This window comes from Bradyrhizobium sp. Ghvi, assembly GCF_900115265.1.
Lineage (GTDB): Bacteria > Pseudomonadota > Alphaproteobacteria > Rhizobiales > Xanthobacteraceae > Bradyrhizobium.
The window spans coordinates 57672-113226 of record NZ_FOVU01000014.1; the positions used below are offsets into that span (position 1 = coordinate 57672).

39 protein-coding genes and 1 pseudogene are annotated in these 55555 nt (G+C 57.7%); 25 read left to right on the forward strand and 15 right to left on the reverse strand.

Going from position 1 to position 55555, the window contains the following annotated elements:
* Positions 1-1492 precede the first annotated feature (1492 nt).
* Positions 1493-2788 carry a glycoside hydrolase family 28 protein gene (locus BM374_RS33045; protein ID WP_092302479.1) on the forward strand — a complete coding sequence of 432 codons (1296 nt, stop codon included), beginning with the start codon at positions 1493-1495 and terminating at the stop codon, positions 2786-2788.
* 173 nt (positions 2789-2961) lie between these two features.
* Positions 2962-3993: a pectinesterase family protein gene (locus BM374_RS33050; RefSeq protein ID WP_244552779.1), complete on the forward strand. Its 1032-nt coding sequence runs from the start codon at positions 2962-2964 to the stop codon at positions 3991-3993.
* 759 nt (positions 3994-4752) lie between these two features.
* On the opposite strand, the gene BM374_RS33055 is transcribed toward BM374_RS33050, so the two are convergent.
* Positions 4753-5361, reverse strand: a complete 609-nt coding sequence (locus tag BM374_RS33055) for a J domain-containing protein (protein ID WP_092302481.1) — start codon at positions 5359-5361, stop codon at positions 4753-4755.
* A gap of 3567 nt (positions 5362-8928) precedes the next feature.
* Here BM374_RS33055 and nopM point away from each other — a divergent pair.
* The 6 genes from nopM (at position 8929) to BM374_RS39225 (ending at position 16564) form a co-directional block, all read left to right on the forward strand.
* A complete protein-coding gene (gene nopM / locus BM374_RS33080) occupies positions 8929-10650 on the forward strand; it encodes a T3SS effector NEL-type E3 ubiquitin ligase NopM (protein ID WP_177248702.1) in 1722 nt (573 codons plus the stop codon).
* Positions 10651-11146: 496 nt separating this feature from the next.
* Positions 11147-11434: a DUF3892 domain-containing protein gene (locus tag BM374_RS33085; protein ID WP_092302492.1), complete on the forward strand. Its 288-nt coding sequence runs from the start codon at positions 11147-11149 to the stop codon at positions 11432-11434.
* A gap of 1123 nt (positions 11435-12557) precedes the next feature.
* Positions 12558-15080 (forward strand): MBL fold metallo-hydrolase, encoded by a 2523-nt coding sequence (locus BM374_RS33090; protein WP_092302494.1) that lies wholly within the window; start codon positions 12558-12560, stop codon positions 15078-15080.
* 45 nt (positions 15081-15125) lie between these two features.
* Complete coding sequence (locus BM374_RS38175; RefSeq protein WP_143270311.1) at positions 15126-15410, forward strand: hypothetical protein; 285 nt, start codon at positions 15126-15128, stop codon at positions 15408-15410.
* A 374-nt stretch (positions 15411-15784) separates the two neighbouring features.
* The gene (locus tag BM374_RS33095; RefSeq protein WP_092302496.1) at positions 15785-16150 is read left to right on the forward strand and encodes a hypothetical protein; all 366 of its coding nucleotides are present in this window, start codon (positions 15785-15787) and stop codon (positions 16148-16150) included.
* 15 nt (positions 16151-16165) lie between these two features.
* The gene (locus BM374_RS39225) at positions 16166-16564 is read left to right on the forward strand and encodes a helix-turn-helix transcriptional regulator (protein WP_092302498.1); all 399 of its coding nucleotides are present in this window, start codon (positions 16166-16168) and stop codon (positions 16562-16564) included.
* A 1004-nt stretch (positions 16565-17568) separates the two neighbouring features.
* On the opposite strand, the gene BM374_RS33105 is transcribed toward BM374_RS39225, so the two are convergent.
* On the reverse strand, positions 17569-19032 hold the full coding sequence (locus BM374_RS33105) for a carbohydrate porin (RefSeq protein WP_244552780.1): 1464 nt from the start codon (positions 19030-19032) through the stop codon (positions 17569-17571).
* A gap of 427 nt (positions 19033-19459) precedes the next feature.
* Here BM374_RS33105 and BM374_RS38960 point away from each other — a divergent pair, with 427 nt between their 5' ends.
* Positions 19460-19642: a hypothetical protein gene (locus BM374_RS38960; protein WP_177248703.1), complete on the forward strand. Its 183-nt coding sequence runs from the start codon at positions 19460-19462 to the stop codon at positions 19640-19642.
* A gap of 640 nt (positions 19643-20282) precedes the next feature.
* Positions 20283-20801, forward strand: a complete 519-nt coding sequence (locus BM374_RS33115) for a hypothetical protein (RefSeq protein WP_092302502.1) — start codon at positions 20283-20285, stop codon at positions 20799-20801.
* 278 nt (positions 20802-21079) lie between these two features.
* Here the strand turns inward: BM374_RS33115 and hemN are convergent, their stop codons facing one another.
* Positions 21080-22414 (reverse strand): oxygen-independent coproporphyrinogen III oxidase, encoded by a 1335-nt coding sequence (gene hemN, locus BM374_RS33120; RefSeq protein ID WP_092302504.1) that lies wholly within the window; start codon positions 22412-22414, stop codon positions 21080-21082.
* A 1089-nt stretch (positions 22415-23503) separates the two neighbouring features.
* Positions 23504-24220 (reverse strand): sulfite exporter TauE/SafE family protein, encoded by a 717-nt coding sequence (locus BM374_RS33125; protein WP_092302506.1) that lies wholly within the window; start codon positions 24218-24220, stop codon positions 23504-23506.
* 1262 nt (positions 24221-25482) lie between these two features.
* Here BM374_RS33125 and BM374_RS33135 point away from each other — a divergent pair.
* Entirely contained in the window at positions 25483-26208 is a 726-nt protein-coding gene (locus tag BM374_RS33135; protein WP_092302566.1) for a helix-turn-helix transcriptional regulator, read from the forward strand.
* A gap of 354 nt (positions 26209-26562) precedes the next feature.
* Here BM374_RS33135 and BM374_RS33140 read toward each other — a convergent pair whose 3' ends face one another.
* The 10 genes from BM374_RS33140 to nodD1 all read right to left on the reverse strand — a co-directional run bounded on the left by BM374_RS33140 (position 26563) and on the right by nodD1 (position 38909).
* Positions 26563-27288 carry an outer membrane protein gene (locus BM374_RS33140; RefSeq protein WP_092302510.1) on the reverse strand — a complete coding sequence of 242 codons (726 nt, stop codon included), beginning with the start codon at positions 27286-27288 and terminating at the stop codon, positions 26563-26565.
* An 861-nt stretch (positions 27289-28149) separates the two neighbouring features.
* Positions 28150-28377, reverse strand: coding sequence for a hypothetical protein (locus BM374_RS33145; protein WP_092302512.1), 228 nt, complete (start codon positions 28375-28377; stop codon positions 28150-28152).
* Positions 28378-29053: 676 nt separating this feature from the next.
* A complete protein-coding gene (locus tag BM374_RS33150; RefSeq protein ID WP_092302514.1) occupies positions 29054-29431 on the reverse strand; it encodes a NolY in 378 nt (125 codons plus the stop codon).
* 1836 nt (positions 29432-31267) lie between these two features.
* Positions 31268-31597, reverse strand: a complete 330-nt coding sequence (locus BM374_RS33155; RefSeq protein ID WP_143270312.1) for a hypothetical protein — start codon at positions 31595-31597, stop codon at positions 31268-31270.
* Between the two features lie 202 nt (positions 31598-31799).
* Positions 31800-32831: an LLM class flavin-dependent oxidoreductase gene (locus BM374_RS33160; RefSeq protein WP_092302518.1), complete on the reverse strand. Its 1032-nt coding sequence runs from the start codon at positions 32829-32831 to the stop codon at positions 31800-31802.
* Positions 32832-33314: 483 nt separating this feature from the next.
* Entirely contained in the window at positions 33315-34427 is a 1113-nt protein-coding gene (locus BM374_RS33165) for a branched-chain amino acid ABC transporter substrate-binding protein (RefSeq protein ID WP_092302520.1), read from the reverse strand.
* 336 nt (positions 34428-34763) lie between these two features.
* Positions 34764-35477, reverse strand: a complete 714-nt coding sequence (locus tag BM374_RS33170) for a MerR family transcriptional regulator (RefSeq protein WP_177248704.1) — start codon at positions 35475-35477, stop codon at positions 34764-34766.
* Between the two features lie 121 nt (positions 35478-35598).
* Positions 35599-35808: a hypothetical protein gene (locus BM374_RS33175; RefSeq protein ID WP_092302522.1), complete on the reverse strand. Its 210-nt coding sequence runs from the start codon at positions 35806-35808 to the stop codon at positions 35599-35601.
* A 560-nt stretch (positions 35809-36368) separates the two neighbouring features.
* The gene (locus BM374_RS33185; RefSeq protein WP_092302526.1) at positions 36369-37337 is read right to left on the reverse strand and encodes a LysR family transcriptional regulator; all 969 of its coding nucleotides are present in this window, start codon (positions 37335-37337) and stop codon (positions 36369-36371) included.
* 627 nt (positions 37338-37964) lie between these two features.
* Positions 37965-38909: a transcriptional regulator NodD1 gene (nodD1, locus tag BM374_RS33190; protein WP_092302528.1), complete on the reverse strand. Its 945-nt coding sequence runs from the start codon at positions 38907-38909 to the stop codon at positions 37965-37967.
* A gap of 835 nt (positions 38910-39744) precedes the next feature.
* On the opposite strand from nodD1, the gene BM374_RS33200 reads away from it, so the two are divergent.
* The 14 genes and pseudogenes from BM374_RS33200 (at position 39745) to BM374_RS33260 (ending at position 55037) form a co-directional block, all read left to right on the forward strand.
* Positions 39745-40377 (forward strand): NodA family N-acyltransferase, encoded by a 633-nt coding sequence (locus BM374_RS33200; RefSeq protein WP_092302532.1) that lies wholly within the window; start codon positions 39745-39747, stop codon positions 40375-40377.
* Entirely contained in the window at positions 40374-41033 is a 660-nt protein-coding gene (gene nodB, locus BM374_RS33205; RefSeq protein WP_092302534.1) for a chitooligosaccharide deacetylase NodB, read from the forward strand. The genes BM374_RS33200 and nodB overlap by 4 nt, the downstream gene beginning before the upstream one ends.
* Positions 41034-41050: 17 nt before the next feature.
* Positions 41051-42427: a chitooligosaccharide synthase NodC gene (gene nodC, locus BM374_RS33210; RefSeq protein WP_143270313.1), complete on the forward strand. Its 1377-nt coding sequence runs from the start codon at positions 41051-41053 to the stop codon at positions 42425-42427.
* Positions 42428-42438: 11 nt separating this feature from the next.
* Complete coding sequence (nodS, locus tag BM374_RS33215; RefSeq protein WP_092302536.1) at positions 42439-43068, forward strand: nodulation methyltransferase NodS; 630 nt, start codon at positions 42439-42441, stop codon at positions 43066-43068.
* Positions 43069-43081: 13 nt separating this feature from the next.
* On the forward strand, positions 43082-44791 hold the full coding sequence (nodU, locus tag BM374_RS33220; RefSeq protein WP_143270314.1) for a nodulation protein NodU: 1710 nt from the start codon (positions 43082-43084) through the stop codon (positions 44789-44791).
* Between the two features lies 1 nt (position 44792).
* A complete protein-coding gene (gene nodI / locus BM374_RS33225; protein WP_244552781.1) occupies positions 44793-45713 on the forward strand; it encodes a nodulation factor ABC transporter ATP-binding protein NodI in 921 nt (306 codons plus the stop codon).
* 3 nt (positions 45714-45716) lie between these two features.
* On the forward strand, positions 45717-46505 hold the full coding sequence (locus BM374_RS33230; RefSeq protein WP_092302540.1) for an ABC transporter permease: 789 nt from the start codon (positions 45717-45719) through the stop codon (positions 46503-46505).
* A gap of 306 nt (positions 46506-46811) precedes the next feature.
* A pseudogene (locus BM374_RS33235) lies at positions 46812-48835 on the forward strand (carbamoyltransferase family protein).
* Between the two features lie 170 nt (positions 48836-49005).
* A complete protein-coding gene (locus BM374_RS33240) occupies positions 49006-50112 on the forward strand; it encodes a nodulation protein NodZ (protein WP_092302542.1) in 1107 nt (368 codons plus the stop codon).
* Positions 50109-50300 carry a hypothetical protein gene (locus BM374_RS33245; RefSeq protein ID WP_092302544.1) on the forward strand — a complete coding sequence of 64 codons (192 nt, stop codon included), beginning with the start codon at positions 50109-50111 and terminating at the stop codon, positions 50298-50300. The genes BM374_RS33240 and BM374_RS33245 overlap by 4 nt, the downstream gene beginning before the upstream one ends.
* A 618-nt stretch (positions 50301-50918) precedes the next feature.
* Positions 50919-51755 carry an SDR family NAD(P)-dependent oxidoreductase gene (locus BM374_RS33250; protein ID WP_092302546.1) on the forward strand — a complete coding sequence of 279 codons (837 nt, stop codon included), beginning with the start codon at positions 50919-50921 and terminating at the stop codon, positions 51753-51755.
* Entirely contained in the window at positions 51736-51882 is a 147-nt protein-coding gene (locus BM374_RS38965; RefSeq protein ID WP_177248705.1) for a hypothetical protein, read from the forward strand. The genes BM374_RS33250 and BM374_RS38965 overlap by 20 nt, the downstream gene beginning before the upstream one ends.
* A 126-nt stretch (positions 51883-52008) precedes the next feature.
* A complete protein-coding gene (nifA, locus tag BM374_RS33255; protein WP_244552783.1) occupies positions 52009-53763 on the forward strand; it encodes a nif-specific transcriptional activator NifA in 1755 nt (584 codons plus the stop codon).
* Between the two features lie 431 nt (positions 53764-54194).
* On the forward strand, positions 54195-55037 hold the full coding sequence (locus BM374_RS33260) for an electron transfer flavoprotein subunit beta/FixA family protein (RefSeq protein WP_092302550.1): 843 nt from the start codon (positions 54195-54197) through the stop codon (positions 55035-55037).
* 340 nt (positions 55038-55377) lie between these two features.
* Here BM374_RS33260 and BM374_RS33265 read toward each other — a convergent pair.
* A partial coding sequence (locus BM374_RS33265; protein WP_177248706.1) for an ATP-binding protein occupies positions 55378-55555 on the reverse strand: 178 nt, incomplete at its 5' end.

Sequence of the window (55555 nt, forward strand, 5' to 3'; positions counted from 1 at the left end):
AATTTGTAGATGGTCAATGAGCCGATGCAGGATGATTGGGATCCTGAGAAAATAATCAGGCAACAGGACGAGCTCAAGGTTAAGCTGCTTCGCGCCCAATCGGTTGTCGCCGAATGTAAGGCAGGATTGGCGGATCTGGAACGGAGGCTTGAGCGCCGGGCGGTGTCATCGTCGATCGGTGAATGCCATAGCAACTCTGCGGGAAACAATTCTGCGCAAATACCGAGGCCTCGATGATCCTGTTGAGCAGGATGCTGACGTGGCGTTTTGGCCTCGATCATGGGACCGCTGACGCTAACGCCGACGATATCGATACACATGATGGTGCGAACCCCGCCGGCGAACTGCACAAATGGGTCCGGCCTGACGAGACAGCGTTTTCGGTTGATCGCGGCGCGTTGGCGGGGGGGCAGTAGCACCACAAAAGGGCCGTATCGCCGCGTGTTGCAAGCGCCCCCGTTTTGGGGCTGCTCATGCAGATCTTCTGGATCGCAGTCTTCAAAGAGCTCTCCACCTTGACCCAGGGCCAGTTCGGGCGTTTGTCCGTCTTCCAGCGTTCAGATTACCGGTACGCCTGTCTGAAGAACGGGCGCGAAGCGGGGTCCATGATCACGATGGTCCGCTATGGCCCTGGGGCATTGAACGCGAGCCCGGTTGGCGCTGACCGCGCTAGCCGATCATGCCTCATCCGGCATATGATGATGACAAGATCTGGCTGACTAGGCCCCGATTCCGAAGATGCCAGGAAGAGCGTTCCCGGGGCGAATGCGATCCGGTGCCGGCCGATGCCTCGTCAGGTTCTGGAAAGCTTGCCCGATTACGAACTTAACGGGGTGATCCTGAAGGCGGGATGATCAACCGTTCCCATGTCGAAGATCAGATCGCCTATAATGTCGAGCAGATGAAGTTCTTCTGGCCTTGTGGACCTGGAAATCGGCTAAGTAGCCGGGCTCAATCGAACGCAGCGGATCGCCTTCGACGGCGCTTGGTGCCAGCGTCCATCGATAGTCTATGTCAATCACGCGGGCGCTCGATTCCGATCGTGCCGCCGTGAAAGCCGATTCCTCCACGTTCGTCCAACCACGTGTAGTTACAGATTTTTCGCTGCGCCTTCTTGGCTGAACGGCAGCTTCGGTGTCACTGGCCGTAGGAGCTCCTGTCATTTGTTTTAGTGCGGGTCTTCGATCGAACGTTGGTGCGACGGAACCAATTCACGTGCCGTTGTAGATGCCGAAAACCGGGGCCAGTTAACCACTTCATCGTGTGAGAACGTTGAGAAGCTGTTTGGACTTTGGGCTATCGCACAAGGCTTTGTCGTTCTCGCGCATAGACAAGGTGCTATTGCGCGATCGCAAGGTCCAGGCTTCTGCTGCGTCTTATAAATGTCATCTTGCGCGGGCCAGTGACGTGCGCGGCGGCTCGATCGAGCCAGCGCTCAATGGCAGACAAGGCATGCGGCAAGGATGCGCCGTGACAAAGCACGAGCAGGTCGATGATAAAGCGTTTTCGCAACTGGGTCCTATTGTCCGTACTCGCCTCTATCGCTGTCTGCCCCGCCGCAAAAGCGCAAGACCGCCGGACTATCGTCCAGCCTGTTGCACCGAATACGGTCTGCGATCGCCCTCTGCCTTCCGGCAAGAACGATACAGTCAGCCTACAGGACGCCATTGAACATTGCCCAGCTGGCGCTGCAGTTTATCTGGGGCGCGGCGAGTTTCACTCAGGTCCACTCGAGATGAAATCGGGCGTGACCTTATGGATCGGACGCGGTGCGGCGCTGATCGCCATCCCGGAACCAGCTGCTTACGACAAGGGCCGGGGACAATGTGGTCGCATCGTGGGTAAGGGCGATGGTTGCCGGCCATTCATCAGCTTTTCCAAAACCCGTGGCGGCGGCATTTACGGGGAGGGCGTCATTGATGGTCAGGGCGGCGCAATTATGGGCGGCGGGGCCGAAACCTGGTGGCAGCTGGCTCGCCGCGCGCAAGCTGAGGGCGGCAGCCAGAACGCCCCGCGCTTGATCCAGATCGATCATGCGCAGGACATCACGTTCTCTGGTATCACCTTGCGCAATGCCCCCAATTTCCATGTCGCGATGAACCGGGTCGAAGGTGCCACTTTCTGGGGCCTCACGATCGATTCACCGGCGGATGCACGCAATACCGACGGCATCGACCCCGGCGCGAGCCAGGATGTGACCATCACCCACAGCTTCATCCGCACGGGAGACGACAACGTTGCAATCAAGGCCGGCGACAATGGCTCAAGCAGCCATATCTCGATCCTTGATAATTACTTCGGCTGGGGACACGGCATGTCTATCGGCAGCGAGGTGAATTCCGGAGTTAGCGACATACTGGTGCGTAATCTGACGCTGGACGGTACGACGTCTGGCCTGCGCATCAAGAGCGATGTCAGTCGAGGCGGTCTGGTCGAGCGCGTGACTTACGAGAATGTGTGCCTGAAGGGCAACCGGTGGCCGGTCGCGTTCGATGCAAAATATGATCCGCGCGCACAAGGCACGAGGATTCCGGTCTATCGGCAGATCGTTCTGCGCCATGTGCGTGGTGACAATGGTGTGCTGCTGATGCGCGGTGTAGACGAGCGGCATGCCCTCGACGTTGCACTCGAGGATGTCCGATTTTCCAATTCGGCGACTTGGCAACTCGAACACGCGAAGGTGACCGCAAGTCCCTCTGACGTATCGCCGCCGCTGTTGGGACCAGCCACAGAACCGCTGCGCGGATCGGAGGCGTGTGCCAGAGCATTCCGCGACGCCCATGGCTAAGTACGACACCCGCCGCCGAATCTGGCTGGTGAGTTCCGCATCGGCCGGGCTAAAAGTCACGTGGGAAATTCTGGGCTGGGGAGCGAAATGAGTTTGATCGTGCACGGCGGCTACCCAGCGGCGGTATCTCACATCGACCGCGTCGGCGCGCCGCGGACTCAAGGTGAGATCACATGCGAATTTTCCTGCCTACCGCTGCGCTTCTGGCGGGATGTTTCTGCATTCCGGCAGCCTGCGCTGAGCCACTATTGGTGTCGCGTGCCGGAAATGCAGACTATCGCTCCGTGCAGCAAGCTATCGACGCGTTGCCGGCGGAAGGCGGAAATATCCGGATCGCGCCGGGCGTCTATCGCGAGAAGGTCAAAATCTCCAAATCCGGTGTTCACATCGAAGGCACGGGCAGGAAGCCGGAGGATACTGTCATTGTGTATGGCGACGGCGCGATCAATGTAGGGGGAACCGCTCGTTCGGCGACGCTGGATGCTGCTGGCGACGACTTGCGGCTCGAGAATCTCACCATTCAAAACGACTACGCCGTCAATCCAGACAATCCCCCCTCGCAGGCGGTAGCGCTGTCCGTTACCGGAGACAGGGACGTCGTTACGCGCGTCCGCCTGCTCGGTGCCCAGGACACGCTGTTCGCCGGCAAGGGACCAAACGGCAGAATGTCACGACAATACTTCTCGAACTGCTACATCGAAGGGCATGTCGATTTCATATTTGGCAACGCCAAGGCCTGGTTCCGGCAATGTGAGTTGCACGGCATTGCAAATCAAGCGGTCATCTATACCGCTCAGAGCAAGGCAGCGCCGGATGAGGACAGCGGCTATGTTTTTGATCATTGCAGGCTAACTGCCGACCCTGCTGCGGGCTATATCGCACTTGGCCGCCCTTGGCGCCCCTACGCCACCGTGGTCTTCCTGGCAGCGAAGATAGATACCTCCGTGATCGCCGAAGGGTGGCGCGAATGGACCCCCGGCAAGACCAACACGTTAAGGACAAGCTATTATGCTGAATATAGATCCTCCGGGGTCGGGGCCAATCCCTCGGCGCGCGAGCCTCACTCCCATCAACTGACGGATGACGAGGCTGCGAGATGGTCGCTGAGCGTGTTCTTCGGAGGCGCCACAGATTGGCTGCCAAAGGGAATATCGATGGAAGACAAAGCAAGAGTGACGAGACCACGGCGATCGTCGGACGAATGATGTATGAGTGCGGATATCACGGCGGCGCGGGCTGTCACCGACATCGCGCTGGGCACCATATTTGCAGAGGGGCGCTCACGAACAGGGAGACGCGCAACTGCGCGCAATAGTGGAGTGCTTGATGAACGCGATGCATGGTATGGAGCGCTATCAAGTTCACGATACCTGCCTTGCCTCGCGGCGATCGGCAGAGCCCTTGAAATAGGTGGACGGCGCGGGGCGCTACAGCCCCTAGCTATGTCGGAATCGGCCGCGAACCCCGCGATGTATCGGGCTCTCGTGATCGATCGTTGATCCGGCGCCACCGAGCGAATAGGCCTGGAAGGGTCGCTTCTGCGCCGAAACCCTTCCATACAGCCAACGAGTGTCCCCGGAAAGGATTGTACTTTCGTGTTGCCTCTCGAACAAGAGAGGACCGATCGTGCGCAACTCCTGTTGGAGCTTCGAAGGTAGGACGGGTGGTAGTGGCGACTCAGCCGTCGGGAGTGGAAGGAGCCGTTTGGCATTTCTACGAACTCACCGCTGGGCCGATGCAGCCGGCACGCGCCCAAAATTTTGCCGCATCCCTTTTTCCGGCTCTTCTTCCTGACTGCGCGGAACGAGACGAAACGGTCATCGTGTCGATTGTCCACCACGGGTCGCTCGAGAAGCGTTAGCGAGGGAAGTCAAACTGCCCACCTAGGCAGAGCAAGAGCTCTGGATGGTTCCGTCCTCCACTTCCGGGCGCCGTTGAGGCCCGCTGAGATGTTGGGGCTAGCTCTAGCGCACCACGGTCTTCAGATACTGGTAGGCCTTGATGATCTCAACCAGGCGATCCTCCGTGGAGCGGTCGCCGCCATTGGCATCGGGATGGTGCTGCTTGACCAACACCTTGTACTTCGCCTTGACCTCGCCGAGCGTCGCATTGGCATTCAGGCCCATCACCTGCAACGCTTTGCCCTGGGCATTGAAAATCTTGCGCGCCTCAGGCCTAGCCTTCGCGCGGTGGCGGGCACCGGCGCGTCCGTTCAGTTCGAGGTGCGTGCAGAGGGCGTGCCAGTCCTCCTCGAAATCGGCCGCGCTGCGGGTAGCGCTGATGCTCTCGCCCATCTTCCAGGTCGGACGATGGCCAGTCAGCGCGTCCTGCTCGTAGCGCGCGATCGCTTCCGCGTCCATTCCCGAGAAAAAATTGTAGGACTGATTGTATTGGCGAACATGGTCGATGCAGAAATGCCAATAGGCGCGCGCATTGGCGCGGCCCTTGGGCGCGGGATGGGTCGCCTTCTTCTGGCAGCCAGGCCATTCGCATAGCGTTACGGGCTGGCGCTCCTGCGCTGCCTGCTTACTGATGCGAATGGATTCGAAGATTTCGGATGTGTCGATTAACATGACCTGGCTCCATTGGCGGAGCGGCAGTTAACAGAGCCGCTTCTATGCTAGAGAGTTGCTTTGGACGGCAAGTCGAGCCTGACTCGGCCTGTGCGTTTAGTGGCATGATGTAGCGGGCACTTCCTAGCAATTGATATGCCAGGACTCGCGAAGTTGATTCAGGCCATCATCTCTTTGAGATTTCAGATCGACACAATCGAAATTTGCTGTCGGGTTCTGCACATGGAGGTCTTGAATGGCACGAGGTGAGTACTATCAAAAGCCAAGCGAAGGCACTGCTCGGCCGTAATCTGCGCAACGAGGAAGGCGAGCGACGTCTTCTGAATTGTCTTTCGAACCTTGGAATGTCGTCCGTCTTGCGTAGCGACACAGAAAGCGCATCGTCTCGATTTGAAAGGCATTCGGGCCCGCTCGTTCACGGATCAACGCAAGTCACAGCGTCCGCCCGCCGCTGACGAAGCGCCCTGCTCACCAGCCTACCCAGCAAGTCTTAAATGATCCGCTGTAGGTCGATGCTTGCGCTGGCACGGCAGCCAGGATCGTAGGAGGTGCCTGGCAAGGCGCTGCAAACCGGCAGATTGCTCGGAATGTGCAGCTGGCGGCAATTGGCGCGACCCAGGTCGCTACAAAAATCGCCGAAGTCAATCGAGGCGCGGACCAGACGAGCACCGCGTCAACGCAGGTGCTTGCCGCTGCCAGGTCCATGGCTGAGGATAGCAACCGTCTGAAGCTGGAAGTGCAGAGAGTCCTGGCCACCCCTGCGGGGGCTTAGCAAAGCTTTGACGCTCCTGAACCCTTCTCGAGTGCATGATGTCCCTTTATTTTGATCGGATGTATTTTCCACGCCGAGCTCTTGGGCGGCGCGACTGACGCACAAGAGCCCAACAGCAGCCTCAGATCAGCAGCTGCCGGACAATAGGTAATCCGCCTCGTGCAAAGCGCCACTTTGGTTGAAAAGGGCGCACCTGCGGAACGGGAAGTTGCCGCTTTTCGTCAGGTCGAAGTCAAAGCTAAATGGGGCGGCAAAACGTTCGCGGCAGCTCCGAACGTTGGTGAGGCGACATCTGTTATTGTGTGTGCCTCTGATGGCTCCGGCGGTTTCGATCGAAACAAAACGAATCTGCTGGAATGCGTTCAGGTCGCCATCAGCTCGGCTCGCCTTTCACCTCCAAGGGTGGCCAATCGATAGGCCTACAATAAAGTCCCCTCCGGTTGATCTCAGCAAGCAGACTGTCGGCGCGATGCCTCGCCGGAATTCCAACAAGCCGTGTGCCCGCTTGTGCGTCCGCCGCCACCTGATCACGAATGAACTCATACATTCGAATAATGAAATGGTCGGAAAGGCCTGCGAAATCCTCCTCCGGCCTCTTGGTGCTTACTGTAAAATCCACGTGATTAAACTCCAACTCGCCTAAACTATCCCTGCAGGCCAGGCGATCATTACGATGGTGGCAACTCCCAGAAGTCCAATAGGAGCTAGCTAATTTCCATTCAACGATGCTCGCCTGCATTCAGGGGGTAAAGTCCCGGATTTCTATTCAGCATTCTGGTCCTCTGCTCATTTGCAAATATCGGACCTTTCATGCCCCGACAAACACGCGCGTGGTTAACCTCACTCATCAGTCTTAAACGGGGCGGCGATCTCGCCCGAACAAAGACAGTCAATCAATTTCAACGATCTCAGCCGTGAGCTTTACCGCTGCCCGCCGGCCGACCTCGGTCATTCCCGAGAGTCTAGGTATGCCGCGAAGCTGTGGCGGCCTCACCGCGCAAAAGCGCCAGCAGCAGTCCCCCAACTGATTTTGATATCCAGATTATCCTATCTGACGCCCGCTAAACGCGGATTCACACACGTTAACGAGGCTTGGGCCACCCGCACATTTTCGCTGCTTAGAGCCTGCCGATTGCGGGCGCTCGACTCCGCCCGATCCTGGACGTTCATTGGCCCCAAGACTAGCGACGCGTATTTTTGCGAGTTGCTGGCGAAGCCTACCCGGTCGGCTCGCCGGTCCGGTTTCGAATCCCGGGCTTCACCACCATCGCAGTGGCGCCCCTTGAAAAGGCACCTTTCGGGAGCGCAATCGATTCACCACATCAAATAGGACGGTGCCGATTCCAGCTTCATATCGACGACGACGATCGTAAAGCCGGCACACGCAACCGCCTGAACTCAATACAAGGTTTTCGGCCATTCCCGGAAAAATTCGGATTCTCGGTCAGGCGATGGTGGACGGCGAGATCGTTGTCACCCGTGACGGGCTAGCGTTTCCGAGATGCTGGCAGATCGCGGTGACCAGGACAGTTGCCTTATTTCAGCTTGATCTTCTCTGGTTCAATGGCACGGACCTTGGTCCGGAGCCGCAGCTGAGCGCGAGCGTTCGGAAGTGCGGGCAGGCTGGTGAGCTGATTACCCCTAACGTCAAGACGCCGGAGCGAAGCAGGGAGGCTATCGGGCAGAGTGGTCAACCGATTGAAGGGCACATCGAGCACGACGATAGCGCTCGGAATCTAGGCGGGCCTGTAAGGAGAGCGATTCAAGATCCAGTGTAATGGCCTCACCGATAGCGTTCACTCGGCGCACCGATTCTTTCGATCCTCGAGCGGGCCTACCTCCGGTTCAGCAGCCAAATTCTCAAGCAGCTCGCCTTAATCGTCCGCTGCGTGGGCCGAATCTTTCGGAGTTTGCTGCTTGGCCTGTCACCGCGTTCCACTGCGCCGCCACTCCGTTTTCCTGCCCTCATGTTCGGAAGATGCAGAAGGGATGCCACCGCCGCGCTGAATCTGTCCTGCGTCAAAAGGGGTCACCTCACCCTCCTTACGAAACTGGAGTAGAGTCAGCCCGTCGTGACATGCTCTAGAACGCAAGACACTTAGCTTTCGATAAGCTGAAAGACGATCACCTAAGGTGGCAGCGATGGCATCAAAACCGGCATGACTGTCGGTACAACGATTTTGGAACAGTGACGCGATCTCCCCCCGGGGTAGTTATTTCCAGTCAACACGTTTGTGCGGATACCAAGGCGACAGCGGCTTCAGTATAGAGCCCCAGAGCCCCCAGAGCCGCGATAGTGCTTTATCTCAACAGAGCCAGCGGAGCCTTTTCGGTCTAGTAGCTGGACACGAAGGCCGGCAGGCGGTCCGAACGGCCAAGTTCACCGCGCGCCTCTCAGATGCCCTAGGCAGTCAGTGCCGGCTGGTCTTTGCGAAGCTTGATCGGTTCACCCGCAAGCTGGATTGCTACGCTCATCAGGAGCAAACTGAGCAGCCCTGAGGTTCTGCAGCGACACTCGTCAGCTGATCGACAGGTAGGCCTGCTAACGGCGCAACGTTACGTTACCCCGTTGGGCTGCCCTACCGGACTTATCTGTCCAACGAAAGGCAGCAAGCTCGCAGTAGTATCGATCCATTTGCCGCGCTCTCGGGGCTCATGTGAAGCTGTACCGACTTAAGTTGGGCGGGAGCCACAGAGCACGAGCACGGGCAGTCGAATGATCATTGCGTTGCGCAACCACCTATTTCGCCAGCTTGAGAAGCGGGCGTATTCTTGTTCTGACAATGGAGAAATTGATGAACACGGGACAGCCACAGTGGAGTGCAGGTTCTTCCTCGGCGCCTTCTGAAGACGCGAACCAGGAAAGCTACCTCGGCGGCTTCAATTCTGCGCTTGCGAATTTGGTCGAGACCTTGACCGGGTATCGGACTCCAGCCGCCGCGCGCGCCCAGATTTTGGACAATTGGGTTGCCGAAGAGGGGCAGGGCGAATCCGAGAATAGGCGACAAGGGCTCAGACGAATCAGGAATTCGGATAGCGCAGGCTCGCACTCGCTGGACTTGTCCTCGCTCTCGCTGACCGCTCTGCCCGCCGCCCTCCCGCCAAGGTTGCTGGACCTGCGCGCTAGGCACAACGAGCTAAGCAGACTGCCTGCTATGTTCCCACCTAGTCTTCAGCATCTTCTCATTAGCCACAATCGATTGACCAGTTTGCCTGACGACCTTCCGGCGACCCTTTCTGAGCTGGAGGTCGCTGACAACAGCTTGACCACTCTGCCGGCAAACCTTCCGGCCGGGCTCCAGATCCTGAACGCAAACGACAACCGGCTAACCAGCCTGCCGGGCGCTCTCCCGACCGGGCTCACCTCGCTTGCGGTCAGTGGCAATCAGCTGACCGACCTCCCCGAGTCCCTCCCATGGGGTCTCATTGAACTCGATGTCAGCAGCAATCAATTGACCAACGTTCCGCAGCCCCTCCCGAACTGGCTTCAATCGCTCAATCTCAGCGGTAACCGGCTGACCAGCCTGCCGGAGGATCTCTTATCGAGGAGTTTTGGCTATCCTCATTTGGAGAACCTTGAGTTCAGCGATAACCCATTCCCGGACCAGGTCCGCGCTCACCTCGCGGCACCGCATCTTGAGCAGCGGCCTCTGTACGAGGCTGCCGCGCACTGGCTGGGGGACCATCCGGCGGCACTGGCCCAGTGGCAGCACTTTGCGGATGAGCCAGGCGCCCAAGACTACGCACAATTCCTGGAGAGGCTACGAGGCACCGTGAACTACGGCAATCAGGAGTTTCGGCAGGCCGTGGCTGATGATCTGCGGCAGGCGGCGACCAATCCGAGGTTGCGCGAGCAGTTTTTCACACAGGCTTCCGAGGCCAACGTGAGCTGCGAGGATCGTGTTACTCTGCACTGGAACGGTATGCAGACCGCGCGCCTTAATGCTGAGGTCGAGAACGGGGCGTACGACGACCGTCTTGGTGAACTGATCCAGCGCGGTCGCGTTGCGTTCCGCCTGGAGGCGCTGGACGAGATCGCGCGCGACAGGGTCAACTCGCTGGCCAACGGCGGCAACCCGACGGTAGACGACATCGAAGTCTACCTGGCCTATCAACATCGGCTGCGCGAGCCGCTGGCGCTCGGTCATCTCGCACCTGACATGCGCTTCCTGGCGGTCTCTCACGTAAGCGAGGATGATGCGACGGAGGCGCTCGACCTGGTCCGGGAGCGGGAAGCAAGCCAGTTCACCCATTACATGGCGAGCTGTTGGCAACCCTGGGAAACAGTGCTGAGGCGCGTCGCTCCTGACGAATACGAACCGATGCAAGACCGGCTCATCGAAGCCATGGGCGAGGAGTTTCAAACCCGCTTGGATCGGCGACTGGCGGAGCATGGTCTATTAGGCGATCCGGATGCCGAGCGGGTGCTCGGAGCCCAAGTCCGAAACGAGATCGCTGGCGAGATCAAACGCGAGGTCATGCACCGTGTGCTCGCAGAGCACGGCCTCGAACTATGAGGCTCCCAAACCGCCGCAGAAGTATTTCTCATTGCTCTGCGGGGGTACCTAAACATCGCTCGTGGAGCTTCGCCCATCGCTTCCAAGGCGCGTTTGCACCTTGGAAAGTACGCTGCCGCCCACCAGGCTTTCGGTGTTTCAGACCGACGAAAATTCCCGCGCGCGGCGAGGGCGTATCTGCGTCCGATCGAAAGCCGTTTCGCGACGAGAGCTCCGCCGCTCGAAAAAAATTGCTGAGGAGACCCAGGCGCGCAAACGTGAAATCACCGGTTGCGGAGGCGCTGCCGCAGCCAACCAGCTCGGTTTGATGAGGCAGCTCCTGTTCGGCCGGTCCATTTGACTTCGGAGCCTTCCTCGCGAGCTCCATCTTGGCAAGAAGGTGTGGAGTGCCGCCACGTTCTATCGCGGAGAAGGGCTCCGGGGCGCCTACCAGGCTTGGTGGCCGCCCTGATCAACTATCCTCGTCTAAGCTGCCTGCAGATGTAGGAGAAACTAGATGGCCAAACGCGCACGCATTCGTTGCACCAACAAGACGGGCAGAGACAATCCTCACGAAAGGATCACACATGTCGGCGGACTAAACCCCGACGGAACGCCCTGGAAGCGATCCATCGATCAGGCTATCAAAGATATCGAGAGCAACGAATGGGAGTTTTATGTCGAAGAAAACGGCCGCAGGGTTGATGTGGTGTGCGCCACGCACAACGGGCACAAGTACATCAAGACGACGGCAGACGACATTCAACCGGACAATGTTCTCTCGCTCCTCGTCGAGTGTCCCTGACGATCACCGGCCCGCAGTTCAGTCCGCCACTCTGCCAGCGCTGTGTCAGGGTCGTTCGACGCGGTCTCCCTGGTAAGCAGATTAGACGCCCGGTCCAGATACCAATCAATCGCATTGCGATCCAAGCTCTGAGTGCCGCGTATCGCGGCCTCGCATCGCGTCCTTCTTGACCCATGTGTCGACCGCGTCCTTGGAGCAATCGCAACAGGCGGTTGCGTCGGCCGTCGTGAGGCCCCGAAAGGCGATCTGGTCAGCGCGCAAGATCCGCTCTGAGCGCCTCAGCTCGGCGGGCGAACGCTTGTGCCGTGTACGGTCACCTCCACTCGGACCAAAAGGGAGTTAGCGGCAACGTGACTCGGCGCTTTGTCGGCCCTGAAGAGCGCTGTCCCTGCCACGCGCCGCTAACTTTGGTGGCCTGCCTTGCCTAAGAAAGCTGCCACCTCGCCATCCCGGGAGTGTCGTCAAGCTCACGGGCTGCGGATTGTAGCGCCAAAACCGGTGGTGAGACGCCTACCAGAATTGATGGCTGGCCTTCACTTCGCCGACGATGAGGTGAGGTTTGGCCGCACAAGAGGGGGCATAAGTACATCAGGATGAGGATGCGTCGTTCCCAGCTGTATCCAGGAGGATCTTCCTCGTGCACGCGTTCGTTTGCGATGAAATACACTCGATCAGTGGTGTCGACGCCGTTTTTCGTCACCATCCATTGTAACGCAGTCCAAGTGCCGGCAAGCGCATCGCCTCCGTTATCGCTACCAACGTAGCGGCGCGCTTTGAAATTGTTGTAATTGGCCCCGTGGCGAAACACGAACGCTGGCGATCTGCAAAGCCGCTATAAGCCGGCACTTGCCGCGAATTGACGAACGAAATGCAACAATGACTTGAAGTAAGTAGCAGTTGTATTACGATACAACCATGGCCGCCGGCTCGCAAACGTGCTGACTTATCGTCCCTCCCGTGATGAGCTTGCTAGGCGGATGTAGGCTAGACAGTGAGCGGGGGAGACACACGCGTCACGAAACTGTCTTGAGCAACATTGTATCGAGATTGAAGCTGGAAGTATTTGCAGATTGCCGAGGCACTGGCCGCCTCAACATCTTAGTGGTTGCGAGGGGAGCATTTGATGAAGCTGTACCTGCTGGATATGGGTTCGAAAATCTATGGAGACTGCATTCTTGCCGTAGAGGGCGATCGAAGCATTCTCATAGACGGAGCGCATCCGGGAGATTGGAAATCGAGCGGAGATACTCCGTCGATCCCGGATCAGATTTCTAAAGTGCTCGGTAAGCCTCCGTTCAATGTCGACCTGCTGATCGTCACTCACTGCCATTCAGACCACATCGGATGCCTGCCGAAATTAGTACAGGACGGAACAGTCACCTTCGAGCAAGCCCTAGTGGCCGATGAGAACCTCGGTTTTCCAACCGACGGCGAGGATGCCCCGATGGATGCCGAAACGGCAAAGGTCGTGGCTGCAATCGTTGAGGAGCCCCAACCCGAACTGGACGGTCCAGCATTGGACCAATTCCTCACAGATGCCGCGAACCTTTCGGCGAACTATTCGGCGATGCTCACGAAACTGAAGACCGATCGGACAAAGATCGTACGCTACACCGGCCCATCCGCCAAGGTGACTCAGATCGAGAAAGACTTCGCGGATTTCAATTTGAAAATTCTCGGGCCGAGTGCCGATCACCTCAAGATTTGCAGAGACGAGCTCAGGAGGTTGAAAAACAAAGCCCGACATGCGAGCGACGCTTTGAGACATGCCGACGCCGCCCTGCAGGCTGCGGATATTTACAAGAAATTGCTCTTCGGCTCCGGCGCGAAGGAAGCCGACGCTGCCGTCGACGACATCCAGGAGTATTTGGACAGAGTGGGCCCAGGCGCTGCCTTAAACGATCAGAGCATCGTCCTCAGTCTCGGCAAGACCGGGCAGAGGATCCTGCTCACCGGCGACATGCAGCTCGCAGTGCCTGAGGTCCCCGGACTCGACGAAGAAATGGCCTCCATGGTCGAGGAGATCAAGAAGGGGGGACCATACCAGTTCGTCAAGTTGCCGCATCACGCGTCATATAATGGCTTTGACGAGCAGGTCCTGAAAGCTTTTGAAGAGGCCCAAGCCTTCGGAATTTCGACGGGCAGGGGAGATCCTGGCCACCCCGACCCCGGCGTGCTGAAGCTGCTCGAAAGCATCAGCGATAAGTATCACTGGGCAAGAACTGACAAAAACGGGATCATAACTGTTTCCTTCGTGCGCACCAAACTTAACGTCGGCATTTCCGAAGGCGACCTCGACGATCCGGCTCCAAATGCAAGGGATGTCGTCCCAACGGAGCAGCAGCAAAATGAAGAGCCGGCGGGGCCTCAACCCCCGGCACCTGCCAAGCCCGTCCTTTCCGAACCTGCTCAACCCCCCGCGAAACGCGGCGAGGCCGCCGTGCGCCGGATCGCGGGTGAGGAAGTGGAAGTCATCGCAAGGATCCCGCACACTAAGACAAAGGTGACGATCACGGTTGAGATCGACCCAGCCGATTTAGGCGCCGCACCAGGTGCGGGACAACACGACTCTGGAAAAAAAAAGATTCCTCCCAACCTGCCGCCGCTTCTGTTCGTAACAAATTCAGAGCGTCTGAGTGAGAACATCGGCAAGGCGGAGGCAGCTGGAATCCTGAGTGCGATCGCCCCGGCGCAGCCGATGGTGGACTTGGCACAGGAATCCGATGCGTTCGCTGCGATCCAGCGGGAAGGTCGCAATGCCTCTGTGAAGGGGGTCGTTATCGTCGGAGGCTATGACGTCGTTCCATCCGAGCGATACGACACGCTCCCTCCAAGCTTGCGCGGCAGTATCGGACCAAGCGCTCGCAACGATCCTGATAATTTCATTGTCTGGAGTGACCAGAGCTACGGAGACCTGGATGGTGACCATTTGGCTGACGTGCCGGTCTCCAGAATCCCGGACGGTCACACGGCCCGCGTTGTAGAGGCAGCGTTCAAACCCGGCGCATCGCCGCCAGCGAATCGCTTCGGCTTGCGGAATTTCGTGCGCCCGTTTGCTGACCAAATCTATTCAGGCGTTCTGGGCGCCGAACAGATGCTTACATCCGAACAAGTACATTCGACAGCAATCCCGGGTAATCTATCGGCAAAGCTCATCTACCTCATGCTTCACGGCTCAGACACCGACACCTCGCGTTTTTGGGGGGAGACGCAAGGCGACATGCTTGAGGCGATGACGGTCAACAACGTTCCTAACCCCTGCGGAGCCATCGTATTCGCCGGATGCTGCTGGGGGGCATTGACCGTACGCACGCGGGCAGCGGTATATAGGGCCGGCGATCCGATCCAAGTGGTCACCCCGGCCCAGTCCGTCGCGCTCTCTTTCCTCGCGGCGGGGGCCAATGCTTTCGTGGGGTGTACCGGCGCGCACTACTCGCCAATGGACGGGGACCTCAACTTCTTCGGCGCCCCCATGCATTCAGCGTTCTGGAAGCACGTTAACGCGGGAAAGCGGCCCGCAGAAGCGCTCTTTCAAGCCAAAATCGATTACATAAAAGGCATGCCTCACGGACGAACGAAAATCGAGGAAATTGCGATCGAAAACAAGATTCTGAGACAATTTACCTGTCTTGGACTAGGCTGGTGAACGAATATATGATGGCAACGAACCCCGTTTCGCAAAGGTGACATCATGGCGGGAAAATCAGACCTTTTCAGTGGCCCGCTCGAAGATTGGGAACCATTGGATTCACCCCCAAAAGGGCTTGATTCCAATGCTCCGCCCCCCAAGCCAGACCGAGTGGCTCAGGAATGGAGTAAAGTTGCTCGGAAGTATGCCGCGGATTCCGGCGACTCCGGTTTGCCGTCCGAACACTCCACCCTGGTGCGGGCCAAGAAGAAGGGATTGCGGGACACCGACGTGAACGCCAAAACCTTCGTCTTGTCTGGAAACAAGATCGTCGGCTCGCAGGGCTAATTGCTGCGATGCGGCATTGTGGCCGTCGCCGGTAGCAGGCGGCGGCTTTTTCGTATCGAGTTTCAGGTCTCGGTTTCGCGTCTCTTCAGGTGACGCTTTCCGGATGGTCGCGCATAAGTCTGTCAAGAGATCCCTCAATTTGAGGGGCCCGTTCAACGAGTCTGCCGAGTTTGCGCGGGAACTCGTAGCCTGGGCCGCTTCATGCGACTCAAACTAGCCCTTATCACAGAGATTGATGGTACATCCCAACCGGGTATCACACACCTGAAGCGCCGTGTAGTTGCGCCCTGTTGGGGGGTGTGTTTTCTGGTTCCTTTCTCCATCTCATGCCCATTGGGGTGCTGATGGCTTGACAAATATAAGGAATTCCTTATATGCTTGTTTCGTTCGAAAATCTCCACTTGGGAGATGCGGCTGATGAGTTGGAGCAGCTTGGGCATGATTTCGCCTGCGAGGTCCTGCTGTACCTCCAGAAAATTCACAGCGGACTGGTGGACGCCAGAGATTTGTCGCCCTTCTATACGTATAGGGGCATTGAGATGTTCCAAGCGGTCGGAGCGAACAAGTTTGCGATCTTCGCTGTCGAAATCGATGATGATGGCGAGGTGTCTGTGACGCTGATGCTCGCGGCTGAGCATGGGGTGCCGATGTATGCTGGAGGGTCCTCCTGGAATGGCAACGACTATAGTGCATTGAAGACCGGAATACTGAATGCGCGAGCTTCAGTTTGGTTTGAATGAAGAGTGGAGGCTGCAATGGTCAAACTCAAAGTCAAAAAAAGCCACGAACGTAGACCGCAAGCCGTTGCTGAGGTCAGCAGCAAGGGGCGCGGTCGCCCGCTCGCCGACCTTGTGGAAAAAATCGAACATGCTGATCCAGGCCTTGCAACTGAAAAGAAGCTATCGAGTGCGGCGATGCGTGCTGGTGAGTTAGTTCGAGCCATGCGCAAGCATGCCGGACTCTCACAGTTTCAATTGGCAGAAAAGCTGGACGTAAGCCAAGCTCGTGTTAGCGAAATCGAATCGGGAGTCGGAATCCAAGGACCAACTTGGGATTTGATGGAACGAATTTCAGTTGCATGCGGCAAAACGCTTGGGGTTGCTGCGTCCAGTGATGATCTAGAACTCGCGGCTCACATGCCTATGGCTATGTAGTCTGGGTCTGTCGATGAGAACCTGAAGTAGATGGGGTACTCTTGGTGGGACGCACTCAAAGATTTTCTGGGCGCCGCGAGTCCAATATTCATTGCAGTGCCGTGGCTGAGAGATTTCTGGCTGCGTCATCGGAAGTCGCAGGTTGAACAAGTTGAAGCAGCCGGGCGCCTCGGTCGGTTAAAAGTATCGATTGAAGGTGCAATCCGGCAAAAAATCGAATCGCCGAAAGTCGCAGACTTCGTGTGGACGATCCTTGGTCTCGCGCTGATACTCGCGAGCTTTTTAATCGCGTTTGTTCGAGGTCTTAGTGATCTCCTCGGACAACCCAGCTAAGTCTTGCGAGGTAAAGCCGCGGACGCCTGATGATTGGGCCGCATGTACGTCGACATGGATACCGCACCAAGATGGTGCCGCGCGCGCTTTCGAGAACACCATCTATAAACGCCTGCAGAGTGGTCCGCCCCTTGATTGAGCGGAATGGAGCCGCGACTGTATCGGCGTCTGCATCGAGGATACCGTTCACGCTCCTAAGCTCTGTTCCCCAGGTGGCACGCAATTTTTGGCGTTCGGGGAGCTCCCGAACGCCATCCCAGTATTTCCGGATGAAGTCGGACAGGGCCGATGTGGGTGCCGCTTGGCGCGCGTGGTGGTCCGCGCGAAACCAAATGACTGGAATCATGATACGCACGAAGGGCGCTTACGCCTGTCTTCATGAGGGCGTCTTTCGGAAGTGAGTATCCAGGTGATTAACCGAGGACTGATGGTCTCTTAGATCAGTCGTTTGCCGACCAAGCTGGTACATTAAAGGGGTCGAAATCTTGCGCGTCCACCCTAACCTCACCGCTGCGAAGATCCACCACCGCAGCGGAGGACATCGGCCATTATTGCGGCATGAACCGTCGCGTCCAGTGTCGAGCTCAGCGGGATGCGGGGCGATATTTCCAAGGAGGTCGCGAAGCCGGTCCCTTGCGTCACGACAAGGTGGGAGCAGAAGGGCGCGATGATCAGAAGAATATCAATGTAGACACTAACAAATTGAGCGCGTGTTCCGTTTGGGGCGTGTGTGTGATGCTTGTCGGGTGATGAATGTATGACAGTCCGACGCTCGCATAAATCCCCGGAGCGAGATGCGCGGTGTATGTTCCCGTGACTGCCGTAGTGTCGCGGTGCGCACGCTGGCCTTTAGCCAGAGCAGCATCCACTGCAAGGTTGCTCCAGGCCGTGTTGGTCGCAACGAGAGCAATCAGATCACTGGGCCGATTGTCAAAAGGTCCCTTCGCATAAAGACGAAGCTCGTAATACCGGCTGATCCTGTTGAGCTCAGGTGGAGCTCCCATGACGGAGAAGCCGCCATAGATGCCGCGAGACGGCGACCCAAGGGCGTCACTCTGCCAGAGCTGCCTGTCCACAGCGATGTAGTGAAAATTATTCCCGCTCTCCCTTTGTTGCTTGGGATCCGCCAAATTCGTGTAGCCGCTACTGTTCAAACCAACGCCCCCGCGCAGCCACGTGTCGGGTACGCCAGGAGCAGCCCTGCTCTTGTAGCCGGCTTCTTCAACGAGAAGGATGCCCGCGTTGGCCGTGCTCCAGTTTGCGCCGGTGGGATTCTCGGTAATGTGGGCATAGGCACCATCCGGACTGATTGAGCGCTGGACCGAGACCTTATTGTACAAGCGATCGTCAAAATTGTACTTCAAGTTGACCGCCGGTGTCGGCGCAGCATTGGTGCTCATCCCGGCCTGGAACAAGGCGGACATGTTCGATCCTGTAGTCCCTCCGAACAATGTGCCGGTGAACTCATTTTGGTTTCTGAGGTAGCCAACTTTGAGTTCTAGCGTCCTGTCGAAGAAGGTCTGGTAGTAGGCAAGCGTGTTGAGTCCCACTCGATCTGGTCCCGGGCGATCCCACGTCGAGTACTGCTGCTCGGCTCCTAAGACAATCTGTCCGTCCGCAATGCCAAACCGACTGAGATCGTAGGTGACGATCATGAAGTTTGCCGACGCGAAGGTCGGATTTTGGCCCATATAGAGCTGGTTTGCGATAGTGCTTCTGGTTGCATTCGGCAGCTGGTTGTTTGCAAAGCTGTTGTGTGTCCAGCCGATGTAGCCGATGCCGACATGTGCCAGCGCCGATCTAACGCCGTCCTTGTCCTGATCAATCGTGTCCGCAGGGCCGGGTATGTTGAGCCACAACCCTTTTTCACGCAGATTGTCGTACCTTGCGAAGGGATCGAACATCTTCTGCGGTCTGGTCTGAGCAGCCCTATCCGCATTGCCGCGCTTCTTGAAACGCACTCCGGGACCTGCTGCTGGCGCCGGGGCAGGAGGGCAGATTGCCTGACGGTTCAGGTCGATCAAGAGCTTTGCGACGCGACCGGAAGTCTTTCCTTTTTTGCTGGCTTGATCGACAGGGTGTTTACCAGGATCAAGTTTGCTCGCGGTTTGTGCCAGTACGGAATCGCCGACCATACAAGCCGCTAGCGAAAGTGCGATAACAAGCCCAGATTTCTTTCCCCTTGATTTGAAATTGAAAGAAAGTCCTCGCGTAGCCGAGCATGTTCGAGGCGAGCTCGTCGCAAGAAGGCAATCACGCATGGCGCAGTTCGGATCCATGTTCGCCGGCCATGAATAAATTGAACTGCGGTCTGACTGGCCCAGAGTGAGCTACCCGCGTTTTCGCGTCCGAGTGCGAGCGGGGATGAGCCACAACTCGATCTATCCGAAGAGATCCACTCAGACTTCCTGAACCTCTCGGCTCGCAGCGCCATGATGATCTGGCCTGAATCTTTGGTTGTGTATGATGCCGGTGCCCGAGAGCCACCGGAGAGCGCTGGCTCGGCAACCGCTCACGAGGAGCGCGCGCGGTTTTGCTGTCCTGGCCACCAAAAGGTTGGGAATGTCCACCCTGCTGAGTGTGAGTCAGGCGAGACTGGCGGTGCCGCGCATCTGCAACGACGGCGGCTTTCTGGACGGAACGGCAGCTACCAGAAAGCAAGGCTCGTGGTGCAAGAGGCGTTCCTTCACGAACCGCTTCATTGATATCGCTGTCAGCGAAACAGGAGACAATCGCCCAGCTTGAAGGTCGAAGAGCCTTTGAATTTTTGCGCGCGGCAACGACACCGCAACATCCAACGTGATGGCGCAGGAGACCGAAGGAGTAAGCCATCGAGCGGCTTTGGCGCCTATCTGCGAGCAGTTGTTGGTTGCCTTCAGCGCGGCAAATCCGGTTTTGCATTCGATTTCTCGACGTTCGCGGCGGGTCGTTGCTCACGCTTGCCACGTGCTCGTCATCTCGAACAACCTGCCGGAGTTGGTAGTTGATCAGGTGCAATGGTTGCTAGTCCAATGCCATTGCGGCTCGGCCGATCAGCCCTAGCGCCTACGTGGCGCATAAGGCGCGGCTCCATCGAACACTTCGAATACACTGCAGGAATGAGGGGCGGTTTGCATTGGTGCCGTAGCAGAGTAACAAGATCTCCAAGGTCCTCCTGAGTTTTAAGAAATGCTGCGCCATTGCTGGCAAGATGAGTACCATTGCTCGCTCGTAGCATCAGGAGAACGCGCGAAAATTGTCGCGTTGCGTTGCTCAAGAAGTAGCGTTCTACAGGAGCAGGGCAGCCGATCGGGAAGCTCGGCATGAATGATAATCATCGATGCAGGAACCTCCTGGAGTGCGTAAGCAATGCAGCCTATCGCTTCGAGATCTTGAGCGAGGGACAATGGACTTGATTGATCAAGCGGCCGCTTCAGACTTGCGGCCGCTCTTGCATGGGCCGTCAAGACGGATTCTCCCGGTTTTGGTGCTCCCGCTTGTCCTCGTCGGCTCGTGTGCGGCTGGCGCCTGGCTTTGGGCTAACCTTGAAGAGTTTGTCGAGACGCCCGAAGCCCAGGGCATCGCTTCAACGATGAGCCTGTCACTGGAGGACAGGGCATCCCTGTTTGAGATAAATTGGGCACAGCAGAAAACTGACGATGAGATCGCGGTACTCAACAGCCGGATCAATGCCATGCGGGATGATCTCAAGGGGATCCTGGATCAGATCACCATGCTGACTTCGCGGATCGATTCGCCGCAGAGCTTAAGAGCGGTTCCTTCTGCTGCTTCCGAGGCTCCTTTGTCGCCAGCCCGGGCTATTTCGAGCGTCGCCAGCAAACGCCTCGGGCGATCCAAATCACGGGGACCTGTTCCCGTCCGAGGCGCGCCAGTGATCGCCGGATCGAAGACAGCCGAGCCTTGAGGTCTAAGATGCTGCGTGGTCAAGTTTCTCCAACCGTGCTCGAGCACGTGGACCGTAGCTTCGCAAAGCTGCCTCGGGCTAAAATAACCGAAGCATGAGGGGCGCCGGCGTCTTCAGCGGCATGTCATGAGGCCGTCACCATTCATCGAGAGCGCTTCGGGGAAGTGGGGCAGAGCCTTTCCGCGTGATCGAGGCGTGGCCCTGAACGGCGGAGCGCGCTGCGCCTTTCCTTATAATCAGTTCCCCTTTTTATCAGCCCTCGCCAATGCGTGGCTGAGTTAATAGGGGGCACGGTCGAGATAAGTGTCGAAGGCGGAAGCAACAGCGCGTATGACAAACCGGTGCTCTTGCTTGACCCGAATGAATCCCTCTTCAATCTCCACTATCCCGTCTTCGGCAAGCATTCGCAGGCGGTCGGCCGAATCGAGAAGAGGCATCGGATCGAATCCGTGAGCTGCACAGATTTCTGGTACGTCGGCCTGCAAATCGCACATCAGACGCTCGATGATTGCGGCGCGGAGGCGATCTTCTGCGGTGAGACAGTAGCCTTTTGAGGTTGCCAAACGGCCAGCCTGAATGTGTTGGTGATAGGAAGCGGTTGCGATCTCGTTCTGGACGTAACCGTCAGGCAGTCGGCCGATGGCTGACGGACCTAAGCCGATCACGGTTCTGCAGGTGTCAGCCGAATAACCCAGGGAGTTGCGGCGCAGCCGACCAGCCTTTTGCGCCAGTGCGAGCTCGTCATTGGGCAGGGCGAAATGGTCGAGCCCGATCTGGCGGTAGCCGGCCGCGACCAGCGTATCTGCAATAGCGGCGGCTTGCTCAACTCGGGCGGCATTATCCGGCAGCGCCGTCTCATCGATCTGGCGCTGACGTTTCATGTAGGAGGGGACGTGAGCATAGCCGAAAACCGCGAGCCGGTCTGGGCGCATGGCCACAGCCGTCCGCGCGGAGTCCACGCAGGACCGCACCGTCTGATGCGGTAGTCCGAAGAGAAGGTCGAAATTGATGCGGCCTATCCCATGCTGGCGAAGACTTTCGACGACGGAAGCCGTCTGCACCTCGCTCTGGACGCGGTTGACTGACCTTTGAACCAAGGGGTCGAAGCTTTGCACGCCGACGCTCGCACGGCTGACCCCCACCGCTTGTAGCGTTTCGACCATCTCGGTCGTGACCCAGCGCGGATCGATTTCTATGGCGATAGTAGCTGATTTGCCGATTGCAAAGCAGTGGTGCAGGAGTTTCATCAAGCCGATAAAATCGCTCGGTGCAATGGTGGTCGGCGTCCCGCCGCCGAAATGCACGTCGCTCACCGGCAGAGCACGCGGCACTTGCTCTGCGACCAAGCCTATCTCGTCCCGCAGTGCTGCCAAGTAATTGCGGACCGGTCTCTCGGCGCGAGTGAGGCTTGTAGGAAAACCGCAATACCAGCAAATAGAGTGACAGAACGGAACGTGGATATAGAGCGAAACGGCCTCGCCGGGCGGCAGCCGCATCAGCCATGTCTCACAAGTCTTGGCACCGACCACCGCGGAGAAATCCGGTACGGTTGGATAGATGGTGTACCAAGGCAGGCGAGCATCGCAATATTTGTTTAGGAGGGAGGTCTGCAACGGTTAACATTCCCATGCTCAAGCGGCATGTAGCTGACCGATGTCCTCTCTTGTGTCTTTGCGTTATGTCAAACCGCCCAGTGGCTTTTTAGATCTGGTCCCGGTTTCGATGTTACTGTCAAAGCGGCTTCGGGGCAGAGCAGGGGTGAGAGCCGCTCGTCGGCGATTATCTGAGACGTTTAAGATATGAATTTCGGCTGACGGGGCTAGATGTGCCCGACGAGCCGGCGCGAGCGATCAATCGCTCATCCGAGGGCGCGTCGATTCGCATTCGCTGACGTTCCGCCGTTTTTCGACGAAAGCAGGGACTGGTCTCACCAGGAGCAGCCGAGCTCGCGCTGGATCTTCACAGCGGTGTTTTGAAACAAAGCCGATTTGGTTGTCACAGAGTTCAATGTGCCTCCCGTCCGCCCGCGTGCCACGGAACATAGTTCGCTGCTCAATGAGAGCACAAGGAGCGCAATAGCTCAACGTGACGCGACGTGCGATTCAAGTCCTTTGGCGCGGCCGGCGAACGAGCTTTGATCCTAGTATCGAACGCATAAGCCTCAATTCCGCCACGCTGGTTGTCTCATTGCCACAAGCATCATCACGGATGTACTGATGATGTTGGGGCGACCCCAGCGCACTTGCAGCCCCCCGGCGAAGTGCGTCGGGGCGCCTTGATTCAGCCGCGTCTCATCGCTGCCTGATGCAGCTCACCAACTCACAACGACTTTGGACGTCGTGCTGATGGCAAGGCCAATCTTGGCCAGATGCATCGGACGATACACTGTCTACACTGGATTCTGCGCGCCAGATCGAGGTCCGCGCAAGCTACGAGGGGAGGTTCGCGTCATCCAGCTGGCGCCCCGCCGACATTGACCCTCCTGCCGAATGGGGTGCGCGAACGGATGTGACTAGGTAAGGGCCACGGGAAGATCCGCCCCATCGTCGCTCGACCCGACAGCTTTTCGTGGTTGCGGTTACGGCTTTCAGAGTTACGGGATGCGCGCGGATCAGACTTAAGCTGCGGCCTCCATCATGTTGCACCTTGAGCTGACCGTGCTGCATCTCCTGCCGATCCCATGAAAGATGGGAGTTGAGACCTCAAGCGAGAACCAACTGGATGCCGGCAACGAGCAGGACCGCCACGAGGATAAATCTGATGCCTGCGGGGTTCAGGCAGTTCACGCTGACTACCGTTCCAGCGACCGCACCCGCCAGCGCGGAGATAGCGTAAAGAGCCAAATCCGGAGAGGGAAATTGGCCGCTGAAAAGAGTTCCGACGAAGCCGACTGTGGAATTGGCGAGAATAAAAGGGGGTGATAATGCGACGGTCTGCTTCGGAGATGCCCAATTCAGTATGATAAGCGTCGGTGCGAGGAACACTCCACCGCCCACGCCTGTCAGGCCGGAAACCAGTCCAAGGGCCGCGCCAAAGCTCACGCTTGCCGCGGGCGGAGTTTCGCAAACACGATCGGCAGCTCGTCCCCGCTGCATGATCATTACTGCGCTCGCCAGAAGAAGAACGAGCCCCGTCAGCGTCTTGTATATGTGGTCCCCGAGCACAATCAGACCACCGGCAAGCGAGGCGGGCATTGACGAAAAGAGAAGCGGGCGCAGGATTGTCCAATCAACGATCCTGTTGCGGTTGAAGAACCATGTAGAATAAGTCGCGACGACAAGGTTGAGACCAAGCGCCGTCGGGCGCATCTCTGCCGATGACATACCCAAAAAAGCCATTAGCGAGAGGAACGCAGTGCCCCCAGCCTGGCCAACGCTCGCATAGAGCATTGAGATGATCGCGAAGAGCAGAGAAGCCATACCTCATCGATCTTGGCGAAGATGTTCGCCTTTTTCCACCGAGCCCATCATGATTGGTGTATCAGGTGCGGTCTAATGTGTTTCTGCTTGGGGAGATCTAAGCGCTTCGCCGGAATCGCTGGCTCAAGGTGCAGGCAGGTCAAGTTCCTCAACAAGTGCCATGTTTGAACCGTCCCATCAATTGCGGACCTTGGGACTTGACTGGGCTGGAATAGGGCTGCGTTTGGGCTTCGAGGGCGGCCGGGGTGAGCAGAATTTCTCGCTGTAGCTCATCTCGCGCCGCGCCCCACAATGTGCTGTCGCCTTTCCTCCGCATGTCATAAATGCTTCGGCGCTCCTACCTCGCAACCAACCCTGCGCGTTCCAATCCCTCTCCGCGACGCTTGATTTTGGTGAATCAACACTTGGTATGACACTTGCTAGTCCAAGCTGGGTCGTCTCCCTGCTGGAGAAGCACATGCAAAGTGTCCTCCGCATCAAGCAGATCTCGCCGACACGAGTATCTCTCGTTGCGCCTTTGACGTGGTCCGTTTCTGCACGTTCGGTACGTTTGCGCCAGGCCTGCCGGACGGATTCGATGAGACGTCGCACAATGGTGCGAGGAGTATGGCTTCTGCGCCGGCTGTTGCGTGTTGCTCATCGATCGCGTCCGCGACGCCGGCGCAAGGCGCAGGATCGGCGAGGATGCTCGTTGAATCGCGCGCCGCCAAGCTTAGCAGTATCGCGCAGATCAGAGCCCGGAACTCGTCGTGCTCGGCCCCGAGACAGACGAAAGCGTCGTTTGGAAGCGACTGCGTTTTCTCGTCATACAAGCTCAACCGAGCCAAGCCTCGAGCCGCTGGAGCTGTCCGGTTCTTGTCGCCAGGTCAGGCCAGGACCGGCGGAACTTCTATCGGCGCCGGCATCATCAAAGGTGACACCGTCGGGTTCGTATCGTTGGCACGGTCCTTCAACACGGATAACGGGCTATGATCTATGATTTGGCCGGTGTCTATCGGCGAACTGGGCCGACCACTTCCGCTCAGCCTGGCAGGCGAGGATGATGGCCCCTCGAGTATTTGATCGTATCTTGCCGGCGCATTCGGCGGCAGGGCGACGAATTCGGCGGATGGCGCCTGGTACGGCGCGAGCGCTCAGATGCTCAGATTGCACGAATAACTAAAACTCGAGTTCAGCTCATGGACTGGAATTTGGCTCCGCCTGAAACAAGCGCAATCGAACACCGCGACGGGGAGCTCGATCGTCGTACTGAAGCGCCGATCATGGACCTCTTTAGCTTCACCGAATGCGCGAACCAGACTCATTCACTCAGAGCGCTATTCGAGCTTCTTGTAGGCTGTGCCACCAGGGAAGGCTTCACTGAAGTCGCATATGGCGCTCTCAACTTCGAACCACTTCAGCTGGCGGAGTATCCACCTCCTACTGTGGCTGTGAAGTGGCCGCCAGACTGGTGCGACCGATACTTCAAGCGCAAGTACCATACGATCGATCCAGTGGTCCGGCGGACGCCGACGCTTTTGCGGCCGTTCTTGTGGGACCAACTTGGCGACCTCTACCATCTTCAACCGGACGAAAGACGCGTGCTCGACGAGGCGAGAGAGGCGGGCCTTAAGCACGGCATGAGCGTGCCGTTGTTTGGTCCGTTGGGGCGGATATCTGTGGTGTCTTTTGCATCCGCGTTTGACGATGCTGATCCTCAGAACCACATCGGTCATCTCAACGCGCTAGCCTGTCTCTTTCACAGCGCTTATAGCGAGATCGCTCGTCCGTGCAATGATGATGGGTGCGAGAGAAAAGTGCCATTATCAAAGCGAGAGATCAGTTGCATGCGGTGGGTGAAGGAGGGGAAATCGTCATGGGAAATCGGAAAGATCCTAGAAATCAGCGAGAACACAGTCAATTTTCATGTCAAGAATGCGATGCGGAAGCTAGGTGCGACCAGCCGAATTCAAGCGGTCGCTATTGCTATTCGCCTCAATATTCTTTGAGTTTAGCAACTGGCGGGCCCCTGCCAAATCGTTGGCTTCCAGCTTCTTCCCTGTTGAGCGTGGCGCCTTCGTCGAAGTCGCAGATACGACGCTGCTTAAAGCGAGGCCTGCTACTTCGAGCTGCGCGACGTTGTGAGACTTCATGAGAACCACAAATTGCCGGATCGACTGACCTGCTCCCCCCGTGTGCTGGGTGCATCTCGGCCACACACCATCCAGACGGTGGCTCCGTCGCTCAGACGAGCTCGCACCTGGTGCTTCGGAACTGGGATCGGGGTTGGCAGGGAGAGGAGCAGCTCAAGAAAGAACCCCGACCGGGCCGGGGTTCCGATTCACGCGACCGCGTTGAGGTCTCTATTTGGCAAAGGGAGAGCCGAACTTGTAATTGAGCCGTGCCGTGATGAGATCGACGTCTTGGTGGGCGCGATCCGTGCCAAGGGCGGCTGGGAAGCTTACGTTGCTGCGCTGCATGAACAAGTGGTTGTACTCGACGCCAGCTGACCAGGTCGGCGTGAGGCTGACTTCGGCACCGGCGCCCAGCACGCCACCCCAACGGACATCATTGCTGTTGGCAAGCTCGGCGCCAGTAGCCACCGAGTTGACGTGATAGGTATTGCTGGTCACCGCAGCACCACCCTTGCCGTACAGTAGCACGGCATTGAACGCGTAACCGATGTGGCCAGTGAGTAGGCCGAATGCATCTGTCTTGGTGCCAATGGTGTCCGCCGGAAAGGCGATGCTGACATTGGAGCCGCTGAAGTCGGCCCAGTTGCCCTGACCTTCGATGCCGTAAACCATGTTGAAGATGTGCCAACGATAGCCAATCTGGCCGCCAATGGTCCCGCCAGTCGAATTATGGCAGCCTTCGGGAGTGACGCCATTGAAATCCCAGCAATTGTGGCTCGTTCCCCAACCGCCATTGACACCGACATAATAGCCGCCCCAGTCGACAATCGGGGCTGCGAGCGGCGGCGGCGGCGCCTTGACCGCGAGGGGCTGCCCGGCCAAGTCCGCGGCGAACGCGGGAGCGGCCGCACTGAGTGCGCCGATGCTTGCGGTCAGAATCAGAAAAGTCTTCATTTGAGTTCGTTCCTTTCGATGCCCCCGGCGCTCTGCGTTTAACGATATGACCGCGAATTGCTGTATCTGCCGCACAACATGCCTTGGAAAGAAATGGATCTAATCGCACGCTGCGTCAGATTGTGGATCGCGCAACTTGCCATGCACTGCCTCGACCCAAATGCTGGGCCTGACAGTGGTCCCTTCGCGCAGATGCGTCTTCAAACACGATCCGTTCGTGATGGGCCTAGGATGGACGCAATGCCGCGAGCTGTTTGGCTCTCACTGTCGCTGACTAGCGGCAGATTGAGGCCGCGCCAGCATGTCCCGTGCATGCTATTTGCAGAGTTCGGCAAGTGAAGATCGCTGATCGAGGATCCGCCTCAGGCCTCAAGCTCATTCTTCCGGCAGGACGGTCGTGCCACCGCTTGCAATCGCGAGCGATGCGGCGATGATCGATCACAGGCCTGGATCGCTTTGGCTCAGGAGCTAGCACAGGTGTGGCACGATGTTCCTCAAGCTCAACCTCGATCGCCGGATTTCAAAGAGCCGATACTGCTCTGCTTGACGAGGCGCTTGCTCAAAGTTGCGCAGCTCGTGCCAGCTCAGGAGAGAAAAAGGTATCGTTTTCCTGGCGCTGGGCAATATTGACCCGGCTGACCGTCTTGTCGCCGACTTGCACCGGATCCACATGACTGGTCTAGGTCACCGGAAGAGCTGCATAGCCGACAGTCGCCGCGAACGTGCTCGTCTTCAGCGGGGCTGAACATGAGTGGAGGAAGGTCTGCTCCACCACGCTCTGCCCCAGTGGTCTTTCCGTCGCATAACGTCCCCAGCAGCCTTAGCGAGCCAAGCTCATGTGGCAGTAGAGGTTCAAGCGCCTTATTGCTCGGCCGGTCGCGCCAGTTCAGCCCGCAAGTTGCGTATCGCCTCGTTTGCCAGATTCAAAGTATTGCGTTCGCCCCTCTTTATCGAAGACTCAAGGAAAGTGCATAACCGGCTATGGAGGATCGTCTTGCGATTATGCGCCAGCAACGGGTCCTTCTCAACAAAGCGCCAGGCCTTATCAAATGCGACGCTCACGATAGCATCTTGCATCTGCTGATTCATCTCAACACTCCACGCCGTCCTGATACAAGGAAGTACCTAGGCAAAAGATTACCCGGCGTCTGTGGCTTGTCCCAGCAAGTAAGACATCACAGCCGCAGTACGCTCGGACATCGAGTTGCTCCCGATGCTTCAATGAATTTATCGAGCTTCATTGAAGTTCCGATGACCCGGAATGTCGTGTTGCCAAGCGCATTCGAATAATTCTGAAGCGGTCGAAACCAGCTCGCCTTCGCGCGGCTTCATTGCGGAAGTGCTCTTGTTCTGTCGCTATCAGTGAATAATTGAGGCTGTTCTTCCTGCAGTCGAAGGATCGGACCATCCCATCACGGCTAAAAGCCGAACATGAATGACAATGGATCACGGTCGCTGTTCGTAGCAAGATGCGTTTATGGGAAACGTGTGGCGTTTTCCGGCCGTTACTTGTTTGCTTTCTGACATGTGTCCACAGGTCGTCGTCCTTTGCTCGCCTTGCACGGCCTACTGCGCTCCATGCCGGCTCCAGCTTTCGAACATCGTGGCGGACAGTTGTGACATGGAAAGTCGGCGGAACCGGCGCGCTTACGAGAAGGTGAGCCAACAAACGCCAAGTCGTCGATCCCTGGTGCGAACGGCTGTAGCAGTCAGCCCAGCGACAACGCGATACGCGCGCCATCGGCAGAAGAAGCCAAATTAAATCTCAGTCCGCCGCTGCACGTGACAGAATAAGCTTCGCGAGCTTCAATTGGTTGGCGGGAGTTCGGAGGACTGCGGGTAATGCCGCCACGGCCTGATCGAAAAGGCGTCCCAAAATCTGAAGGTCTTCTGGGTAGTAAACGCCACGATCTCGCGACAGTCGCCTCGTGTGCTGGCCGCCACCGCCGCCCGCGGTTCTCGTCTCGCCGAACTGGCCGAGCTCCAGTTCCGCCGTAATCATTTGGTTTGTCAGGGCGTTTAGCAGCCGGATCGCTTCGAGCTCATTGCCTTCTTCGCGTATGAGGGCGGCCACGATGTCGAGTTGGAGCTCGATGCGATCCTCGAGGTCCTCTGAGCGTGAATTGGAAGGGTCAAGTTCCACGGTGTTTGCTCCAAAGTAGTGAAATGCAGGAAGCAGGCTGGGTAATGGTTGTGTCGTGCCTTCCCGTTCGAAAGATGGCAGACGTGGCGATACAACGAATGGCTGCTGCAGAAGGCAAGGTGTGCACGCACGCTCCCCCAAGGAAGAGGATGGCAGGCATGTGCCGCGAAGGACCGCAAAGGCGATCGATTAGAGAGCGCTGCGAAGCGTCATTTGATTCGAACGTCGATCCGGGCCAGCGCATCGGACAATGGCAGTGACTCCAGCCAGCAGCGACACCGTTGATGACAGTAGGATAAGAGGTGTGGCCCGAACTGCAGCGCGATTGCGCGTCTCCTGACATAGGGATCCAAACATGACTGGAGCACTCGCCAGGCAGAGTGCCATAAAAAGCGCTTGGCGCTGGTCGAAACTGTTGCTGAAGGCGCGTTGTCAATCGATCCAGACCGGTCTCCTCATCTTGCCAGAAAATTACGGCCCAGCCCATGCCAGGCGACCTGGAAATAAGATCCGCTACATACGTTTGCGGTTTCTCGCTGCATTCGTCGACAGGCGACGCCTGGCCCGGTGAGAGTGTGGATTGGCTCCTGGAAGGTGGGCGCGCTAAGAGACGAGACCGGCAGTTCGCGCACGTCCGTCCGTCGTTCCGCTGGTGATGTGAGGATTGCTGAGAAGGCATAACCGGAGCTGGATATGCTCGAAGAGCGCCGGCGCTTAGGATGCCATAGGGTGACGCCAGTCTGTTCGAAATGGGTGTGGAAGCTGCCCGCCGACGAAGACCGAGAACGCGAGCAGAGTGAGAACCCACGATCACACGACTTACGCGGGTGGGCAGAAAGATCGCAAGGCCGGTCTCATGACAGAGATCGACATCAGTGCCTCGTCCTGTCTGGAGGACCTGTGGGGTGCATCTACCGTCGTCAGGTAGCTGACCGCACTTTGTTTGAAAAGCACGACAGCGTCGGATTCTCGGCGCTGCCCGCGAGGTCAGGGCAAAAAGTCCAGCCCGCACCGGCGTAGAGGGCAGTTCGCCCCTCCGAATTCTATGCAGCACACGCATTTACCTTCGCCAAACAGTATGCGTGCGAGTCGATCTTCTTGCAGGGCCTTAGTATGATTGCAAAAGCTGACGCGCCAACGTGATAAATTACAGGCCAGGCGTTGCGATTAGCCATCCGACCGCGTTTGCGCCGGAGCGTCGATTCGAAACATTGATGGTTGTCGTTGGCAATGCAGCCACGAGAACCTTGAGTCGCCTTGCGACCATGCTGAAAGCAAAATGGGCTCATTGCTCACACGACATTCGTGAAATGTGCTTTCCGGAAACGGCGATCGACTTATGGGTATTTGGCTGAAATTGGTAAAATCGAAAGTGTTGATGGAATGCATCCAGCTCGTGGATTGCGCACGTGCGTAATCTCGTCCCCTGCATCGAAGCGGGTTAATTAGTTTTTCCCCGCCGTCTTCGTGCGGTGAGTTTATGGCCCTTTTAGGCGGGCCTGCTGATTCGTTGATGACCGGCCATCATTGAGAAGACAGAAAGGCCGCAGCAGCTAGGTTGGCGAATATCTCTAAATTGGACGCCAGATGTCACTCAGCGCCCGGAAGAACGCCTCGACCCCCATAAGGCGCAGAGAGGCCATGGAGTCTCGGTCGGCGACTATCCGCCAGCTCCGGCCTCCCGTAGATGCAGGATGAGCCTGAGCAACAGTGGGCCTTCATTGAAAAGTCCCAGATCGAGCGGACGAAGAGCGTTTGGTTGCGGATGAGTTGATAAACGTGCTTCGCAAACACTCCCTAAGCCAAAGCCCGCCTCCAAATAGAACCTCCAGGCGTTCAGATATCGCCGATTTTCTCCATCATAATGTGTACCGGACGACCCTCAACAATGAGCGTCTGTGGCTTCCCATCTGAGAAGTTGGCAGGCCAATCGAGCGTCAGGCTCCATCTGCTGTCTGCCGGTATTTGAGCGCCGGTCACGAGCGTTCCGCCGGTTGGCGCATATAGGTTGACAGTCCCCTTTATGCGGCCGCCTTGCTCGATATAGGTGCCACTATAGCGAAGGTTTCCAGCGCCGACCCCGACGATCTTGCCGTTGCCGACATAGACGGTGCCGCCGCCAGTTCCCCCCATGCCGACCAAGCTCATTGCGTAAAGCGCGCTCACAACGAAGATTCCCTACGAACGCGGGGTATCATGTGTCCGAGTAAGAGGAAGCGCAGTCAGAAACGTCGACGGCTTGATCGCTGGCGTTGGGGCTGACGATCGCCTTTGGCCCAGGGCAAACGACAACCAAGATCGCGACCAGCTTCGGATAACCTCTCTGCGTCGGTCTACTTGCCAAGCATACGATCTCCCAATGCAGACACTATCCGCCAAAGCTTTCGAGAATCTCAGCTTTGATTGCAGTTGCGGTGTAGAGGGAAATCTCCAGCGGAAGGTTTCCGAATGCAAGCTGGCAAAGCAAGTAGTTGGCACCTGCCTCTTCAATCTGGTGAAGAAGGAGCCGCCGGACGGAAGCTGGCGTTCCAACGACGCACAATTCGCTCTCAAGTGCTGCATCGAAGGTCAGCGGAAGGGCGGGCGGTGTCGGAGTGGCATTCAGCTCGTAAAGAAACTTAAAGCTCTCCAGCCACCGCCGATACGCAGATTCGGCCGCCACACGAGCGTCATGGTCAGATTTTGCAATCACGACCATGCGGAGAAGCCCGAGAAATGGCTCGCGGCCGTGTGCGGCTGTATTGTGGGCGCGATGTGAGCGGTAGGCGTCCGTAACTTTCCGGACAACACAGGCCGGGCCTATGCACGCCAGATTGGCGCCATTTGCAGCCGCCCACTGCGCCGACTCAGGCCGATTGCTCGCAATCCAGGTAGGCGGATATGGACGTTGATGAGGCCTCAACGTTAATGGCACCTCGGTCAACTGGAAGTGGTGTCCTTGATAAGAGAGCTGATGTCCCTTCAGCGCAATATTCAGGATTTCACTGGCTTCCGTGTAACGGCTTGGAGCGGCGTCTGCACTGATGCCGAAATAACCCCATTCAATCGGCTGGGAGCCGCGGCCTATCCCGAGCTCGAGCCTGCCGCCGCTCAATTGGTCAAGCATGCAGATCTCTTCGAATGCGCGCAATGGATGATACAGGTTGAGCAACAGCACGAGCGGACCGAATCGCAATTGTCGGGTGCGCTGCGCGAGGCTGGATAGAAACAGGTTGGGCGAGGGCCCTCTGCCATGAGGCGTGAAGTGGTGTTCGGCCAGGTGATAAGCGTAGAAGCCCAGGGAGTCGCAGACCTCCGCCAGCTCGAGACGATCTTCATATTGTCGTGTGGCATCTTGGCCGTCGTCATCCAAATGGTCGAAAATGCCGCACCTTAGTCTTGAAGGAAGGCCACTCTTCACTCGATCAATCTCCGATTATGGGTCAGATGGCGAGTCCTGCTTGCTTCATGCCGTCGCGATCAAAGAGTTATCGTTCCTCATTCGACCGCTTAGGCCGTTTTCTCTTTGGGGGCGTCGATCCGAGCTTGCGCCGTGGGAGAGAGCCAGGAGAATGCGCAATGTGCGGTCCGGCCGCACCCTTGATAGACGCTTCCCGAAGCGCCCCCAAAGCGAGCACGTGCTCTACCAGAAGCATCGTTAGCCGCTTCAGAGGTCGTGTGCCTGCGAGCCAGATCAGCTCGGCACGGCTACTATTTGTCTATCATCGGACGTAGCGTCTCCGTCAGGTCGACATCGGGTAGCTCTGCGAGCGCTGCAACAAACGCGCAAAACGCTCCGAAAGCTGCAAGTATAAGAGAGCTTGCGAGTATGGCTGCTCCAACAACCTGAGTGCGTCTCATCATTGGTATCACTTTGGGTTTGCAAAGACAGCCTTGACGTCCATCAGTTCTGCTCGACAGCTTCGACACGGCCGTCTCGCCAGCGGTAAACCAGAAAACCAGGAGCCCCGTTGTCTCCCTTTGCATCGAACCGGACAGGGCCAATCACGGTATCGATCGGCCGCGAACGAAGTGCGCTGGCGACGCGCGCAGCATTGAAGGAGCCGGCCCGGTTCACCGCCTCTGCCCATGCTTGCACGGCTGCATAGGCGTAAAGCGTGTATCCTTCAGCGGACTGGTTGGACGCTTTCAGTCCGGCCACCACGCCGGCCGCATTAGAATTCCTGGAGGGGTCCGGCATGAAGGTAAACAACGTGCCGTTTCCAGCGCTGCCTGTGATGGCCCAGAATTCAGAGGTCATCAACGGATCGTTCGCCATGACCATGAGCTCCGCTCTTGCTTCTGACGCCTGGCGTACAAACAATCCGATTTCGGTATGATAGCCGCCGATATAGGCGACGCGCACCCGATCCTTCTTCATCCTTGAGACCAGCGCCCTGTAATCCTTTTCACCGGCTACATAGCTTTGGCGAATGACTTGTTCACCGAATGTCCGAAGCTGTGCTTCAACGACATCGGCGATACCCTTGCCTGCGGTACTCTTGTCGTCGAGCACTGCGATCTTCTGGTTAGGGAAGTTACGGTGAAGGTATTCTGCGGCAGCGATGCCCTGTTGGTCGTCGCGGCCGCAGATCCGAAAGACAGTCTTAAGGCCGCGTTCTGTCAGCTGAGGATTTGACGAGCCTGGTGACACCTGGATGATGCCTGCTTCGGCGTAAATCTCGGACGCTGGGATCGACGAAGAAGAACAAAAATGGCCAACAACCAACCGGACCCGCTCTGTTGTGAGCTTATTCGCGACTGCGACAGCTTGCTTCGGGTCGCAGGCGTCGTCGGCGACACTCAATATCACCTTGGTATCGAGGAGTAGGCCAGAAGCGTTCAGCGCCTCGACCGCCGCAGCCGTACCATCGCGCACTTGGGCGCCGAAGGCAGCGCTGCTTCCGCTCATTGGACCAACTACAGCAATATTGACCTCGGAGCCGCGCGCAACCGAGGCGAGGGCGCAGAAGAGAAGCGCTGTACTCGCGGCAGAAGCGTAACGTGCATTTAACATTGTAGTGCTCCCAATGCTCACCTGAAGTGAACCGTCTGCAACTATGATCAGAGTGCCTGTACGTCGAGGCTGTTTGCCAAGTGAAGCTTGGTAGGTCCGGCCAGATTGCGCCCACGGTAGAGCCTACAATTTGACGTTACGTGCGGTTCAAGCCCCATTTGAAGGGAGCATCGATCAGTGCGTCAGGGAGATGCCGATCGGCAAGGTCATGACGGCTGTTCGGTTGGGTCCATAAACTGTCGGCCCGCATCAGAGCCGGCGATCAACCAAGCGCGATCGCCTTTACAGATTACTAGGGCCGATCGGCGATGCCGTACGGAGCCGACCATGACGACGTCAATACGGCGGATCCTCTAACCCGCCAAGGGCGAGATCGAGATATTGCATGAGACAGGGATCCCAACCAGCCAAACTACGCGGAGCGCTTAGTCTTGCAAGGACCTTCAGGATCATCGAAACGCGCGAATCGGCGCCAGCGATTTCGCTGATCAGCAAGCGTGCTGCAACTGCGACAGCCTTTGCCCGTTCGCCGCAAGGATTCTCACCCCGATCCATACAATCGCGCAGGTCGTCGCGGATCCGCCGCCAGCGCTCCTCGCGATCTGCAGCTAACTTGCAGGTGCATGCGGACGTCTGATTACGCATCTCGACCCGCGACATGGCATTGAGGGTGGCAGGCAGCTCATCCACACTTACCTGGACATCACTGTCGATGGTCATGTTGCGCAAGCGATCTCGCAGCAGAGTGGCCCGAGCGACTTGAAGTTCTATCCGCTGTAGATGTTTGCGCAGAAGGTCGGTGAGTGAGGTCGTGCCCTCCATAGCTTTACGGATCTCGACAAGGGAGAAGCCAAGCTCACGTAGCGCACGGATCTGGTGAACCCGTTGCACGCTTTCGCGGTCGTACATCCGGTGGCCGCCGTCAGTACGCTCTGACGCTGCAAGCAGCCCGGTGTGTTCATAATGATGCAGCGTGCGTACCGTTACTCCGGTCGCCTCTGCAAGTTCGCCAATGCGCCATCGACGCCTTCGTGGTGTAGCTTTGCTCATGTTGTTCAATTTCAAAGCCTACAACCTGACGTCACGTGTGATTCAAGCTATTTCAAAGCTTTAGCTGGATCGTCTTCCACCCCAGCGCGAGAGTGCTGACTATCCTCAGAATGGCGAGGGATCAACCCTGAGGGGAAATGGCGATCAACAAGTTTGTCAGGCATCCCAGTTGAGCCTGGGCAGCCGCTGTGCGCTCCAGGATGAGCTTGGCGATTGCTGTGCGGTTTTCCGCATTTTGCATCGATGGGGGTAGCGCGGTGACCGCACTATCATAAAGGCATCCCAGGACGGAAAGTTCTTCCGGATCGAACACGCCGTTGCATTGATCCAACGTACAGCTCCTTGATTGTCATTGAGTCATGGCAGCGCAAGTCGTCAAGACGTTTGGCTGCGATAGGGCCAAAAGAAGTCAGACCGGCGGCGCGGAGCTGCGAAGATGCGATGTACTCCAGGGTGATGCCACAGGGCAACACGCGTGCGCGATGCTTGCTTCGACAGCGCTATCGATTGCGGTCATGTGCGTGATCGATGACCAGCACGGTAACGGTGCGTGATGGTACGACGCCGAGGAAGCCCAAGCGTCTCCGCTCATCGGGGGCCGCTACCAATTCAGAGAGTTGACGAGGACAGCACCAGCGCCGATTCTGCTGTATCGAGGCCGGTGCGCCCGGCGGCCGGTTGTCCCGGTCTCTAAAACAACAGTCTGAGCCGCCGCTGGCACGTCGAGCCTATTGCCAACGTGCGAAAGACCGACACAACGTCGTCATGCTTCCCGTCCGCTGCGACAATCTTATAGTACGACCAAGAATTCGAGCGGGGCGAGGCGAAATTGTCTGCTCTGAGACATTCGTCGACATACCTTGCGAAAATGGTTACGAAAACGGCGAGAGATCATGCGAAATTTCCAGCAGCATCTGCTCGTTCCGAAGCGCAGATGATGGAAGGCTCTTCTCCAGCAATGCGGGTCCCTTCCTGCAACAATATCTCTCGCATCCACCGGCTTTCCGGGTCGCTCTTGTGAAGCACGGGCCATTGGACAGCCTCTGTAAAGGGGGGGAATGGTTGCGGGAGCTCTGCAATGCGAAGGGGCATCGTTTTTTGGAAATGCTTTACGAGTCCTAATGGCATCGTCCCTATGCGGCTCGTGCCTACCAGCAGCGGCGGGATCATGCTGAAGCTCTCCACAAAAATCTCGATGCGCCGACTGAGACCGAGATCCGGTAAAAAGGAGTCCTCGACGGGCGTCTTGCGCGCACCTCCGAGCTTAACCGCCACGTGCCGCATCGACATATACGTATCAAATGTAAGCCGCCGTGAAAGGTGACTGTTCGTGCCGCAACCTACGCAGACGAGTCTCTCCTCGAATAGGGGCGCGCTGGGGTGCGCGCTGGACATGAGCAATTCCGGCAAGATAACAAAATCGACTTCGCCGCGGCGGAGAAGCTCATCGTGCGCATCGGGGAGCGCCACTAGTTCGAAGCTGACGGCGGGTGCTTCTCGCGCGACGCGCTCCGCGACATTTCGGAAAAATACGACTGTTATAAAATCAGAAAGGCAGATCCTGAACCGTCGGTTCAGCCGAGCTGGGTCGAACACGTCCCGCTCGATAATTGAGAGATCAATGTGTGTTAGAGCCTCGCGCACAGGAGCTGCGAGTGCCTCCGCGCGTGAGGTTGGGACAAGTCTCCGCCCCCTCATTCCAAACAGTTCGTCACCGAAATAGGAGCGTAGGCGGGCAACGGCTGCGCTCATGGCAGGCTGACTGAGGTTAATCTTGCGTGCCGCTGCGCTGAGGTTACGCTCAGTCATTAAAGCATCCAGCGCCACGAGAAGGTTTAGATCCAGACCTTTGAAACGCATGTCTTGTTTTCCGGAACGAACGTAGTTGCGGCGCATACAGCGACGTCGACGGCTGCGTCTGGAGAGGTCTGATTGCCTCGCCCCAATGGACATCGTTTCCATGGTGCGATCGAGAAAAGACGCTCGTAAATGAACGCAACAATGGAGAGCAAGCCAGTAGGCCGACCAGCAGCGGCCGAAAACCGAGAGGAGCTCCGAAGCTGATCGCTCTCGCCGCTTCGAGCGAGCCGCACTACAGGACCCGGTCGGTTGGTTAATGGCAGATCAACCCAGTGTCCCGCCGGCGTCGTGAGTTCGCCGAAGTTCCAGCCGACGGCCGCGTAGCGCAGCGTTAGTCACAGCGGCAAACCTACAACCTGACGCAGTGTGTGGTTCAAGCGATTTTATCGGGCAAGCCAAACATTAGTGTACTGGAGAAGACGTGTTCTGCCGCAATAGCGCCGCCTGTTTGCAGTGCAAGCGCATCAGACCTCACGTGCGAAGTCACCACGCTCAGCACGCAGCAAGTCTTCGCAAGCGATCGACGTCTTTAGCAGACTCCCCCAGAGACGTTGAAGTGACGAGAGCGAGCGAGCAGGTCGGCGTGATGTTAGCGTATTTGGAACCTGCCAAGAGCAGCTTTTGGTGCTAGCAGCGCCTGCGAATTGGAGGCTCCGGCTGCCCAGATGCCATGTTGGATGCTTCCTCAAGCAATATTCGCCGCATCCAAATGCTCGCCGGATCGGTATTGTGGAACGCCGGCCACTGCACAGCCTCGGCGAATGTGGGCAGGGGCAGCGGCGGTTCGACGATCCGCAGTGGCATCCGCTTTTCAAAGTGTTTCGCAAGTCGTAGTGGCATTGTGCCGATACGGCCTGTGTCCAACACTATGGGTGGAATAAGGCTAAAGCCCTGCACAACGATCTCAATGCGTCTCTTGACGCCGTGCTCAAGCAAAAACCATTCTTCAAGGTTTGGTCTGAGCGCTCGTCCGAACTTCGCCGTAACGTGCCCCATCGAAATGTATTTCTCAAACGTAAGCTGCCGCGATAGCTGCTTGTTCGCGCGGCATCCCACGCATACGAGCGTCTCGTCGAACAGCGTCGCCTTAGGATGCGCGCTCGACATGAACAGTTCCGGCAGAATGAGAAAGTCGACCTCGCCCCGCCGGAGCATCTCATCGGGTTCATCGGAAAATGGCAGCAACTCGAAGCGCACCGCGGGAGCTTCAAGCGCAATACGGTCCACAATTTTCCGAAGAAAGACGATCGTCATGAAATCGGAGAGAATGAACCTGAAGCGTCGGCTCGACTGAGTTGGGTCGAACGCGTCCCGCGATATGATCGAGAGTTGGATGTGCAGCAGGGCCTCGCGAACCGGACCTGCAAGCGCCTCCGCGCCAGGTGTCGGGACGAGCTCGCGACCCTTCATTGTAAATAGTTCGTCGCGGAAATAGGTGCGTAGCCGCCCGATGGCAGCGCTCATAGCGGGCTGGCTCAGGTGAATTTTGCGCGCCGCCGCTGTGAGGTTACGCTCCGTCATCAGAGCATCGAGCGCAACGAGAAGGTTTAGATCAAGTCCCTTGAACCGCATATCGTGAGTCTATCCATCGTGTGGATGTGTTCCATCGGAACAATCGATTTTACCAAATTGCGGGATGTTGGATAGCAAACATCAGTTTGAAAAAGTAATCAGGCGTATCACGATGGCTGCTGCTCGTTTACGCGGGTCCAGAAAAAAGCTCCTGAACGTGCGAGCAGCCGGCGCATCCGTCTCGAGGGTGGCTATGGGCACGCGGTGCGAGCCGCCTCGATTCTTCTGGGTGGAAAGGTCGCGCGATCGAGAGGTCGGGCGGATCTCCATAAACCTTGGTATGCGTGTTCCATCCGTTTCCATATTTGACGTTTACCCGCGTACACTTGAGAGCGCGTTCACCTCCATTCTAGTGTCGCGAAATAGCGGCAGGCGCAGATTGCGGATGCCAAGTATTTCAGGCGATTCTCCAAATGGCTCGCCTGTCCACCGCATTCAGGGCGCGTCGCAGATGCACAAGAAACAGTTTGATGTGATACCACTCCGATGCGCGCTCGATAGCGCGACGCGCATCGATGGCCCGCCCTCAGATGTCAGAACGTCGACAGTGATGCTAGGCGAGGCGGAAAAGCTCCGTGGTGGAGACAGGTTCCGGCTAGTCCGATCGCCTCTTCGGCATTTTCCGGCATATCTCGCGCAGGACATTGGCCGGATGATGAGTGCGAACCATGCAATCGCTTCGTCGCGAGCGATCGCGCATGGCGGTGTGCAGGCGAGGAGTGCCGCGTTCCGGCGGGGCATGGCAGCGCATTTCAGTGTTGACCAGCGAATCGGCGAGTAGCGAGTTCACGTGACCATCTCCGCCCTCAATTCCACTGGCGCAAGGAAACCCGCCATGAACATTGCCGTATCCCGGACTGCGGAAGCTCCTTCTGCACGCGGTCAAGTGCAGTGGAGCCGTCGCTGGGAAAGCGAATTGCAGCTCACCGATCATGCCGAACTCGCGGAGTTCTTCCGCAAGAGTTACGGGCCAACCGGTGCGTTCAATGCGCAGCCATTTGAGGGCAACCGAAGTTGGGCCGGAGCGAGGCCTGAGCTCCGCATTATCGGTTACGACGCTCGCGGGGTAGCTGCTCATCTCGGGCTACTGCGCCGGTTCATCAAGATTGGTGGAGTGGATCTACTCGTTGCCGAACTGGGCTTGTATGCGGTGCGTCCGGATCTCGAAGGGCTGGGAATCAGCCATGCAATGCGTGTGACATATCCGGTGCTGCATGAGCTTGGGGTTCCATTCGGATTCGGTACGGTTCGGCCTGCGCTTGCAAAACATATGACCAGACTGGTCGAAAGGCAGGGGCTCGCCACCCTCATGTCTGGCATTCGTGTCTGCTCCACGCATCCGGATGTCTATTCCAATTTGTCACCGATCCGTATCGAAGACGTGATCGTGGTGGTTTTCCCGGCGGGACGCTCGATAAGCGAGTGGCCGGCCGGGACAATCATCGATCGGAACGGGCCTGAGTTGTGAAAGGCCTTTTGCCCCTGCCTGCTATCCGTTGCGACTACGCTGACGTTAGCGGGAGTCACCCCGTCTATTTGACCTTTGATGATGGGCCAAATCCATTTTGCACGCCAGAGGTGCTCGATGTGCTGGCGCAACAACAGATTCCCGCGACGTTCTTCGTGATCGGCTCGTATGCGGCCGAACAACCTGAACTCATTCGACGAATGATCGCGGAGGGGCACGAGGTTGCGAACCACACGATGACCCATCCGGATCTATCCAGATGCGGCCCAGCGGAGGTGCGCGATGAGGTTCTGAGCGCGAGCGAGACGATCCGCTCGGCGTGCCCGCAGGCTTCACCCAGGCACTTGCGAGCGCCCTACGGCATGTGGACACAAGAGGTGCTCGCTGTCTCAGCGAGTGCTGGCCTCACAGCTGTGCACTGGTCGGTCGATCCGAGAGATTGGTCCCGTCCCGGGGTCGATAGAATTGTGAAATCTGTACTGGCGAGCGTTCGTCCGGGTGCAATTGTGTTGCTGCACGACGGATATCCTCCTGATGAGCACCGACCGTGCACTGATGCCACGCTGCGTGATCAGACCGCGATGGCGCTGTCACATCTGATCCCGGCACTCCAACAGCGCGGGTTTGTAATCCGTCCACTCCCTCAACTTCACTGAAAAAAAACTGACACCCTATGGACCTGCTCGCTACAACCAGTGCTGTCGCTGTTTCGTCTTATGCGTTGCTCTCGACGATCTACAAGAGCGCGCAAGCGCTTTATGCCCAACCGGCGATTAAGTCATCGCTGCAGGACGACGTGGGACGATCGGAGGCGGTCCTTCCGAGTGTAGACGTTATCGTGCCGTGCTTCAACGAGGATCCGATCACGCTCGCCGAATGTCTAGAGTCGCTTGCGAGCCAGAACTACACCGGAAAGCTACGAGTTTATGTGGTCGATGACGGATCTGCAAATCGCGATCTTGTCGCGCCAGTACACAAAATCTATGCAAAAGATCCGAGGTTCAGCATCATCTTGCTGGCAAAGAACGTTGGAAAACGCAAGGCGCAGATCGCTGCAATACGCAGCTCATCCGGGGACCTGGTGCTCAACGTCGACTCGGATACGATACTTGCCGCTGACGTGGTCACGAAGCTGGTATTGAAGATGCATGACCCGCAGGTCGGTGCGGCCATGGGTCAGTTGATAGCGAGCAATCGGAGCGAAACCTGGCTGACTCGGCTGATCGATATGGAATACTGGCTGGCCTGCAACGAGGAGCGCGCGGCGCAGGCACGCTTCGGTGCCGTCATGTGCTGCTGCGGCCCATGTGCCATGTACCGCCGCTCCGCGCTCGCTTTGCTCCTGGACCAATACGAAACGCAATTCTTTCGTGGGAAGCCGAGCGATTTCGGCGAGGATCGCCATCTAACGATTCTCATGCTTAAGGCGGGATTTCGAACCGAATACGTGTCGGACGCGATCGCAGCAACAGTCGTCCCGGACCGCCTTGGGCCATATCTGCGTCAGCAACTCCGCTGGGCGCGCAGTACCTTCCGGGATACGTTCCTTGCATTACGCCTGCTACCAGAGCTCGATGGCTATCTGACGCTAGACGTTATCGGGCAAAATCTCGGCCCGTTGCTTCTCGCGCTTTCATCACTGGCTGCGCTCGCGCAGCTCCTGATCGCCGGCTCTGTGCCCTGGTGGACGGGATTGACGATTGCAGCAATGACAATGGTCCGGTGCGGTGTGGCCGCGCTTCGCGCTCGCGAACTGCGGTTTCTTGGCTTCTCGCTCCACACACCGATCAATATTTTTCTCTTACTTCCTTTGAAAGCTTACGCGCTTTGTACATTGAGCAATAGCGACTGGCTATCGCGAAAGGTCGCCCATGTGCCGGCCGAAGGGGACAAGCCGGCCATCATCGTTCACCCGTACGCTGGACGAACTGCTGCAAGCAAGTTGGGAATGTCTGGAGCAACTCGTAAAGCGGGGCTTTCGTGCCCTGACTCGAGCCTGTCAGCGACGAAGAGCGTTTGCGGTCACGATCGTTCGACTGCCTGCAAGTAGGTGATTGGCTCATGATTCCGGACGCAAACCGTCAGCTATTAGAGCGAGAGTTGGCTGTCGATGATCCATGGCGGCTCGACAGTAGTTCTTTCGAGCAGGAGCGATACGCGCAAATGCTCCGGATGTCGCGCTGCAACGGAGATGTTGCCTCTGCCCTCGAAGTGGGATGTGCAGCCGGTGCATTCACTGAGATGCTGGCGCCGCTATGCGAACGACTCACGGTGGTCGATGTCATGCCGCAGGCCATCGAGCGAGCGCGACGACGGACCACGAAGTGGTCACATATCACATGGGTGGCCTGCGACATTCAGCGGTTCGCGACCACTGAGCAGTTCGAGTTGATCGTCGTGGCCGAGGTTCTTTACTACCTCAAGGACATTGTCGAGATGCATGCGGCTATCCGCAACCTGGTACGTATGCTCGCGCCAAATGGAGCTCTGATTTTCGGGTCCGCGCGTGATGCCGCATGTCAACGGTGGGGGCATGCTGCTGGTGCCGAAACGGTGATCGCTCTCTTCACCGAGAGCTTATCGCAGGTCGAGCGTCTGCACTGCCACACCAATTCGGTCAACGAAGACTGCTTGATCGTCCGGTTCCGGAAGCCGGGTCACTCGTCAGAACAACCAAACGTCGGTCACTAGAGCAGGGGATCGTATGCGCATCTGCGGCATCAAGTTAACACATGACGGGGCAATTGCTGTCGTCGAAAACGGGCGGCTTGTCTTTTGCACCGAGCAAGAAAAGCGCGGCAACAGTCCACGCTATCAATCTGTCGAAAATCTCGATGCAGTCGTGCTCGCGTTGGCTGAGCACGGGCTGGATACGCGGGATATCGATCAGTTCGTCATCGACGGCTGGGATGGAGAGATTGAGTCGCAGTTCCAGGTCCTAAGTGGCGCTGTGCCGATCGCGTTGAAAGGGGCGCCATATGTCGAGCGCCATGCAGAGGGCCTTCTTGATTCCGTCGACGGCTTTGGCCTGATCCTCGGAGGCAAGGTCTTTCCATATAAGAGCTACCCGCACGTCACGGGCCACGTCGCGTCAGCATATAGCACCAGTCCCTTTGCCGGCGCGGGAAAACCCGCGTTCTGTCTGGTATGGGATGGCTGCATATTTCCTCGTCTTTATTATGTGGAATCTCGGGGGGCACGGCTCATTGCATCGCTATTTCCGATGATCGGCCATGCCTACGCGGCGGCGGGCCTTCACTTCGGACCTTACAGGCAGCCGAACCGCTCCAGTTGGGATTTGGGCATCGCCGGCAAGCTGATGGCTTACATCGCGCTTGGCTCTGTCGACGAAAGTATCGTGGCAGTGTTTCAGGAGCTCTATGAAAGGCGCTTCGCCGCCGACACGGAGCAGGCTCGTCGCTACCGCGCTGACATCAACAATGCGGAAGCGTCCCTTGCAGCTTTGCACGAGTTTTTCGAGGCAAGCGCACTACGCCTAACGAGCAAGCGAGCGGAGGACGTGGTTGCGTCGTTTCATGTCTTCGTGGAACGCCTTCTTGTCAAGGAAATGGCGATGGTTCTGCTGCGACACTCGTCGCTTCCCGGAGCTCGAAATCTATGTATCGCCGGAGGTTGCGGTCTCAATATCAAGTGGAACAGCGCGCTTCGTGCGACGGGATTGTTCGACGATGTTTGGGTGCCGCCGTTTCCGAATGACAGCGGCTCGGCAATCGGTGCTGCTTGCGGCGCGATGGCGGCGCAAAATGGCTTCGGGCCACTGGAATGGTCAGTCTACAGTGGTCCGGCCCTGCAGGACAGCGAGCTTCCGCCGGATTGGGAGGCCGCGCCGTGCAGTCTGCGTGAACTTGCGGCGATTCTCGCCGACAACAAGCCAGTCATTTTCCTGTCCGGGCGCGCCGAGCTTGGGCCGCGGGCTTTGGGCGGTAGAAGCATTCTTGCAGCCCCGACGTCTTCGGCAATGAAGGATCATCTCAACGACATTAAGCGTCGCGAGCACTTCCGCCCCGTTGCGCCGATCTGTTTGGAGGATCGGGCGCCAGAAATCTTCAGCCCAGGTACGCCAGATCCTTACATGCTATTCGATCACCAGACCCGGGCGGAATGGCGCGACAAGGTTCCCGCTGTGGTCCATCTTGACGGCTCGGCGCGGCTGCAGACGATCGCCCGCAACTCTCCGCACAAGATCGCCGAGCTTCTCGTCGAATTTGAGCAACTCACGGGCATTCCGCTGCTCTGCAACACGAGCGCCAACCTCCACGGACGGGGATTCTTTCCGGATGCCGCGGCGGCCTGCCAATGGGGGCGTGTTGAGCATGTGTGGTGTGACGGTCAGCTCTGGACCAAAGCGGTCGTTACGAAGCCATTGTCTGCCGAACGACTCCTGTCAGCCTAAGATGAACATGTCCACGGTAACGATCGACCTTGCCGAGGTGAAGAAGTCATTCGGCGACAAGGTCATCGTCAATAAGCTGTCGTTCTCGGTCGCGCGCGGGGAATGCTTCGGCTTGCTTGGCCCAAATGGAGCTGGCAAGAGCACGATTGCGCGTATGCTCCTCGGCATGATTTCGCCGGAGGCAGGCAAGATTACCGTCCTCAATGAGCCTGTGCCTTCCCGCTCTCGTGTGGCGCGTGCGCGCATCGGCGTGGTGCCGCAGTTCGATAACCTTGAACTCGAGTTCACCGTGCGAGAGAATCTGTTTGTGTTTGGCCGCTATTTTGGCATGAGCGCTCGCAAGATCGAGGCGGTCGCGCCATCGCTGCTCGAGTTTGCGCGCCTCGAAAGCAAAGCGGACGTACGCGTCTCCGAGTTGTCCGGTGGCATGAAGCGGCGGCTGACCCTAGCACGCGCCCTGATCAATGATCCTCATCTTCTCGTGATGGACGAGCCGACAACTGGTCTGGATCCGCATGCACGTCACTTGATTTGGGAACGCCTGCGAGTTCTGCTCGCGCGTGGCAAGACGATCCTATTGACCACTCACTTCATGGAAGAGGCCGAACGCCTATGCGACCGGCTGTGCGTGCTTGAGAGTGGATGCAAGATCGCCGAAGGCAAGCCGGAGGCCTTGATTCATGAGCATATTGGCTGCGACGTGATCGAAATCTATGGCGGTGATCCATATCAGCTTCGTGAGCTGATCAGACCTTATGCGCGGCACATCGAAGTGAGTGGAGAAACGCTTTTTTGTTATGCGCCACACCCGGAGCAGGTACGCCTGCAGCTGCGCGGGCGATCGGACCTTCGCGTTCTCCAGCGTCCGCCCAATCTTGAGGACGTGTTTTTGCGGTTGACCGGGCGCGAGTTGGAGAAATGAGCGATGGGTGAAGCTTATGGGGCGGTAATGCCCGCTAACGCGTACAACTGGATCGCGGTATGGCGTCGAAATTTCCTGGCATGGAGGAAAGTCGCGCTTCCATCGCTGCTCGGCAACCTCGCAGAACCGATAACCAATCTGTTTGGCCTTGGCTTTGGCCTCGGACTCATCATGGGCCAGATTGAGGGGACTTCGTACATCGCGTTTCTGGCGGCGGGTATGGTCGCGATCAGCGCCATGACATCCGCGACCTTTGAAACCCTATATGCGGCCTTTGCTCGCATGGATGCCAAGCGCACCTGGGAAGCTGTCCTGTTCACACAGCTCACTCTTGGCGATATCGTTCTAGGTGAGTTGGTGTGGGCGGCCAGCAAGTCGGTTCTGGCCGGGACAGCAATCGGGATTGTCGCTGCCATGCTGGGTTATGCATCCTGGACGTCCATTGTCTGTGCGATACCAACGGTCGCCCTTACCGGCCTTGTCTTTGCTAGCCTGGCAATGGTCGTCATAGCTCTTGCGCCAACTTACGATTACTTCGTGTTTTACCAGTCGCTTATTCTTACGCCCATGGTGTTTCTTTGTGGCGCCGTCTTCCCGATAAGCCAACTGCCCAGCTCAGTTCAGCACTTCGCCGGCTTGTTGCCACTCGCGCATTCGGTAGATCTTATTCGCCCAGCAATGCTTGAGCGTGGTGCCGACAGCCCTGCCTTGCACATCTGTGCGCTTTGCATTTACGCGGTTTTGCCCTTTTTCGTGTCCACAGCGCTATTTCGGCGCCGCTTGCTGCGTTGACCTGAGTTGAGCGAAAACAGAGAAAGCCAATTCGGTGCAGTGTCACGATGCGTTCTGCGGTAGCTCGAGATGACCTCACAGTAGCTGCTGCATTGGCCTTAAGAGCGCAATCGAGCCAGATCTATGGCCGCGCTCGGTCAATCGGTGCGGACGCTAGCAGCGCTATTGTTCTCAGCGCCTGTCGCTAGGCGCCGAGACGGACCTTGCAAGGTCAGCTGTGCTATCTGGTCCGCGCAGCCGACGGAGCGTGGTTCCTAGACATGGAGCGGCAGTTGGCCTTCCGGTCATCATCAAATGGAGAACGAGATGTTGTGCCTGGGACTGAGTGGCGGGCTTGATAGAGTTTTCGAAAGCTCGCTGGAGTTGCCGAATACATTCCTTCACGATGGCGCTGCGGTTCTTGTGAGGGATGGCCGCGTAATCGCTGCTGTCGAAGAGGAGCGCCTCAACCGCGTCAAGCACTCCAACAAGTTCCCGAGCAATTCGATCCGATATTGCCTTTCCATCGCAGGAGTTGAGCTCGGCGAGATTGACCGGATCGCGTTCTACGCGACCGAGGCCTACTGCAATACTGTGATCGAGCGTCTTTCGGCTTCTCGGCCCGTTCCGTTGGACGCAAAACTGTTGCTGCGGCAGCTGCTGGCACGGGAGTTCGGTGCTGAGATCGATTCGTCCCGGCTCTCCTTCGTGAATCACCACGAAGCGCACGCGGTGAGCGCGTTTGCCATGTCCGGGTTCGACGAAAGTCTCGTTTTGGCGATCGACGGCGGTGGCGATTTTCTTTCGGGCATATTGGCGGTGGGGTCTGGCACCGAGCTTACGCAACTTGCAAGCTTCCCGGAAAAAAACTCCCTGGGTCTGCTTTATCTCGAGACGATCCGATATCTCGGCTACGGTCTGTTCGACGAGTACAAAGTGATGGGGCTTGCTCCATATGGTGATCCCGCTCCCTATCGCGAGCTCTTCGCCCAGTTCTATGAGTTGTTAGACAACGGTAGCTATCGCGTTCACTTGGACCGAATCGGTCCGGCCTTGGTCCGCAACATCGAGGTTCGGCGAAAGGGAATGCCATTCACCCAACAGCATCGAGATGTCAGCGCTTCGCTGCAGGAAGCGTTGGAGCGGATGGTGTTTCACATTCTGCGCCACTTTCGCGAAGCGACAGGCATGACTCGCTTGTGCCTGGCTGGGGGTGTAGCCCATAATTGCACTCTGAACGGTAAGCTGCTTTATTCCGCGCTATTTGACGACATCTTTGTTCAACCCGCGGCGCACGACGCCGGTTGCGCACTCGGGCTGCACTGATGATGTCGAACGAGCTGGGCAGGCCAGCGCCGCGCGAGCGACTGCCGGACGTTTATTGGGGGCCCAATCTGGGGACCGAGCACGCCGTAGAGCATGAGCTCAACGCATGGTCAGGCCACCTCGAAATTCAACGAAGCGATGACATAGCATCGAGTGCGGCAGAATGGATGGCAAATGGCGCTGTAATCGGCTGGGTGCAGGGCCGCTCTGAGTTCGGCCCACGTGCGCTTGGTAACCGTAGCATTCTTGCGGACCCGCGGCCTGCGGAAAACAAGGACCGCATCAACGCGATGGTCAAGAAGCGTGAGGGCTATCGCCCGTTTGCGCCATCTGTACTGGAGGAGGATGCGGGCGAGTTCTTTGAGCTCCCGGACGGCTCGCGGCAGCTCCCCTTCATGAACTTCGTGGTCCGTGTGCGTGAAGCCAAGCGTAACGTGCTCGGCGCAATCACGCACGTTGACGGGACCGCTCGGCTGCAGACCGTATCGCGCAAGACAAACCCCACCTATTGGGATGTAATTAATGCGTTCAAGAGGCGAACCGGCATCCCGGTTCTTCTAAATACCTCATTTAATAACAACGCCGAGCCGATCGTAGAGTCCGTGTCAGATGCGATCACCACGTTCTTAACGACTGACCTGGACGGACTTGTTGTTGGGCCTTTCCTGATCAGGAAGCGGGCAGCATCACTGCAGGATTGGTGTGCACTGAGCGTTTCATTGCCGCCGTATGCATCCCTTCATTGTGTTCGCTCCCAAACGGCGCCAGATTGTTGGGAAACGGTCTGCGAGGTCCGCACGGGACATTCGGGCCGCGGTACTATGCGTATCTCACATGAGCTTTTCGAGATCTTGATGCGAACCGAGGGCGAGGCGTCGCTCGGCAGTCTTCTAGACGCAACCATGCTAGGCCAGGCCAAGCGTGAAGATCTCGTGAAGGAATTGCGGCTCGTATGGGAGCTGCGCGGCGTTCGCCTGCATCCGCCGCAGGCAGCTTGCGGCCGCAATAAGCTGAGCGAAACCTAGCCGGAGCTCATGTGCATGGCCATGCTTATGCCGGCATGTGAGGAGGCCGGGCTATGCGACGCACAGGGGTGGTGGGCCATCCAACTGAAATCGGGCACGCCTACGCAACACCGCCTAAGCAAAGAGGGAAGGTGTCGCGAGAACGCGGCCCATGACGGGATAGATCCGCTATGAAATTCTATCGACGCAGCTCGCCGGCGCCGCGAATTCAGGCCACGACGTCAGAGAAGATGAGACGTGAGATGTCCGCAATGACGTCTTTTGTCCAACCAGGAGCCCGGAGAGAGGCAATGCAGAGCGGTTCGAGGAATGGTAGGTTCGTAGTTTCCCGACGACGTACGGGGTTCGGCGATTGCCTGTGGTCACTGGCGGCAGCCTGGCGTTTTGCAAAGCAGACAGGACGCACGTTAGCCATTGATTGGCGGGGGTCGTGTTATCTCGACGAGCCATTTACCAATGCCTTTCCAGTCTTCTTCGAACGAGTTCACGACATTGCTGGCGTGCGGGTGATTTGTGGCGACGAGATCAATCAGTGTTCATTTCCGGGGCCTTTCTTTCCGACATGGTGGAACAAGCCATCTATCGATTGCATCTATCGCCCAGATGAGCAGATTTTCCGCGAACGCGACGAACTCGATCGACTTTTCCAAAGTCAGAAAGATAGTGACGCTAACACGGTTGTGTGTGACGCCTGCCTGATGTGGCGCTGCGATCAGGAGGCCGAACGAGAAATCTTTCGGAGCATTAAGCCACGACCTGAAATTCAGGCTCGGATTGATGCGATCTACCGTGAGCACTTTGAACCGTACAGCGTAATCGGCATCCATGTCCGGCATGGCAACGGCGAGGATATTATGGGGCATGCTCCTTACTGGGCTGACCCGGAGAGCGCCTTGCGACAGGTCTGTGATGCTATTGATAAGGCCAGAGAGCTACCCCACGCAAAACCCGTGAAGCCTTTCCTGTGCACGGACAGTGCAACCGTCCTCGAGAAGGTTTCGACTATATTTCCCGATGTTCTCACGATCCCAAAACGATTCCAGGCACCTCAGGCCGGCCCATTGCACAACGCCGCGCTCGGAGCCGAGGGCGGCTTTTCCGCCCTCATCGATATGTATCTCCTTGCGCGCTGCAACACCGTGATCCGTTTTCCCCCGACGAGCGCCTTCACGCGCTATGCGCGTCTCGTTGCTCCACGCGTTATAGAATTCGACCTGAATGATCCGAGCCGATTGATCCTGATTGAAGAAACATCGCAAGAGCTCGTGGCTTCATGAAAGTCGTAGCCCGCCTGATCGATCTAATTGCCGCTTTTTGCATCCAGCAATATTGGCATTGCGATTCTGCCCAAAGTGATGCTCTGTCACGAACTTCCATCGGAGAACAGAGCGAGGCGACGGTCGAATGTCTTCCGCTGAAGCTCGGCGTCGAGAACAATGACCTTAAGGTGCCGCCGCCGCGCTAACCAGGTGGAACACGTCCTCGTCCTCGCCCGGGGAACCCGCAAGTCGAAGCTAATCGGTGGTCGATCGCAGAATAACATATCGAAACGTCTCCGTTCCGCCGGTGAGTTCCGTCTTGGCGGTCGGCACTCTCGGGTGCGGACGGACGCCCCCGAGCTCCACTGGTTTGCAGGACACATTCAGTACGCCAGCTGGTGGTCCACATTCGGTCCGCTGGTCGCTTTGCTAATGCTGAACACAACTGGGCAGGCAGCGATTAAGTCGCATCAGTCGCCAACGAATCTAACGTACGAAGGTGGTAACGTCAGCTTTTGAGCTGAGGCGTCTAGGGCCGCGGCGCTATCTTGATTGATCGTTGCTTCGACGAGATGCGTTGGCCATCTGCTGCGACTCCGGTTGAGCGAAGCGGCTCGTAGCCTTGTCTTTACAAAGGCAAGTGTGCTCGCAACATTCCGTAGCTGATGCACCATCCCTGTCACAAAGCACACGGAACGTGTCTTGAACCCGCCAAGCATTCGGTGTGCGCGACATTCGGACGCAAAACAAAAGCCGATTTACATGCATCGCAGTGGCCTAAATCCTGCTACGCGTGCGCAGCGCAGCAGGAGAGGAGACGGGGCGTGGGTCTGGATCTGCCAAATGACGATCGGATCAAAGACCCGGTGCCCGAAACAAATTTGGGTTGCCCTTTTCAGGCCGATAATGCCCGTGTTCACGGCGAAGAACAGAAGGTGATGTTGCTTACCGGAGCATCGCGCGGAATTGGGCATGCCACCGCCAAGCTGTTCTCGGAGGCTGGCTGGCGCATCATTTCTTGCGCGCGTCAACCGTTCGACGGTGAGCGATGCCCCTGGGAGGCAGGGAAGGAAGATCATGTTCAGATTGACCTCAGCAATCATCGAATGCTGCCGCGCGCGATCACTGAGGTTAAAAAACGCCTGGCCGGTGCACCTTTGCACGCGCTAGTGAACAATGCCGGTATCTCACCGAAAACGCCCGCCGGCGAGCGGATGACGTCGTTGACGACGTCAACCGAGACCTGGATGAGGGTGTTCCATCTCAATCTCGTGGCCCCAATCCTGCTGGCGCAGGGTTTGTTTGACGAGCTAAGAGCCGCGTCAGGATCGATCGTGAATGTGACTTCGATTGCGGGCTCCCGGGTGCACCCGTTTGCCGGCAGTGCCTATGCGACGTCGAAAGCTGCGCTTGCAAGCCTCACACGCGAAATGGCCCACGAGTATGCGCGCCATGGCATTCGCGTGAATGCGATCGCGCCCGGTGAAATCAGGACGGACATGTTATCGCCCGACACAGAAGCGCGTCTCGTGCCAAGTATCCCGCTGCGCAGAGTGGGAACCCCGGACGAAGTGGCCAAGGTCATCTTCTTCCTGTGCTCGGATGCGGCGAGCTATGTCACGGGGGCCGAGGTGCCGATCAATGGTGGGCAACATCTGTGAATCGGCCGGCATTGGCGACACAGCTGACTTGACTGCAGAAGCGGTGCTGGTGCTCTCCGCTAACGACGCGCACGCAATCCAAAAAGATGAAATGAAAGCACACCGTAAGTTTACCGTCGTGCCATGAAAAGGTGTCACTGTTCTATGTCATCTCGTCAACACTTGGCGTTAGATCGAGAGTGACATGCAAGACGAAGCTCGCCAACCGGGACAAGGTACCAGGGAGGATGATCAAGACAACGGAGACCGCCTCATGCTGGATATCCCGTCATCGCGCGAAAGTCCTGCCTCGCAACCTGAGCCGGAGGGTAAGCTCGCTGAGGAGCCGTTGCGTGAGAGCGCGCTCACCGGCATCTTCGAGATATCGAAAATACTGACCGCTCCGTGTCGGCTCGAGGTCACGTTGGCCAACGTTGTTGGTCTTTTGCGATCGTTTGTGCAGATGCGTCACGGAATTATCTCACTGCTCGACGACGACGGCACCCCGGACACGACAGTGGGCGCCGGCTGGAGCGAAGGCAGCGACGAAGGGTACCGGATGCAACTGCCCCAGAAGGCAATCGACCAGATCATCGCGACGGACACGCCTCTTGTCGTCGCGAACGTGGCCGCCGAGCCGGTATTCAGCGCTGCCGACCGGGAAGTGCTCGGCGCCTCTGATGATATGCCAGTATCGTTCATTGGGGTTCCGATTCGTATTGATCAGAAGGTCGTGGGTACGCTGACGGTTGACCGCATCCGGGACGATAGGTCGAGCCTCCGGCTCGAGTACGATGCGCGGCTGCTGGCCATGATCGCCAACCTTGTGGGACAAGCAGTGAAGTTACATCGCTTGTTCGCTTGCGATCGCGAACGACTGATGGCGGAGAAAGACCGTCTACAAAAGCAAGTACTAGAGCTCAGGCAACCCGCCCGGGAGCTCAAGAAACTAAACGCCCATGGGATCATTGGCGACAGTCCGGCGTTGCGCGTGCTGCTCGAGAAGATTGCCATTGTAGCCAGATCGAACAGCACGGTTCTGCTGCGTGGCGAGTCCGGTACCGGAAAGGAACTCGTAGCCAAGGCCATTCACGAATCATCGTCCCGCGCCAGGCGGCCGTTCGTTAAGCTGAATTGCGCGGCCCTTCCTGAGACCGTCCTGGAATCCGAATTGTTCGGCCATGAGAAAGGCGCCTTTACCGGTGCGGTCAGCTCGCGCAAAGGGCGCTTCGAACTGGCTGACAAAGGAACGCTGTTTCTTGACGAGATCGGTGAGATCTCAGCTGCCTTTCAGGCGAAGTTGCTGCGCGTTCTGCAAGAGCAGGAGTTCGAGCGCGTCGGCAGCAACCAGACTATTAAGGTCGATGTTCGAGTGATAGCTGCGACCAACAAGAATCTTGAAGAGGCCGTCGCAAGGAGCGAGTTCCGCGCAGACCTTTACTACCGCATCAGCGTAGTGCCCCTATTGTTGCCGCCGCTGCGCGAAAGACGCAGTGATATTCCCCTGCTTGCCAGGGAGTTCCTCAGAAAGTTCAATAACGAGAACGGACGTACTCTGACGTTGGAGTCGAGTGCAATCGATGTACTGATGAACTGTGGATTTCCGGGCAATGTCCGAGAACTCGAAAACTGCATCGAGCGGACAGCGACGCTGTGCGCCGGATCATCGATCGTGAGAAGTGACTTTGCATGCTGCCACGGCCAGTGCCTTTCCGCGATGCTATGGAAAAGCACGTCGGACGAGAGGCCAAACCAACCCGCACTCATACCACCGGTGCCCGCAAAGCCCATCATTCCGCTAGTTGAATCGACCCAGCCGATCCAGTCTGCCTGCGGCGAACTGGCCTCACTGGGGCCTCCCGGCACAGTTCTCGTTAGCGGCGCAAAGATGGCAGATCGCGAACGGGTCATTGCGGCCATGGAAAAGTCTGGCTGGGTGCAGGCAAAAGCAGCCCGCCTGCTCGGACTAACGCCGCGCCAGATTGGGTACGCGCTGAGGAAGTATGGAATCGAGATAAAGCGGTTCTGAACGACGACATCGGCCGGAACCGCTACTGCCAAATAGCTATGAGGACGATCTCCGGTAGGCAGTCGGATCGCAATCTGCGCGCCCTGCAATCGCGAACCGTTTGGCTGCTCATTCCTACCAAGCCATCTTGCCTGTCCGTCGATCAAGCTCGGACTGGTGAGCGGAAATGCTCATTGAACGTCGACCAGTTCGCCGCCCGCCGAGGGTAGCGGCGGTAATCTGTCGCAAGCTGCCCAGGCCTCACTCAGCTGGGCGTGCGGAGCAGCGCTGTCGCAGTTCCGACTATGTTAGCATTCGTCCTCGGGAAGCGAGCTAGAGGGGCGCATCAAGCGGTCTAGGCCTCCGTGATGCCAAGCCGATTTCAAAAGGGCGGGCGATGGTACAACACTTGCTGTGTTCTTCGAAGCTGTCGTAATTTTTGGAGCAACACTGTGCACAATGTCGTCTGCATCAAACAGGTTCCGGACTCGGCCCAGATCCGCGTGCACCCCGTGACCAACACAATCATGCGTCAGGGAGTGCCGACCATCATCAACCCATATGATCTCTTCGCGCTCGAAGCCGCGCTGGAGCTGCGCGATCGGTTCGGGGGCGAAATTACCGTGCTAACAATGGGGCCTCCATCGGCGGAAGATTCTTTGCGAAAGGCGCTGACTTATGGCGCCGATCGCGCCGTCCTACTCACCGATCGCTGCTTTGCGGGTTCCGACACCCTGGCCACAACGTATGCACTTGCAACAGCCATCCGGAAAATTGGTAAGGAATATGGCCCGACAAACCTCGTCTTCACGGGAAAGCAGACCATCGACGGCGATACGGCGCAGGTCGGGCCTGGCATCGCAAAGCGGCTGGGCGTACTGCAGCTAACCTACGTTGCGAAAGTCAGATCCATAGATCTCGCCGCCCAGACAATTGAAGCCGAACGACGCTCCGAAGGTGGTGTCCAAGTGCTGCACACGAGGCTGCCCTGCCTCATCACCATGCTGGAGGCGACGAACCAGATTCGGCGCGGCGCAATGGCGGATGCCTTGCGTGCTGCGCGTGCTCAAATCGTGAAATGGAGCGCAAACGATGCCGGTATCGAGGACGTTTCCAAATGCGGCCTCAAGGGATCGCCGACCGTCGTCAAGCGAGTGTTCGCTCCCTCTGCGCGGGCCGAGAAGGCGGCGCTGGTAGAGGCCGGCGAGCAGCCGGCGCAGGCGTTGATAGAGGCTATATTCAAGCATCAGCCGAACCTCGAAGCCGATCTTGCTGCACTTGTCCGTGAGGCTTGATCTGGAGAGTCGTGATCGAACGGTCAAAAAATGTGCCAGCACCATGAGGCACCCATTCCAGTAAGCGCGCAAGATGTAGGTAGGCATCTCAGCCCGCCGCCTGAGCGTTCTGACCCATGGCGTTCTTCGATTGCTCGCGATGACCGGGGCCGCATGTTCCCTAGACCACTTATGGCCTTGATCGATGCCGAAGTTCGAGGCGATTGGCAGGCTGTAGCGCGGCAATCTGGGTAGGAAGTGCGCGGCAATCAGGATGGCGAGGCGTGTCGCGGCCTGATGATGATTGCCGCGATGATTGTCGCGCGCAAGAGTTTTGTTGAACTCTGATTGTCGCGCAGCGTCAATCAGCGACGGTTTTGGGTGTCGCGTGCGATGGCGGCCGTCCGGGACCGCGTTTTCGTTCGAGGGCGGTCCGTCTGCGATAGCTCTCGACGTTCATCTCGACGATGGTGGCGTGGTGAACGAGGCGATCGATAGCGGCCAGGGTCATGGCGGGGTCCGGGAAGACCCTGTTCCAT

Excerpts from the sequence above, each read along its gene's own strand:
- BM374_RS33045 (WP_092302479.1), top strand. The coding sequence starts at position 1,493 with ATGATAAAGCGTTTTCGCAACTGGGTCCTATTGTCCGTACTCGCCTCT.
- BM374_RS33050 (WP_244552779.1), top strand. The coding sequence starts at position 2,962 with ATGCGAATTTTCCTGCCTACCGCTGCGCTTCTGGCGGGATGTTTCTGC.
- BM374_RS33055 (WP_092302481.1), bottom strand. The coding sequence starts at position 5,361 with ATGTTAATCGACACATCCGAAATCTTCGAATCCATTCGCATCAGTAAG.
- nopM (WP_177248702.1), top strand. The coding sequence starts at position 8,929 with ATGAACACGGGACAGCCACAGTGGAGTGCAGGTTCTTCCTCGGCGCCT.
- BM374_RS33085 (WP_092302492.1), top strand. The coding sequence starts at position 11,147 with ATGGCCAAACGCGCACGCATTCGTTGCACCAACAAGACGGGCAGAGAC.
- BM374_RS33090 (WP_092302494.1), top strand. The coding sequence starts at position 12,558 with ATGAAGCTGTACCTGCTGGATATGGGTTCGAAAATCTATGGAGACTGC.
- BM374_RS38175 (WP_143270311.1), top strand. The coding sequence starts at position 15,126 with ATGGCGGGAAAATCAGACCTTTTCAGTGGCCCGCTCGAAGATTGGGAA.
- BM374_RS33095 (WP_092302496.1), top strand. The coding sequence starts at position 15,785 with ATGCTTGTTTCGTTCGAAAATCTCCACTTGGGAGATGCGGCTGATGAG.
- BM374_RS39225 (WP_092302498.1), top strand. The coding sequence starts at position 16,166 with ATGGTCAAACTCAAAGTCAAAAAAAGCCACGAACGTAGACCGCAAGCC.
- BM374_RS33105 (WP_244552780.1), bottom strand. The coding sequence starts at position 19,032 with ATGGTCGGCGATTCCGTACTGGCACAAACCGCGAGCAAACTTGATCCT.
- BM374_RS38960 (WP_177248703.1), top strand. The coding sequence starts at position 19,460 with ATGTCCACCCTGCTGAGTGTGAGTCAGGCGAGACTGGCGGTGCCGCGC.
- BM374_RS33115 (WP_092302502.1), top strand. The coding sequence starts at position 20,283 with ATGGACTTGATTGATCAAGCGGCCGCTTCAGACTTGCGGCCGCTCTTG.
- BM374_RS33125 (WP_092302506.1), bottom strand. The coding sequence starts at position 24,220 with ATGGCTTCTCTGCTCTTCGCGATCATCTCAATGCTCTATGCGAGCGTT.
- BM374_RS33135 (WP_092302566.1), top strand. The coding sequence starts at position 25,483 with ATGGACCTCTTTAGCTTCACCGAATGCGCGAACCAGACTCATTCACTC.
- BM374_RS33140 (WP_092302510.1), bottom strand. The coding sequence starts at position 27,288 with ATGAAGACTTTTCTGATTCTGACCGCAAGCATCGGCGCACTCAGTGCG.
- BM374_RS33145 (WP_092302512.1), bottom strand. The coding sequence starts at position 28,377 with ATGAATCAGCAGATGCAAGATGCTATCGTGAGCGTCGCATTTGATAAG.
- BM374_RS33165 (WP_092302520.1), bottom strand. The coding sequence starts at position 34,427 with ATGTTAAATGCACGTTACGCTTCTGCCGCGAGTACAGCGCTTCTCTTC.
- BM374_RS33170 (WP_177248704.1), bottom strand. The coding sequence starts at position 35,477 with ATGAGCAAAGCTACACCACGAAGGCGTCGATGGCGCATTGGCGAACTT.
- BM374_RS33185 (WP_092302526.1), bottom strand. The coding sequence starts at position 37,337 with ATGCGTTTCAAAGGTCTGGATCTAAACCTTCTCGTGGCGCTGGATGCT.
- nodD1 (WP_092302528.1), bottom strand. The coding sequence starts at position 38,909 with ATGCGGTTCAAGGGACTTGATCTAAACCTTCTCGTTGCGCTCGATGCT.
- BM374_RS33200 (WP_092302532.1), top strand. The coding sequence starts at position 39,745 with ATGAACATTGCCGTATCCCGGACTGCGGAAGCTCCTTCTGCACGCGGT.
- nodC (WP_143270313.1), top strand. The coding sequence starts at position 41,051 with ATGGACCTGCTCGCTACAACCAGTGCTGTCGCTGTTTCGTCTTATGCG.
- nodS (WP_092302536.1), top strand. The coding sequence starts at position 42,439 with ATGATTCCGGACGCAAACCGTCAGCTATTAGAGCGAGAGTTGGCTGTC.
- nodU (WP_143270314.1), top strand. The coding sequence starts at position 43,082 with ATGCGCATCTGCGGCATCAAGTTAACACATGACGGGGCAATTGCTGTC.
- nodI (WP_244552781.1), top strand. The coding sequence starts at position 44,793 with ATGAACATGTCCACGGTAACGATCGACCTTGCCGAGGTGAAGAAGTCA.
- BM374_RS33230 (WP_092302540.1), top strand. The coding sequence starts at position 45,717 with ATGGGTGAAGCTTATGGGGCGGTAATGCCCGCTAACGCGTACAACTGG.
- BM374_RS33240 (WP_092302542.1), top strand. The coding sequence starts at position 49,006 with ATGAAATTCTATCGACGCAGCTCGCCGGCGCCGCGAATTCAGGCCACG.
- BM374_RS33245 (WP_092302544.1), top strand. The coding sequence starts at position 50,109 with ATGAAAGTCGTAGCCCGCCTGATCGATCTAATTGCCGCTTTTTGCATC.
- BM374_RS38965 (WP_177248705.1), top strand. The coding sequence starts at position 51,736 with ATGGTGGGCAACATCTGTGAATCGGCCGGCATTGGCGACACAGCTGAC.
- nifA (WP_244552783.1), top strand. The coding sequence starts at position 52,009 with ATGCTGGATATCCCGTCATCGCGCGAAAGTCCTGCCTCGCAACCTGAG.